This is a genomic window from Virgibacillus litoralis, assembly GCF_017873675.1.
Classification (GTDB): domain Bacteria; phylum Bacillota; class Bacilli; order Bacillales; family Amphibacillaceae; genus Lentibacillus; species Lentibacillus litoralis.
On the sequence record NZ_JAGGKK010000006.1, the window covers coordinates 1 to 57671 of the forward strand.

The following is a 57671-nucleotide window of genomic DNA, read 5'->3' on the forward strand; positions in this document are numbered from 1 at the left end:
AAGTTAAAATGGCTTCTTGTATTAAGTATACCCAAAAAAGGGAAAAACAGCTTGGGACTTGACAGTTTTGTTCATATCAGCGGAACGAGGATCCGACCCCAAGCTTAAAACGGGGGTTTTCAAGGAAATAACGGAATGAGGATCCGCCAAATCAGTAATCCGGATCCTCATTCCGTTAAATTCAGTAACGGGCGTATACTAAATTCTAATGTGATTAACATTTTCCTCTTCCAAAACTAAACCCGTAGCTAGGATGCTGATATCCCTTTTTCTATTCCTCAATAAACTCAAGCTTTGGAACCCACTGAGACATATGGTCTTTTATTTCCTGATAGTGTTTTTCAGCATTTGCAAGTTCATCATTTGTCAGCTGATACATCGGTGCAACCTGATAATTCGCCCAGTTGCTATACTTTACAAAGGTCGGCATCAATTGAGGTGATTTTACTTCAACTGTTTCTTTTTCACCTTCAATTGTTTTGTGAATAGTAAATTTAAAAATACCGCCAATTCGTCGGTAAAATTCGTCCTGACCTGATAAAAAATTCCCTAGTGAATATGCAACTAGCGTTTTGTTTCCATTTGATCCCTCTATCCAATCAATGGGCTGGAGGACATGTGGATGGTGGCCAAGAACAACATCTACACCACTATCAGCAGCAAATTGGACGAGTTCTTTTTGTCCATCACTTGGTAATCGCTCATATTGATTACCAAAATGCATACTTAACACCACAGCATCTGCTTGTTTCTTTGCCTCCTGGATCCTGCTTGCCATTAGTTCTTTATCAATTAAATTAACTAAATAATCCTTACCTTCTGGCACCGGCAGTCCGTTTGTCCCATATGTGTAAGCTAAAAATGCAACAGAAATACCTTCATTTGTTTCATATACCCGAATCTTGTCACTGTCAGCTTCACTCTTGTATGCACCAGTGTACATCATATCTATGCTTTCCCAATGTTCTATGGCACTTTGGATTGCTTCTTCTCCACCATCCAATGTGTGATTGTTAGCTAAAGAAACGACATCAACACCTGACTTTTTCAATGCATTACCTACTGCATAAGGGCTGTTAAATCTCGGGTAAGTAGATAATCCTAATTGCTTACCTCCGATCATCGTTTCCTGATTGGCGAACGTAAGCGTCGTGTCATTTAAGAATGGTTTAACCCGCTCAAGCATTGGCATAAAGTCGTAACCATCAGCCGTTTGGGCATCCTTGTATACAGAACTATGTATCAGCATATCACCTATTGCAGAAATTGTAATTTCTTTGTGGACTACCTCTGGTTCTTTTGGTTCTGTAGGTTCTTTGGATTCTGTTGGTTCTTCATTTTCTGGTTCAGCAGTTTCCTCAGGTTTCTTGTCTGAGCAAGCTGTAATAATAACAGCTAATAATAATGCCAACAGAACCCAAACTAATTTACCCCATTTCATAGACTCTTGCTCCTTAGCACTTTTACCCTAATATAACATATTTCCTCCATTAAACGAATCTACTGTAAATTTACCCATATTTACACAGCCTTTTCATAATTATCTTTGGAGTTAAAGTCGTTCAATAATCGTCGCATTCGCCATTCCCATACCTTCACAGATTGCCAGCAAACCGTATTTGCCTTCCGTACGTTCCAGTTCATTAATTAGCGAAACAAGCAGCTTCGTCCCTGTTGCTCCCAGCGGATGACCAAGTGCAATTGCTCCACCATTCACATTCAGCTTATCAGAATCTCCCCCAATATCATTCAGCCAGGCTAACGGTACTGGAGCAAATGCTTCATTTACTTCATACCGATCTATCTGTTCAATTGAAAGGTTAGCCTTTTTCAGCGCCCTTCTTGTTGCTTCAATTGGTCCTGTCAGCATAAGAGTAGGGTCTGATCCAACAACGGTTCGGGCTGCTATTCTTGCTTTCGGTTTCAAACCAAGTTCCTCTGCCTTTTCGCTGGACATTAATAGTACAGCACTTGCCCCATCGCTCATTTGACTTGCATTCCCAGCAGTTATTTTACCGTCTTCTTTAAAGACTGTCTTCAGCTCAGCTAATGCTTCTAAAGTTGTATTAGCTCTTGGTCCCTCATCGGTTTTCATAAGTTCCGGCAGTCCATTCTCATTTTCTGTTTCAACCGGTACGATTTCCTGTTCAAAATTGCCCTTTTTAATTGCTGCTAATGCACGTTTGTGACTTTGCAGAGAAAATTGATCTAATTCTTCTCTCGTAAAGTTCCACTTATCAGCAATTTTTTCTGCCGATATTCCCTGATTAACAATCTCATATTGTGCTGTTAATTTTTCACTTGGCTTAGTATCCTGCATATTGGAAAACATTGGTGCGCGTGTCATGCTTTCAACACCGCCTGCAATCATAATATCCATATCTCCAGCCGCAATGGCCTGCGCACCAAAGTGCACAGCTTGCTGACTTGAACCACACTGTCGGTCAATTGTTACACCTGGTACATGCGCTGGAAAACCAGCAATTAAAGCTGCAGTCCTTGCAATGTTTCCACCTTGCTCATTGACTTGTGTTACACAACCTAAAATAACATCTTCAACATCAGCCTTATTAATATTCGAGCGTTCAACTAAATCTTCCAGTACAACTGCAGCCAATTCATCTGATCGGTAATTTGCATACATACCTTTTCTTCTGCCTATTGCTGTACGGCAGCCCTCTACAATAACAACATCTCGCATAACTACACCCCTCTTAATTAAATAGTTATTTCCATTATATCTGATTTTTTTGAAAATAAAAGGTTGCTTCTACTCATACAATCGAATCCCGCAAGGAAAAGGTGGCAAAACAAATATTTTTAAAAGGTGCCACTTTTTATGATTGGGAAACGATTGTATATATGAAGAATAATTCCATGTTTAATTTTATACTCACTGGGAACATAAATAATAGACTGATAATCTATTATTAGAAAGGAAGTCTATTATGAGAAAATCTCAATATCAGCCAACAAAGAACAAGCAATTACCAGATGCTCTGGAAGTTCATTATTCAAAAGAATTTAAGAAAGCAGACATAGCTGCCGGATACCGGCGATCTCGAGTTAAAGAGGCAAAAGGAGAAAATCCCGATTTAATCAAATAACCCTATTTTCCCAGGTACTCTGTACGTTCTATCTCGTATGGGGTACCTTTTTTGGCAGTTAAGAAAGTATAAATCCTTTCTTACTGCATAAGTGCAACTAAGGCTTATCTATATTAAGACTTGCACTCCAGAGTATAAGGGGTTCTAAGAAAGCAAAATACGCTTTCATAAGAATCCCTTTAACGATTGCCAAGTTTTCTAATCTAAGAATTGTGATTTAATGAAACATTTTAAGTGTTTATTCGTACTTATGTATAGTATTAGGGAAGGGAGTATTTTTATGTCAAATGCAGCTATAGAATTAATTAATGTAAAAAAATCGCTAGGCAAAAAAGAAATTATTAAAGGACTTTCTTTTTCTATTGATAGAGGAGAAGTATTTGGTTTTATTGGCCCAAATGGTGCCGGCAAGACAACAACAATACGCATGATGGTAGGATTGATGCAGATTACAGAGGGTGATGTCCATATACTGGGAAATAGCATCAAAACCGATTACAAGGAAGCAATCCGCGAAGTTGGTGCTATTGTCGAAAATCCTGAAATGTACCCATTCATGAGCGGATGGCAAAACTTGATGCATTTTTCCCGTATGATTCCGGGGATTACAAAGGAACGCATTCATGAAGTAATTAAACTGGTTGGGTTAGAAAAGCCTATAAATGAAAAGGTGAAAAAATACTCATTGGGAATGCGACAGCGATTGGGGATCGCGCAAGCACTCTTACATAAACCCTCAGTACTAATCCTGGACGAGCCTACCAATGGATTAGATCCTGCCGGTATTCGCGAAATTCGTAAGTATATAAGAGCATTAGCAAGCGAAGAAAACGTTGCTGTGATTATTTCAAGTCATTTATTATCGGAGATCGAGCTAATGTGTGATCGCATAGGACTTATCAAAAATGGCGAACTTGTAGCGACACAGGACGTTAACGCAGCAACTGATCAGGATAGCGCAACTCCAGTACAAATGGAAGTAACGCCAATTGAACATGCAATCGAACTCCTAAAATCAAACCATGATATTGATGCAACTTCAGACAACGGCACAATCACAATCCAGAGTGAGCGTGATACAATACCATCAATCATTAAAACACTGATAAATAATGACGTCCTTGTCTACCAGGTATCTATTACGAAATCAACACTAGAAGATAAATTCTTTGATTTGATTGGAGAGAATACAATTGAGTAATTTTTTTAAGCTTTTAGTTAACGAACAGTATAAGTTATACATACGTAAGTCAACATGGGTAATGTACATTCTTGTATCTCTCATTATTCTTGGGTTAGCTTTCCTTGCTAACTTTGCACAAGGTGCCAATGCTCCGGGGACTAATGAAAAATACCAGGATAGTAATTGGAGACAAACACTCCAGCAGGAAAATGAAGAATTAAAGAAACAATTAGAAGAAGAAGAAATGATGCAAGGCTATAACGCACGGCAGATTGAAGAAAATAACTACTATCTTGATAATGATATCCAACCTAACAGCTATGATGCTTGGCAATTTGTGATGGAAAATGAATTTTTGCTATCACTAGTGAGCTTATTTACCATAATCGTTGCAGCAGGAATAATTGCAAATGAATTTAAATGGGGTACCATTAAACTGCTGCTCATCCGGCCGATCACACGTACGAAGATATTATTATCAAAATATGTGTCGGTTCTGTTGTTCGCATTATTTACACTACTATATGTTTTAGTGTTTTCTTGGGTAGTTGGCATCCTATTTTTCGGGATAAACGGAATCGACCCGCATATCGTTCTTAACCAAAGTGAAAGCTACTCTTACGTATCTGTCATTCAGCAAATTATTGAAGGGTATGGATTCCAGCTTGTAACACTATTAATGATGGCAACATTTGCGTTCATGATTTCAGCAATTTTCCGTCAAAGCTCACTAGCAATCGGGATAGCTATTTTTCTCATGCTTGCTGGTAATGCGATTGTAACCTTTTTCGCAGACTATAGTTGGGCAAAATACATCATGTTTGCGAATACAGATTTGAGTCAGTATACAAATGGCACACCTTGGCTTGATGGAATGAGCCTAGGATTCTCTATAATAGTCTTGGTGGTATATTACTTAATTTTCCTTGTTCTATCCTGGGTATTTTTCACAAAAAGGGATGTGGCTGGACAATAGAATCCTTCAAAAATTTGCAGGAGTTATGTTATAACTAGTATGAAAGGCATATTATTATTAACGAGAGATTAAAAAGTTTCATATCGTAATTATCAGTTACCTTTAATAATTGGGGTGTTATCAGTGAAACGTTATTTATCAACCTTTTTTCTCATCCTGAGTGCTATCATACTAATTATAGGTCTGCGAATGAACCTGCAGTGGAGTGGAATAGCTGCCTGGGGCTTATCGTTCATCAGCTTAATATTTGCAGCATACTATACAAAGTATATTCCTAATGACAAAAAAGACGAAAAACGGTCATAAAAAACCGGAATGCAAAACTACAAAATTGCATTCCGGTTTTTATTGCTATTCAATAATTGCCTTTTCCATGCAATGGTCTTAGTTGATATACACTGTTACACAAGCTAAGGTTAACCCATTTGTTGTATTTAGTATTTGTTCTATGACCAGGTTCGCGAAGTGTATTTCCAAAACGTTGTGATAGCACTATAACAACCTTAATTTAATCAAATAATTCATGTTTTTCTTTTAGTGATTGAGGAGCAGAGTTAACCATTCGCTCCAAAAGGAATATAGCAATCGTTATATCATCAACAATCCCAAATATAAACAAAAAGTCCGGGATAATATCAAATGGAATAGCGATATAGCTAATAATTAAAAGCGCATATACCAATTTAGTAACGGGTTTAATCTCTTTGGATATAAAGAAGTCTTTTAGAAATGGAATAGATTTGTGAAATTTAAATAAAAACCGAATTCGTTTTAAGTATATCCTCATTCAATGCACCTGCTTTCTCCGTATAGTTACAGTACTATTAAACAAACTATAAAAGTAGCTTATCATAAAAAGGAGGAATTGATGTGTTTCATCATATTAAGGAATTGCAATACAATGCAAAACCCTCAAAGCCAGATCCTGTATACGCAAAGAAACTGCAAGAGGTATTAGGCGGACAGTACGGAGAAATGACAGTTATGATGCAATATCTATTCCAGGGGTGGAATTGTCGTGGCGACCAAAAATACAAGGATATGATACTTGATATAGGTACAGAGGAAATTGCCCATGTAGAAATGATAACAACAATGATCGCTCAATTACTTGACGGAGCCCCAGCGAAGGAACAGGATGAAGCAGCAAAGGATCCAGTTGTAGAAGCAGCACTAGGGGGAATGAATCCTCAGCATATTATAGTTTCAGGGTTAGGCGCTACGCCAACAGATAGTACCGGTTATCCTTGGAATTCCCGCTATACGATTTCAAGCGGTAATTTATTGGCTGATTTTCGGGCAAATTTAAATGCTGAATCACAAGGAAGATTACAAGTTGTGCGTCTATACGAATCAACAACAGATCCAGGTGTCAGAGACATGCTTTCATTCCTGATTGCACGAGACACAATGCACCAAAATCAGTGGATAGCTGCTATTGAAGAACTGGAACAAAATCAAAAGGCAATTGTTCCTAGCACATTCCCACAGGAAAACGAAAAACAACAGGTCTCCTATTCATTCATGAATTTTTCCAAGGGAGAAGAAAGTGCACAGGGGAGATGGGCAAACGGACCTTCCTATGATGGACAGGGTAACTTTGAATATGTAGCGAACCCTGAAGCTATGGGTCAAGTTCCATTTCTTAAACCATCACCAGCCTATATTCACGGTACACCTCCAACCGGGAACCTGCCACCAAATACCAATAGTTCAACATTTGATAAAGAGGCTGGGACATAACTAAAAATCTCTACTTTAAAGACGAATAATAACAGGATAGGTTTTTTAGAACGTTCATTAACAATGGTTGAATCTAATACGTAATTCCTATATACTGCGAAGTACTTTTTGAAAAGTTTGAGTGCTATGATGCCGCTCCGGAAATACACTTCGCTTTCCGTGGGCGGCTGATGAGCCTACTTGCTCCTACGTCGCTGCGTAGTCTCATCTAGGCCTCAGCTCCCACAGGAGTCTACGTGTATTTCCACCGCTAGGTTTGCTCCCTAATTCAAAAAATCAATGCATGTTGTGATGATATAAACAAGATTTTAGACCATCTAAACCAGCAGATGGAATATGCGAGACTCCTGTGGGACAACGAGCCAAAGAGACCCCACAGGGAGCGTTCTTTGCGAGCGAGGAGGCTCGTGGTGAGCCCACGGAAAGCGAGTATATTCCAACTGCGGGGCTAGTGAGCTTCACTAAATGATATTAATCGAATCTATGTCGCAGTTTATATCTAATCTGCAATATTAGAAAACTAGGCATTCACCAAGCCTTTTGGTGAATGCCATAGTTGCACTTATGCAGTAAGAAAGTAGTTATACATTCTTAACTGCAAAAATCCGAACTAATTCAAATTCTATTTCAAGAATTTTGAATCATAGTTCGGATTTTACTTTGACTAAATACTTTTGTCCCAGCCACTTATTATTTTACACGTCTGGCAAAATCAACAAATCGAAATTTATCCGGGCGGTGCCGTGATTCTGTATATTGAAATAAACTTGTATCCTCAAGGTATACCATGCTTTTAATTACCACAACATTAGAATAGCCTTCAAGATCCAGTAGAGCTCGGTCTTCTTCAGAAGGCTCTTCAACAACAATTTCCTTTCGGGCAAAGCTTATTTTCAATTCAAGCTGATTCTCTAGGTAATCATAAATTGAATCCTCACATATTTCCCTAGTTAATTCAGGAACATAATCCTTATTAAAATAATCTTTATCTAATATTACTTTTTCACCTGAAATCTTTCTTGCTCTAACTACCTTCCATACTGAGTCACGAAGATTTATATTTAATTTTGATTGTAATTCCTGGTCCGCTTCAACGATTGCTAGTTCATTAACTATCGTATTGGCTGGTAATTGCAAGTTTGTTGCCAGTTCTTTGAAACTAACAATCCCTGAGACTGGAAAGTCAAACTTATTGGTATCAATTACCACAGAACCTTTCCCGCGAATCTTTTGAATGTACCCATCTTGAGCCAATTGGTTCAGTGCCTTTCGGATTGTTTCCCGTGAGGTAGAGTATATCTCTGTGAGTTCGTTTTCTGATGGTAACTTTGTTGACTCTGGCAATTGATTTGACTGAATTTTTTTCACGAGTTCATGATATATCGTTAAATACTTTTGCATCGCTCTACCCCATTATTTCAAATAATACACAACTGACTCATATGGTCTTAACTTCAATTGATCAAACGTTTGATCAGTGTCCGGATAATTCGAGAGTAACATTTTTATATTCTCATATTTCGCTAAGTCAATATGTGCTGTTACTTCTTTTCCATAGAAATTACTGACAACAAGCAAGGTTTCATTGTTCCAATTACGTTTATACGCAAATACACTCTCGTTATCTTTAAGTAATAACTGGTAGTCACCATATGTTATGATATCATACTTTTTCCGTAAATCTACTAACTCCTGATAGTGTGAAAAGATTGAATTCGGATTGCTTAAGGCCTTTCCCGCATTTATTTGTTCATAATTGTCTGCAACTGGTATCCACGGAGTGGTGGAAGAGAACCCAGCATGATTGCCTGCTGACCATTGCATTGGTGTCCTGGCGTTATCACGTGACTTTTGCTGAAGGATAGCCAACACTTCATCCTCAGGTTTCCCAGAACGGAGCAACGATTCATAAGCATTTAGTGATTCCACATCACGATAGTCATCAATTTGCGTAAAGTTAGGGTTAGTCATCCCAATCTCTTCCCCCTGATAAATATAGGGAGTTCCTTTCATCATGTGTAAAGTTGTTGCAAGCATTTTTGCTGATTCGTTATGGTATTTTCCGTCATTACCGAAGCGCGAAACAACACGTGGCTGGTCATGGTTGCACCAGAACAATGCATTCCAGCCACCCCCTTTATGCATGCCGACTTGCCATTTAGATAAAATTTCCTTTAACTCCTGGAAATCAAAAGGTGCTTTTGTCCATTTTTCACCATCAGGATAATCGACCTTCAGATGATGAAATTGAAACGTCATATCAAGTTCATGTCGCTCTGGGCGTGTATATAGCACGCAGTTATCCAGTGTTGTTGAGGACATTTCGCCCACAGTCATCATACGATGTGGTGAAAAAACAGCTCGATTCATCTCGTGTAAGTATTCATGAATCCGAGGTCCATCAGTATAGAATTTTCTCCCATCTCCAGAATAATCATTTGGAAAATGCTGATCCTTCGAAATAAGATTAATTACATCCAGGCGAAATCCATCAATTCCTTTATTAGCCCAGAATCGCATCATTTCATATATTTCTACTCTGAGTTGGTCATTTTCCCAGTTCAGATCTGCTTGTGTTTGATCAAATAAATGCAAGTAATATTGGTTTGTTTTTTGATCAATTTGCCAAGCAGAGCCACCGAATTTCGATTGCCAATTATTTGGCACATCACCATTGGTGGCATCCTTCCAAATGTAGAAATCACGAAACTTATTATTTTTAGATTCCGATGCCTTTTTGAACCACTCGTGTTCAGTTGACGTATGATTGATAACGAGATCCATTATAAGTTTCATATCCCGTTTATGCGTTTCAGCCAGTAATTCTTCAAAGTCCTCCATCGTTCCGTACGTTGGTTCAATGGAATAATAATCACTAATATCATAGCCATTATCTTTTTGCGGTGATTGATAAACAGGTGTCAGCCAAATAACGTCGACACCTATTTTTTTTATATAATCAAGCTTCTTGATAATCCCTTGTATATCGCCTACACCATTACCTGTTGTGTCATGAAAACTCTTAGGGTATATCTGATAAACAACAGCTTTCTGCCACCATGCTTCATTCATTGCTAACACCTCGTAATTCTAGTTGTATTAATGTGTATTAAGCTTTCTTTTTGCAATTAAATACGTAATTATAAATGGCACAACGATAACAATCGCCATTGCGATAAAGAATGAAAGCATTCCATTCGCAATAGATAGGAATCCTGGAACGCCACCTATCCCGATAGACTCTGCAGTTACATGCTGCATCGTGATGAATGCGCCAGCTATTGACGATCCAAATACCGCAGCGATAAACGGATACTTAAAACGCAAATTCACACCAAACATCGCCGGTTCAGTGATCCCAAGCCAGGCAGATAGACCTGATGTACCTGCAAGTCCTTTTAGTTTTTCCTCTCTTGCAACAAGCATCATCGCAAATGCTGCGGCGCCCTGAGCTATATTAGATAGTGCCAGAATTGGCCACAGAAAAGTCGACCCAGTGCTGCCAATCAGCTGCAGATCAATTGCTAAGAATGTGTGATGCATACCTGTGATAACCATTGGTGCATATATTGCTCCATAAACAAGACCACCAATCAATGCAAACTGATCAAATAATGCTACAAGTCCATCAGTGATTCCGTTTCCGATAGCAAAAGTGATTGGGCCTATAATAATAAATGTGAGGAATCCAGTAACCAGTAGGGCAACAGGTGCTACCACAAGTAATTGTAATGAATCAATAACACGTTTTTTCATAAGGATTTCAATTTTCGCAAGAACCCATGATGCAAATAGCACAGGCAGGACCTGGCCTTGATAACCAATTTTATCCACTTCAAACCCGAACAGGTTCCACTTTGGAATTTCGCCTGCTTCCAAAGCATCACCGTAAGACCATGCATTGAGAAGTGCTGGGTGAACCATTATCAGTCCGAGAACAACACCGAGCAATTCATTACCGCCAAACCGTTTGACAGCTGACCAACCAATTAATGCTGGTAAAAAGGTAAATGCCGTATTTGCTATAATATTAATCATATCGGCCAATCCAGCCCATTGCGGGTACATTTCCACAATCGGTTGATCAGCAAAAACCGGATTTACAAGTATATTATTGATACCCATCAGTAGACCAGCAGTTACGATTGCAGGTAAAATGGGAATAAAAACATCAGCTAATACCTTGATAGCCCGCTGAAGCGGATTTTGTTTTTGCGCCGTAGCTGCTTTAACGTCTTCTTTAGAGGCTTCACCAATATTCGTTTGATTAACCATTGCAGCATATACCTTGTCAACTGTTCCTTGACCGATTACCACTTGAAATTGACCGTTAGCTGAAAATGATCCTTTTACGATATCCATGTTTTCCAGAGTATCTTTATTGACTTGATCTTCATCCGATAACGCAAAACGAAGACGTGTCACACAATGGGTGGCAACGTTAATGTTTCCCTCGCCACCTAGTGCTTCAACAATTTCACTCGCTTCTTGGCTGTATTGATCCGTTCCTGTTGCTGATACTATTTCATCAGTAGCTTTCTTTTTCTGCACATTAAATAATCTTGATTGACCACCGACAACTGTTGAATCATTTGTTTTTTCGATAAATTCCAGTTCACTGCCATTTGTGATAATTACCGGCGTAATTACATCAGTTGCTTTTTCTCGGATAAAGTCTACGTCAAATGTAATTAGAGGATCCCCGATTTTCACTTGATCGCCTTGTTTCACATGTGCTTCAAATCCCTTACCATCTAAAGAAACCGTATCAAGACCAATATGAATTAATACCTCTACACCAGAGTTTCCTCGAATTCCTACAGCATGCTTTGTAGGAAAAATCTGAACAACTTCACCATCCAATGGTGCTACTACTTTACCATCACTAGGGTCAATTGCCAGACCATCACCCATCATTTTTTCAGAAAAGGTTGGATCCGGAACATCTTCAAGTTTTTTTATCTGACCACTAAGTGGCGCATAGATCACTTCTTTATTATTTACCACAGGAATACCTCCCTAATTTTTAGAAACTCTTTTAAACATGTATATACAAGTAACTTATTTAAGTTTAACTTGTATATACATGTTTTGCAAGGGCTTTCATTAATAAAGAAGATGATTTCTTCTGAAATCTGATGGACTTTCCGAATATCTATATAAAAACTACCTTGCATAGTTTGTGCAAGGTAGTTCATTCTAGTCTAGATCGTTATATGGTAAGAATAGCAACCTGTCATCATTCGCTGCAGGATCTCCACGACCATCCGTATTATTTGTCAGGAAATAGATTCCTTCGTTAGTGGCGAGAGCGTCACGAACTCGCCCTACATTTGAAACTATTAGCTTCTGGGTCTTGTTTGCTGGGTCAAACCGGCGTAGCCCCTCACCTCTTAATGAAGCAAAGTAGAAAAAACCATTATGATACGTCATTCCAGAAGGTGCCCAGGTATTTTCACCAGAATGAATAATCGGACGCTCCATATTAGCAGCTGTTTCATCACCCTGAATCTCCGGCCAGCCATAATTACTCCCTTTAATTATAAGGTTAATTTCATCATGAGCACTTGAGCCATGTTCCGTTGCGAACATTTCATCTGCTTCATTCCACGCCATTCCCTGTGGATTACGATGTCCAAACGTAAATACATAGGAATCTTCAAACGGGTTATCAGTTGGAATAGACCCGTCAAGGTTCATCCGTAGAATTTTCCCAGCTAAACTATCTAGGTCCTGTGCCAATTCGGGTTGCGTCGCATCACCGGTTGTTATATACAGTTTATTATCTGGCCCAATTTCAATACGACCGCCCTGGTGGAACTGCCCTCCAGGAATCCTATCTATTAACACAGATGTTTCTTCCCATTGTTCGTCTGACTCTTTAATTGTAACTACCCTTTGATAGTACTGATTATCTTCCTGATAGGAATAATAGGCAAAAGCTTCATTCGTTTCACTAAAATTTCCAGGAACAGCAATGCCTAATAATCCCGCCTCTGCCTGGTTAGATAGGTCCTTTGAAAATTGTACCTGTTTACGTGTCTGCTCACCTTTTCTAATCGTAACAATTGATCCAATTCGCTCGCTTACGTAAAATGCGTCATTTAGTTTGGCAATCTCCCAAGGCTCCTGAAGATTTTCAGCAATAACTTGAAGATTCCCTTCTGTATTTGGAATATCAACACTTGTCTCATCTGATTGTTGCTGTCTTTCTTCATCTTGAGAACAAGCGCTGGCTATAAGCATGAATGTGAAAATTATGATTAAATATCGGGTCAAGGAATCACCTCACAATTGATTATTTCGTTCAGTTTACCTTTAAAGAGGACTTGTTTCAATATTTAAGCATGGATTCAGAGCACCTGCTGCTCATTCCTAGCTTCCAATGATAAGCCGTCTGTCTATTAATAAAGCAAAAACGGCAGAAGCACTATGATATGCCCCTGCCGTACAGATTCAATATTAAATTTTTGCTTTTTTTGATGCTTTTTGCCGTTCACTGTTGTTTAATATTTTTTTACGAAGACGGATTGATTCTGGTGTTACCTCACAATACTCATCATCATTCAAATATTCAATTGCTTCTTCTAATGACATCTCTCTAGTCTTTCTGATCGTAGATGTCTGGTCTTTGGTTGCTGAACGAACGTTCGTCAAATGCTTTTCTTTTGTAATATTAACAGTTAAATCATTTTCACGATTATGCTCGCCAACAATCATTCCAGCATAGATTTCTGTACCAGGTTCTACGAAAATTACTCCACGATCCTCAAGCTGCATGATGCCATAAGTCGATGCTTTACCTTGTTCCATTCCAACAAGTACACCTTCTCGGCGGCCACCAACCTGTCCTTTAGCGAAAGGCTCATAAGCGTCAAATGTGTGATTTATGATACCATAACCGCGTGTCTGTGACATAAACTCGGTTGAATACCCGATTAATCCACGTGATGGCACTTTAAATTCCAAACGAACTTGGCCATTACCTTGGTTAACCATATCAAGCATTTCGCCTTTACGTGCACCAAGCGATTCCATGACAGACCCTGTGTAATCTTCAGGAACATCTACTTGAACACGCTCAAATGGCTCACATTTTACTCCATCAATCTCTTTAATGATTACTTGTGGCTTAGAAAGCTGTAATTCGAAGCCTTCGCGACGCATGTTTTCAATCAGAATTGAAAGGTGCAATTCACCACGGCCTGAAACAGTCCACGCATCCGGTGAATCGGTTGGTTCAACACGTAAGCTGACATCCGTTTCCAATTGCTTCATAAGACGCTCTTCAATTCTTCGAGATGTGATATATTTACCTTCACGACCAGCAAATGGGCTATTATTAACAACAAATGTCATTTGCAGTGTTGGCTCATCAATACGCAACCATGGTAATGCTTCTGGATGATCATGTGCACAGATTGTTTCACCGACATTTATATCATCCAAACCTGCTATTGCGACGATATCGCCACCTTTGGCTTCCTCAATTTCAACTCTCTTTAAGCCTGTGAAGCCAAACAGTTTACTGATACGGAAGTTTTTTTGCGTGCCGTCTTTTTTCATTACAACAACTTGCTGTCCGACGCTTATTTTACCTCGAACTACACGCCCCACACCGATTCTTCCGACATAGTCATTATAATCGAGTAGTGTAATCTGAAACTGTAACGGCTCTTCTCGGGTATCAGCAGGTGCAGGAATATGCCCCATTATCATTTTGAAAACCGGATCCATTGTTTCCTGCTGGTCATCAGGCTCTTCCCCTGACGTTCCGTTTATTGCTGAAGCATAAACAACTGGGAATTCCAATTGGTTATCATCTGCTCCTAATTCAATAAATAGATCCAATACCTCATCAACAACCTCTTGTGGTCTTGCGTTAGGTCGGTCTATTTTATTTAAAACGACAATAGGCGTCAATTTTTGTTCCAACGCTTTCTTCAATACAAACCGCGTTTGCGGCATTGTACCTTCATACGCATCAACAACTAATATAACACCATCTACCATTTTCATAATACGTTCTACTTCCCCACCAAAATCTGCGTGGCCAGGCGTATCTAAAATATTAATAGCTGTGTCATTATATTTAATCGCTGTGTTCTTTGCCAAAATGGTAATTCCACGTTCTCGTTCAATATCGTTGGAGTCCATGGCACGTTCATTCACTTGTTCATTCTCACGAAATGTTCCTGAGTATCTCAGCATCTGATCAACAAGTGTTGTTTTGCCATGGTCAACATGGGCGATAATTGCGATATTACGAATATCTTCTCTTAATTGCATAAAAGTACGCTCCTCTATTATTACGGGGTGAATCAAACTATCCAATTGTAACACAAAAATCTAATTAGTAAAAGAAAGAATAAATTTAGCACCGCCAAGCTTGGATTCGTGTACCATGATTTTCCCGCCTGATTGTTCAATAATAGCTCGTGCAATTGCTAGTCCTAAACCAGTTTCCCCATTATTACCTTTAACAAACCGGTGGAAAATATGTGGAAGTAAATCCTTTGAAATTCCCTCGCCATCATCTTCAATAACAATTGTAGATTTTTCAACAGTTATATCAACACGCGTCTTTGCATGGCGAATCGCATTGAAGGTTATGTTTAATAATGCACGTAGAACCTTTTCCTGATCAACGAACAGGGAGCTTCCTTCATCGACCTCTTGATTAATTGTTATATTTTTTTCATTAACCATTGGTAACGTTCGGTCCATTACTTGATTAATTAGCGTCGAAGTACTTACATTTTGTGGTTGATAAGCTGCTTGTTCACTATCAAGTTTTGCCAAAAGGATCATTTCATTTATAATCATCTTGAGCCGTTTAACTTCCGTGACCATCATATCCAGCCCTTTTTCCTGTTCCTGCTCATCAAAGACCTTGTCGCGTATCCCCTCTGCATAACCTTGTATTGTCATTAGAGGTGTTTTTAATTCATGGCTCGCATTCTGGAAAAAGGCTTGCTGCGAATTTACGTAACGCTGAAGTTCAGATGCCATTTCGTAAACACTTTGCTCCACTTCTTTTATTTCACCGGTTGCTTTGATTGATTCAAGCTCATCAAATTTACGATTTTCTATTTTCTTTAGTTGACCTTTTAATCTGCTTAAAGGCGTTACCAATTTATTCGTTAGGAAATAACTAAGGAATACAGCTGCAATTGCTCCAATTATAAAGACAATCATCAGCCGTTGAAAAAAATCCTGTTGTACTGTCTGTAAATCATTTATCGGTGTTAATAGAATTAATTCCAATCCAGTACTTTCTGGGCTAAATAATATACGGGAAGTGACGAATTTATTATTTCCAATTTCCCATAGCTCCTTTTGATCGTCCGCAAAATTATTATTTGCTGAAAACCCATTTACATACCTCGGTGGCATTGTCGAATCCAGCACACGATTCTGTTTACGATCATATAGGAATAAATCCAAATCCTGTTCATCCAGAAAATCACTGAATCCCTGCAAACTATTCCCTCTGCCATTTTCATTTAGGACCTGAACCAGTAATTCACCATTTTGTTTTAATTCAGCCTGCTCATCCTCAATAAGCATGTCCATAAGTAAAGAGTAGATGACAAGCCCTGTAACAGTAAGCATTACAAGGAGTAACGTAGTAAAAGCCAAGTTAAGCTGTGATTGAAGTTTCATGTCTGATCCTCTTCACTGCGTAAACGATATCCATATCCCCAGACGGTCTCTAATGGAATATCACTCAATTTTTTACGTATTCGTTTAACCAGATCGTCAACAGCTCTATCACTGCCAAAATAATCTTCTCCCCAGATTTTTACTAGAAGTTCCTCGCGCGAAAAAGCACGATTCACATTCTCAGCAAACAATAAGAGCATATCGAATTCTTTGGTAGTCACATCCTGTTCCTCACCACTCCAAAAAATTCTGCGGTCACTCTCATGAATTAACAGATTGTCTACCTTTAACTTGTCATGTCCGACTTCACTCATTTTCACTTGTGGCTGGGAGCGTTTAAACACCCTTTTCACACGTGCAAGTAACTCTCTTGGACTAAATGGCTTTGTTAAGTAATCGTCCCCGCCCAACTCTAGTCCAAGGATTTTATCAATTTCATCGTCTTTGGCAGAAATTATGATAATTGGTACATTACTTTCATTTCTGATTTTTTTACAAAACTCATAACCATCCATACCAGGGAGCATTATATCCAGTATCCACATATCTGGAGGTTGAGTTTCCCAAAGTTCCCAGGCTTTCTCAGCAGAATCCATAACTGTTACATGGAAGCCTTCCTTTTTTAAATAAGCAGAAACGATGTTTTGAATATTCGTATCATCTTCTACTACACCAATGTGATCATTCATGTAATCGCCCCCCTAATCGTCATATTATTGTTATTTATATTTTTACATAATTTAGTATTTGTGAACACTAATAAGCAAATTACACACTTTTTCCATATTTATACCAAATTCATACCAAATATAAAACTTATAATAAGAATTGTACTATACATGAAAAGGGTGATGTTTTTATGGATCGCAACGATAATGATAATAATCAAGAGTTGGAAGAAAACACTTTAGATAAACAAGAACAAAAGACAGAAGCAAGTCCTGGTATTGCAGAAACAGCAAGACAAAATGCTAAACCAAAGCAGGAAAAACCTAAGCAAAAGTCAGGTTTCAAGACACTTATGAGCGGAATTGCTGGGGGTGTGATTTCAGCAGTAATAGTTGCCTTATTATTCACAACAAACATTATTCCTTTAAATCAGCAGGAAGAAAGTGACTCTGCTTCATCAGAAGGCAATGAGCAAACGGCACCTGAAATAGCGGAAACAGTGGCGTCAGACAATTCAAATATAGCTTCCAACATGGATGAGGTTTCTAAGGCCGTCGTTGGGGTTATTAATAAACAGCAACAAAGTGTATGGACCCAAAGCAAACAAGCAGGGGCTGGCTCTGGCATAATTTATAAAGAAAAAGACGGAAAAGCATATGTCGTAACAAATCAGCATGTTGTTGAGGGTGCTGAAGAAGTAGAAGTTGTTTTAAATAGTGACACTCGTATCTCAGCAAAAGTTTTAGGAACAGATTCATTTACAGACTTAGCTGTACTTCAAGTTGATGGTAAAAAAGTAAACACAATCGCTGACCTTGGCTCCTCTAAAAATTTAAAAGTTGGTGACACAGTAGTTGCGATTGGAAATCCACTAGGAATGAATTTCGCCAACTCTGTAACAAAAGGTATAATTAGCGGTCTTGATCGTTCAGTAAGTATTGATACAAATGGTGATGGACAGCCAGATTGGGTTACTGAAGTCATTCAGACTGATGCTGCAATTAACCCAGGTAACAGTGGTGGTGCCCTCATCAATTCTAAAGGTAAAGTAATTGGCATTAACTCTATGAAAATAGCAAAAACATCAGTAGAAGGTATTGGTTTTTCCATACCAATTGATGAAGCACGGCCAATTATGAAACAACTTGAAGAAGATGGTGAGGTAGCACGTCCATTCATTGGAATAAGTACTGCATCAATGGGACAAGTGCCTCCGCAATATCGTGATCAAATCCAACTGCCAGAAAATGTTGAGGGCGGTATGGTAGTCGCCAAAGTCCAGCAAGGATCACCAGCAAGCAAAGCAGAATTGCAACAGTTTGACGTGATTACCAAAATTAATGGGAATAAAATCACATCCATTTTAGATCTGCGAAAATATTTATATAATGAAACAAAGATTGGTGAGTCAGTTGAGCTGGAGATCTACCGGGATGGTGAGCCTCAGAAGATATCGTTAGAGTTAGTCAAACGTGAAAAATAAATACCCCCTTTTAAGACTTGCAGCGATATTCGCTGCAAGTTTTTTATTGTACAGTTTTTTAAAAACTTGACTTATCGCCAATCTGTAAATTGATTTTAGCGGACACAGGAGACGCTATTTCTATATAAAAGTAACTTTCTCGAAGTTATCCGGACACAGAAGCCCTTATTATACATATATCATGGTTATTTAACTGTATTTGTGTGAAATAAGGTCCTTGGTGTCCGCAAACACCACCATTTTCGTGGATTTTTGCCAAATAAGGTCCCTGGTGTCCGCTAACCTGAAATTTGCTATATGAAAAATAATTTTCATGATAGATGGTGACTGCGCATTCAGCAGCCATGATGGTTCCTTAACTGCTAAATAAACATACGCTTTTTGACCTCCTAACAAATGCTAAGTTCTAATTTTCAAAGGTAAATATACAAGGATTTCGCCTATTTATGTCGAATTTATTATATAATGTACTATAATAGTACATGCATTATAATTTAACCTATCAATTTTTAAAGGAAGTGATTCTATGCAATGCTCTTCATGCGGCCAGCAAACAGCTGAAGGAAAGTTTTGTACTAATTGTGGTGCTGAATTAGGCAAGGATGATCGATATGAAGCTGTCGCTGATTCAACTGTCAGCACTTCTCCATCAACTAATCAAAATCCAAACGAAACAGTTGAGAAATTAAAGACTACCGGATCTAATTTTGGCCATTTTTTTGTAACACTCGTTAAAAATCCAAGTGAAGCAAAAAAAGCTAATGGATCCGATATGAGTTCAGGAATAATTACATTTGTATTATTTTCATTAGTAATTGCTTTAAGCTACCATTTAATTCTTAGTACCATTCAAATTGGATTCTTTATGCAAATTACATTTTTGGATAGCTTTATTTTACCATTTATAATTTTCACCATTCTGTACTTACTGATTGCTGGATTAACATTCGCTGGTGCAAAGCTTTCCGTTCAAGCGGTTACGTTTCCTGATGTTATTGCCAAATACGGTGCATATTTAGTTCCGTTTTTACTTTTATTTACTGCAGGAATACTATTCTGGCTAATTGGCATTACATCAATAGCTGGACTGCTTTTACTTTTAAGTATTCTTAGCACTCTGCTTATTGCACCTACATTTATTTTAGTAGAACAGACACCTAATGGATTTGATCGAATTTATGTATTGATTGGGTTACACATTATTATATTATTAGTGTTTGGATTTTTCATACAATCATTCATGGATTCAATGCTTGGAAACTTTATGAACATGATGTTTAATAGCGGTTTTTAAAAGTAGAAAAGCTCCTCAAAACGAGGAGCTTTTGCCTATCCGAAAAAGAGGTCCAGAATATTACTTCCAGATGAACTTTTTTTGTTATAAAACTCCGAATACCCACAATTACTGCATGAAATTACGATGAACTGATTATTTTGTACATCAAACATTTTAGATAGGCCTGTCCCAGTCATAGATACCTCTTTCTGATCGGCATCGGTACTGCCACATTTAATACATCCATCTTTCTCTGCCACCTCTATCAACTCCTTAGTAATTTATACGATATAATTTTAGGATGGTTTCAATTAATTTTGGTCCTTTCCAAATATCCCATAGAAGAAAAGGGTTATAACATCCTCTGTTAACGAAAGCATTTTTGTATTAACTTCTTCACGTTGCATGTATTCCATAAACATTTGTATATAGAAGAAGATAGCATCATTTGATATGTTTGGGTTTACATACCCCAGCCTTTTCCCTTCATCAAAGAATTGGATCATCCTCGGAACAACCTTGTTCGTATAATAATCATTAATATAACTATCTGCTTTATAATACGTCATGAACTCCTTAAAGAATGTCTCACTTATTTGGTTTGCTATTTCACCTTCTTTAAAGATTATCTGTTTAATCTTTTTGTCATACGAAAGGTTACTATCTAATAGTATTTCGTAGTCCCGCCATATCTCCTCAAGGTAATAAACCATAACTGCATGTATAAGATCATCTTTACTGCCAAAATAGTTATAAATAGTAACCTGGGATACATTAGCTTGATCGGCTATTTCTGTTACAGATACCTTTTTAATGCCAAAATCTTTAAACAAAGTTAAGGCAGCAAACAATATTGTATCCTTTTTCCGTTCCTTTCGCCTTTGAAAACCGTCCATGTATTTCACCTCACATTTTTATTTTATTAAAATTTATGTAATAAAACAATTAAAATATTTCATAAACTATTGTAAATGAACGTTATTTTATATATTATGAACTATATAGATAAAAATATTTCATAACTTTTATTACACGGAGATGAGAAAATGCCCATTACAATTAATGGTTTAACCAAAGAATTTTCAAATGGCAAAGGAATTTTTGATATATCATTTACAGTCGCGGATGGGGAGGTATTTGGTTTTCTCGGACCAAATGGTGCAGGAAAATCAACTACTATAAGACATCTAATGGGATTCATGAAGCCAACATCAGGCAGTGTAGAGATTAATCAACTTGATTGCTGGAAAAACAGTGCCGAAATTCAAAAGTCAGTTGGATATTTACCAGGAGAAACGGCATTTTTAGAAGGTATGACTGGAAAAGAATTTCTAAATCTTCTGGCTGGTATGCGCAACATGAAACATACTAAACGCCAAAAGGAATTAATTGAGCGATTTCAGTTCAACGTCAATACACCCATTCGAAAAATGTCTAAAGGAATGAAGCAAAAAGTGGGGATTGTAGCAGCATTTATGCATGATCCAGAAGTACTCATTCTAGATGAGCCAACAAGCGGACTTGATCCATTAATGCAAAGTATTTTTGTTGAATTGATTAGCGAGGAGAAAGATAAAGGGAAAACTATATTAATGTCGTCACACAGTTTTTCCGAGATTGATCGTACAAGTGACCGTGTCGGAATTATTAAGGGTGGAGAACTTGTTGCGATTGAAGAAATACGTAAACTGCAAACCATACAACGAAAAATCTTTGATGTAACAGTAAAATCGGAAGAAGACATTACTATCATTAGAAATAGTCCTCTGGAAGTTTTACAAACGGAACAACTTCGGGTGCAGATTACAGTTCAAGGAGATTATGAGCAGTTTGTAAAGATAATCAGTAACTGTGGGATTAACAGCATTGATGTACATCACCAAAACCTCGAAGATATATTCATGCACTTTTACGAAATGGATGGTGACTCAAAATGAGCAGATCCCTATTTGCTACAATGTTTAAAAATAAGGCCAAAACAGTTATTAGCTTTACACTCGGATCAATCTTTTATTTATCGTTAGTCATCTGGCTATATCCTTCTGTAGCGGATTCTGAAGCATTTGATACCATGTTCAAAGAACTGCCTGAAGGCCTGATGAGTGCCTTTGGATTTAATGAAGGTATCAACAGTTTGAGCGGCTTTGTCGCAGGCGAGTATTATGGACTTTTATTCATTATTATTTTACTTATTTATTGTGTGACAACAGCGACACAACTTATAGTACGTCTAGTTGATCAAGGGTCCATGGCTTACTTGTTATCAAGCGGATTATCACGATCTAAAATTGCCATGACTCAAATAGCTGTAATCTTGTTGGGACTCATCTTTATCATTGTTGTTACTACCATTTCCGGAGTTGTAGGAGCAGATATTTTTATTGAAGAAGACAATTTTAATGCGGCAAATTTCGTTGAGTTAAATATTGTCACATTCTTACTATTCTTTGTAATAAGTAGTTATTGCTTTCTCTTTTCTTGTTTATTTAATGACGAGAAAAAAACACTATCGATAGCAGGTGGTCTTTCATTCGTATTTTTTGCGGTTGATATGGTTTCCAAAATTAGTGATAAATTGGACTGGATGCAAAATTTTACTATTTTTTCAACTTTTAAAGCAACTGAAATTGCTCAAGGGACAGTCAATATAATTCCTATATGCATTGGGCTAGGTGTTGCCGGCATTATACTATATTCCGTGGCTGTATTTATTTTCAATAAACGTGATTTACCATTGTAAATTAGAATTCAAAAATTTCCTTGATGCAGTAAGAAAGTATTTTTATTTTCTTACTGCAAAAAAATTCGTACACAGGAAAAACTTAAGCTGTGTACGACTATTCTTCTTCATATTTCTGATGATTAGGTGTCACTCCTATAAAATCACCGTCCCGGTCAGCTGCAAGATAACTCTCCTCATCCTCGACACTGCCCACATTTTCATCACTGTTTGGATACATTTCATTATAGCTATCCTTTTCACCATAAAAATCGGATGGCGATTCAGATGTACCATACCTGCTTACTTCCTGCCAAGCATCTTCTGCATCGTAACCAGTCTGTTCTTCTTCCGTAACCTCATTAGGATTAATGTTAGGACTAAACACCTGTTCTTCAACAGGGCGATCATCCATGAAGTTATCATGTTCCGCATGTTCCAGACATCGATCTGCGGTAGGAATTGCTTGTAGTCGTTCAAACGAAATATCCTCACCACATTTACTGCAAATACCGTAAGTTCCATCCGCAATAGCATGAAGGGCGGCATTGATATCTTCGAGTTCTTTTTCAGCATGTTCATTCAGTGCTATATCTTTTCCCCGTTCAAACATCTCTGTTCCTTGATCTCCAGGGTGATTATCGTAATTTGACAATTCACTCATTGATTCTTTTATCAATTCGAGGTTAGTACCAAAATGATCTTGCACATGATTGATTAATTCTGATTGTCGTTCCGATAGAGCTGCTTTACATTGATTAAGTTGATTGTTATTTATCACAGCAGTCAGCCTCCATTCATGTAATTAAAATTGGCTCGCTTACTATACTATGTGAAAAAACATAAAGGTTGATACTTTATTTTGCCTCCCAAATCATGTCAATTCGGCATATGATTTTTTGCGTTTTCACGAAATTTCAATTTGCGCGTAATTAACTTATTTCTGAACACTATTACTTAACAAATATTATTCATGATTTCGTTTATTTATTTTTATTTGTGAGTTTTATGTGATTTTTAATCCAGTATATACTGACTCTGAATTTCATAAGATAGGGAAATTTTAGATACTGATGAACCGTTTTATTTTAACGTGGAGATGTCGGATAGGGAAAAAGATTTAGCAATTGATTCGTTACTTAGAGCAGTATTAGGTTTTGCTGAAACCGGAGAAGTAACTAACGATTCTTTAGACTATATCGAATCTAAATTTTATTATGCGTACTACAATATTACATAAAAAGAAGTACATCCATAATAGAAAATTATCCATTAAAATAACCCCTCATATGAGGGGTTATTCTATCCAAGCACCAGTTATGTTATCGAGTGGAACAATATCATTATCTATTTTCAAACAATTATTAAGTACGTCAACTGTTAGTATTTTCCCTTTAACCTTATGATAAAACATTAATTCGTATTATATCATAAAAAAAAGCCATTAACATCCTAGCTTTTATCAATACCTTGTATAAATTTCATTGAATTCTCATCAAGAAATTTTCCTCTGTCTTCTTTCTGCTTCTATTTGATGTAACTTTACTATCAGTTTTTGTTGCTCTTTCGTTGTGGCCTCAAAAAATTGAATCCCATAGGAAATCATCTTACTTTTGACATGTTCTTCTTTTCTAACAATGTAACCATTGAAGGAAAATAAATCATCTTTCAATTCAAATTCCACTCTAATTTTTATTTTATATTTGACTGGAAGGTTATACTCACTATCTAGCTTCAAACCAGTTGAGCTTATATTCTCTATAGTAGTAGCTATTTTATTATTTTCGAGCTTTTTCATTTTTTCGTTTTCAATTCTTAGAAAAGTTACTTCACAAGGTAGTTGGGAAATTTCTATCCTGAAATCTCCTCTCAAGTTATTTTTTTGTACTGCGGGTTGTTTTTTCAAGTCATTGATTTCTTTTTTTAATGATGCAATTTTACCTCGCTGATTATCTACAATCTTACAACCATATATACATACCAACCCTAGAAATACACTTAAAGCTAAAACATATATTAATAAGGTGTTCATTTCTACCTCACTCCCCCAACAGATAATCCCTCAGGTTTACCAAGAATATAACCCTGTGCAAATTGTATTCCTAATACTTTAGCAATTGCCAATTCAGTTGGTGTTTCAATTCCTTCTAAGATTAGCTTAATATTAAATTTTATACAGTAGGAAACTATATTCCTTACTAATTCTTGCTTTTCCTCAATTTCATCTATCTTATGTGAAAAATATCTATCCAATTTAACAATATCTGGCTTTAATTCAATCAATTTCTTAATATCATCTGGTCCTTTTCCAAAGTCATCTAGGGCAATTTGAACCCCCGTTTTTTTTAAAAGACTGATAACTTTTTTTAATGACTCAACGTCCTCTATTATTTCGGTCTCGCTTATTTCTAACACAATTGAACTTAATATTTTTTTAAAGTGCTCATCCTGAATAAATGCTACAAATTTGGGATTTAGCAATGTAGACGGAAAAACATTAGCGTATAATTTAGCACCATTATTAATCTGCATAAATTGAAAATAATTCGTCATAGCCTTTTTTAGTGAATGCGTATCCAACTCAAATAGTCGACTAACATTACTTGCATCCTTAAAAGCATTTAAAGGGTTGTCATAACCTGCTGATCTAAATAGTACTTCGAAACCACACGTTTCCCAGTTAATTAAGTCATATATTGGCTGATAATGGTGATGAAATTTCATATAATTAATCTTGGCTACTGAATCACTTTGAGCAACCATTAACTTCCCTCCCTTAAATAAAAAAAAGCACCCCCGCTGAACAGAGACTACTTAATATGTCTCAAATCCTTCGGTATCCCGGCTGCCATAGATTTCTCTTTAGGCCCGTGGCTTTGCGTACCCTATTTTTCAACAAGGTTGCCATTATCGGAAAATGAAATATGTTGTTTATAGTTTTGGATATAAGGAGACTATTTACATTTCAATATAAGATCAACCTTATTTTTAACTTCCAATTTACTATATATTTGTTTCATGTGCGCTTTGACAGTATTGATTGAAATATTAATTTCCTTAGAAATTTGCTTTGAACTGGAACCTACTTTTAACAAATCTAAAATTTGACTTTCTCGATTAGTCAATTGTTTTTTTTTACCTCAAAATCGCTTTCCGTATCCTTGGAGTAGGCTATAAAAGTATTCTTAATATTTTCTAATCTCATTATTTGATTTTCATCGGTATCGTCTTTATCCTCAATTGTTAAATCAATAGCATAAATAATATCAACTACTTCCTGGTCCGAAAACTGGTATGATTCGACAAATTTCATGTTATTTCCTCCTATTCTTCCAAAAATTTCATTAAAACTAGATTACTATATCACAGTATAAATATGTATTACCCATAATAGCTATTTTTCTATTCTTAAGGATTATATTCGTATATTTTAAACTGAAAGGTGATTTTTAGTTAATACTCCCTAAAATTACCTTTTACGAAAATAATCCTTAGATAACTAACACCCATCTATGCATAATAAGAACAAATGTTCGTTATAAGGTGGGTGTTTTAATGAATAAAGAAGTGATTGCCAGTTACGTAACTATCCCAATGGCTATAAAAGTACTTCAGCAAGATTGTGAGGTATTTAATGACTTTAAAATGTATCGCATTTATCTGAGTAAAATTGATGCGGTTATGGATCAATTGCAGCATGATTTCAACGCAACCAAGAAACACTTGTATACTGTCGATTATGTAAAGATAAGTTGTATAGAAAAAGGCGATACCATGAAATACAATGTGTGTGGTAATGGGATGAATAAAGTTTTTGAATTTACTCCTAGTGAATTAAGAAGTTTAACGAGTGAACTTATGCGGGATTATCTGTACGGAGATAAAGCGATTTTTTCTGAATTAAAGGAAGATACTTGGATGAATTAAACCCTGTTATGAGGGCTTTTTTTGTTTGAATGCGAATAAATTTAATTATTTTCAATTTAAATACCACCAAACGCCCTTCGCAAACGATAGTGGTTATAGGAGGGGATAAGCAATGGAAAAGGAAAAGAAACTTGTGGTGACAATAATGTCCAGGTGATGGGTGGCGTAAATACTCTAGGAAACAAATATTGGCGTATTGTAAAGACTCCATTACTATAAAAACCCAAGGTATCACTAATTGGGCGAAACTAGGGTGAAAGAGAATTTCGTGAGATATGGCTTTGCGTTTAACATAATTAAAACAGCAGTATATGGATCCGTACATTGGTATAAGAGGGGAGGGAAGAGGGGTGGCAGTCTTCCCTATCTCAATTCAATCTTTTTCTCAAGTGTAAGGTTTTTAATAATAGTCTTTTTTCACAAAAGAAGCACCTACAATAATTAACAATATAAAAAGAACAACGATTAACTCAAAATTGTTATCCCTCTTTTTATCAAAACCGCCAAAAAAGTCACTCATTTATGATTCCTCCTTTCAAAATAGCCTTACCTTATATTATGTTGAAGGGGTTAAGATTGTTTGTACAAATACCTAGGGTTCGACCGATGTCAAATACAGTCAAAGGTAGAAAAAGTGATGTTGGAAAAAAATTGATACATTTAGGTGTAAAATGTAATAATTTAAAACTGTAACAACAATACCTCAATAATTGTTGTTACTCCTAAAAGATTTAAGCCATAGTTAAATGCTATGGCTTTTTATTTTAACCTAATCTTTGGTAAAATTTTCTGTATCAAATGTAATCCAACAAGAGAGGACGATCGATAATATGAAAAACATATTAGAAGTTGCCCAGGAAAATAATCTTAACCTAATTGAAGTCAGCATCCTGGTTGAACTTAATAAGAATTATCCCCAAACAATAGCTATTGAAGAAGTAACAAATGATGGACAAGTAAGAGAAAATATAAACAATTTAATACAAATAGGGTTTGTCGAGGAAAGATTTCAAAAGTATAGGATTAAGAAGTGAATATGATATTAATAACCTTTCACGAATTTATGTGAGTAATTCTTATATATTTATTCATTTTGTTTGTCACATTTTCGTCACAAAAGTCGTTGGAAAAATATTGATACACTAAAGTGTAAAATGTAATAATTAGTAACTGTAACAACCATACCTCAACTTAAGTTGTTGTTACTCCAAAAAAATAGGCCATAGTTTAATACTATGGCTTTTATAATTTAATTTAATAAAAAACACGTAAGCAATAATAAGTATACAGAGGATTAGACGCTTGTATTTTGTGACTTTAGCTATATTATATAATGAAAAAGGATTATAAACTAGGTACCAAAATCAAAAGATTTTTTTACAGAGTAAGAATAAAATATCACAAAAGGAGAGTGTTATGGATCGTCATTTATTTAAGAACATTCGAGAGTTAAACGGATTATCACAGTACGAAATGGCAGCCAAGATTGAAGTTAGCCGGTCACTAGTGGCAAAGGTTGAAACTGGTGATAGGGGATTAACGCTAGATATAGTTAAGAAGGTTAAACAGGAGTTTGGCGTCAAACATATCGAGCAAGTTCGGGATGTAATGGGACACTGAGAGGTATATAACCCCACCTTTAATAGATGAGGTTTATTTGTATATTTTTAAATCAAATGGCAATAGTAATTAAAGGAAGAGGGCTTACATAAGCCTCTCCCCTCTCTTCCGACCTCTTCCTCGAGAAGGGGTCTTTTTTATTAAAACATTACATTCCACGTTTCAGGACCAACTATTCCATCAATCTGTAATCCATGTCTAAGCTGATAATCTCGAACTGCTGCTTCTGTAATCGGTCCATATATACCATCAGGCTTAACACCTACTGCACGTTGAATGCGCTCTACGTCAATACCAGTATCTACATACCCTTGTCCGATATAATGCCCCGGATAAGGCACGATTGCTTCTTTACTTACAGATTTATTAGAATATAAATCCTTCCCAATATAATCTACAGGATCCGCTGCGTTTGTCTTATCAATGTTCCAGTTACCGCCTTTATGCAATTCGAAATGTAGATGCTGACCAGTAGAATGTCCGGTATTACCCATGACACCAATCTGTCACCCTGCTTAACATGGTCACCAACGTGAACTCTACGTGTACCACTTTGCATATGAGCATAAACTGTTTCCCATGTATCGCCATTCAATCATAATACATTCACCATATGAGCTTGATAAATAGGAACATCTCACCTTACCTGTAGCCGCAGCATAAATCGGATGATAACCACCGTCTGCAAAATCTGTACCGTTATGGTCTGAACGGTGACTTGTCCTAAAATCACTTGTTACTCTTTTTGTATCTGTTGGATTATTAAATGTTGTCATCTGTAAGATTGATTTATAGCGCGGCAACTGACGATAATTATGAAGATATTGGTAAAGAAATCGACTTTGAGACGCAACTAGAGAAATAAAAAACTAAGGTGTGCATATAATTGTACACCCTATTTTGTAAACTAAATACGAACATACATTCTATTTTAGAGGGTGGTCATCATTAGGTATACACATTTAGAAGATTCTGTTCGTGATTTGTACAGGCATTTAAAAATACAATCGCCGCAAGAATTAGGAATCGATGTTATTGCAAGAAAATTGAATCTTAATGTCTTATATGGTGGCGTTAGCTTACGTTTTGGAAATGATTTTGTAATCAAGAAGTCTACTAAACAAAAGGAATGGCAATTGTTTGGGCATGAAGTTGGTCACTATCTCAGACACTATGGAAATCATTTAGTGATGCATTATTTATTCATGGATCTTCAAGAACTCCAGGCGAACCACTTTGCTTATCATTTTTGTATTCCGACTTTTATGCTGCAAGATTTATATGACCTAAATGTCTATCAAGTTATGAATCTATTCAATGTAGAATATGAGTTTGCCCAAACAAGATTATCAATGTACCAGAACAAATTAATTATGGGAGGTAATCACGTTGCATTGTAGTAAAACTAAGACTAAAAACGGGCAAGTAAGATGGGTATGTGTAGAAGATAGTCCACGGGATTCTGCAACTGGTAAACGCAAACAAATAACAAGGAGAGGAAAAACACAAAAAGAAGCTAAAAAACGAGTTGAGACTGCAATAAAAGATGAATTAGAAACTGGTATAAATCATAAAGAAACAAAAGACATGACCTTTGATAAATTAGCAGATGAATGGCTGGAAATGTATAAGCTGACAGGTGTTAAAAAAAGCACGATCAATACCAGGAAGGTGGAATTAAAAGCCTTGAACGATCATATAGCAAAAGCTCAGGTCAGCAAAATAGATCATTTTATGTATCAAAAGGTCATTAATGATATAGCTGTAGAGCGTACTGAAAACTATGTTCGTGGTGTGAATGTATGCGCTAATATGGTTTTTAAGTTCGGCGTCAAAAGTAAAATAATAAAGCTTCAGATGTAACAATACCGAAAAAGAGGAAAACGGTTGAGGATTTGCAAAAAGATAAAATTGAGGAAAAAGATTGGGAAAGAGAAGAATTAGACGCATTTTTAACAGCTACTTTAAAACACGGATTACGACTAGACAAAGAGCGATTTTATACACTGGCCTTTTCGGGTCTACCTGTAGGTGAATTATGCGCTTTAAAGAAAAGTGACTTAGACCTTGAAAACAACATTATAAGTGTGACGAAAACAATCAATAGCAAAAATGACAACATGAGAGAATATGATATCACAACACCAAAAAACGACATATCTGTTCGTAAAGTAGAAATGGAAAAACCGATAATGGATATGCTGCGTGATTTAATAAGAAGAAACGATACTCATAAAATGAAGTACCGTTTACAAATGGAAGATTTTCATGATGGAGATTTTGTATTTTCTAGGGAGAATGGATATCCTTATTTTGGTATTGATGTGAATAGCAGAATCAACCGAATGCTCAAGAAAGCAAAAATTAACAGGCACGCATCATCTCATATATTCAGGCACACACATATTTCGATGTTAACTGAAGCTGGAATCGATTTACCGACTATCATGAATCGAGTTGGTCATAAAGGTCCGAAAACTACGTTAGAAATTTATACACACGTTACTAACAAGATGATGAAAAAAGCATCTGAAAAAATCAATCATGCATATGGTGATTTGCTTGAAAATATATCTTTATTAAAATAGATGTGACTTTAATGTGATTTTTTGAGTATTTTTCACATCAAAGTCACCGAAAGTGTTGTCACATCAACAGGTAATATTGTCTTTATCCCAAACCATGTCAATATGGGGAATTCCATCCTCCAAATAAGAATCTGTAACCTGTTTAAAACCGAGCCCTGAGTAAAATTTTTTCAAGTATTCCTGTCCTTGAATCTTAATCCTTTTTTCATTCCACTCGTTTAATACATAATCTATTGCCTTTTGCATAATTTGCTGGGCATATCCTTGGTGGCGAAATTTCTCTGCAACTGATACACGGCCTATTGAAACTTCCTCGTACTTGGAATCACTTGGAAGTATACGGACATTTGCGGCAAACTCACCATTTATTTTCAAAAAATAGTGTAGTGCAAGTTGGTCATAATTATCTAGTTCAGGATATGGACAGTCTTGTTCAACTACAAAAATATCCACCCTTAATTTCAACAATCCGTATAATTCATCATTCGTTAGTTCATCGAATGTCTTTATTGACCATTCCACTATCTTTTCACTTCCTTATCAATTTCTTCTTGAACTATAAAGGCCAATTCATCATTACCAAACAGCTGCAGTACATTAAGTACCGTTTGACTTGGAATTTCTTCAGATTCCTTCTTGGGTACAGTTAATTCTAATGCTTCTCTAAGTGCATCATTTTTCGATTGTGAAGGGTACGCTTTTTCATACAATGATTTAGGGTCAAGGTCATTGTTTATACACCACTGCGCATAAATTAAAATCATCATTTTCTCATCATGCTGATAACTTTCAATTACTTGTTGCTCAACTTCTTTTTTATCCATATTATTCACCTACTTTTCGCAGAATAAATACCCACAGAAATGTTAAAGCCTGCTTAAGCTCCAGGGGTAAATCCTTATAGTGATGCTCTTTTACTTCTTCTTTGAAAACACCAAATCCATCAACATACTGTAAATCATTTTCAGATGCAAGTTTCTGAAATTCCCAAGGCATCATCGTATTACATATAGCTTTTTTACCTTGAAGACGGGGATAACTATTTGTTCTTGGTCCTGCTGTCGGCCCAAGAATGCCAACGCACAGTAAACCATCTTTTTTAAGAACTCGATGAAGCTCACGTACAGCCTTCTCAGGAAATTCCGTCCATTCCAGAACATTAATTGCCATAATACCATCACAGCTATTAGTGTCAAACGACAGTTCCCCGGCATCTCCTTGCATAAATTCTATTTCTTCTTTATCTAACCGTAGTTTTGCCCGTGCAATCATTTCAGTTGAAAGATCCATTCCTACTACATTATATCCTGACTTATGTAATTTGTAGGATCCATAACCATCTCCACATCCAATATCAATAATAGTACTCCCTGCTTTTAAATGCTTCTTTATAAAAGGAACGATATCTTTTCTGCTGCCATTATCCCACATATTTGTACTACGTTCATTCCAAAAAGCTGCACGGTCATCCCACTGAGCTTCAGCTTCTTTTTGCCAATTAAATGAATCTGCCACAAAATCCCTCCAATTAAGAATACTTTCAGTATAAACTAAAAAAAGGTTTACCTCACGAAGAGATAAACCTTTTTGTATCATCTATTATAGACGTGTTACGTTAGCTGCTTGTGGTCCACGGTTACCTTCAACGATTTCAAATTCAACGTCTTGACCTTCTTCAAGAGTTTTGAAACCTTCTGCATTGATTGCTGAGAAATGTACGAATACATCGTCTCCGTCTTCGCGTTCGATGAAACCGAATCCTTTTTCAGCGTTAAACCATTTTACTTTACCAGTCATTAAAATGACCTCCCTATATACAAATATCGTGCAAAGTAATTGAATCATAAATACTTTTACACCACTTTGATAAAGAGATCGTAAAGTATTACAAACTTCAATTTCCTATTGCACTTATTACTTTACCCTTTCCAGAAATAAAAAGCAAGTAATTTGATAAATTATTTTCTCCAAGGTTTTACTTCAAAAGCCATAGTTGAAAATATCTAAATAAATTGGTAAACTATTATCTTGCAAGAATATAAAAAAATACCGACTACCAAACATTTATATCTTGCAAATATGAATGACAGGTGGTAATTAAAAATGATAAACAGTAAGGAGTACCAAGTATTACTGTACTACAAGTATATCCAAATTGAAGACCCTGAAGAGTATGCTACGGAGCATCTCCAATTTTGTAAGGATCTTGATTTAAGAGGACGTATTCTGGTGGCTGAAGAAGGCATCAATGGAACAGTATCTGGAACAATAGAACAAACAGAGAAGTACATGGAAGCAATGCATAATGATCCGCGCTTTGCTGATATGACATTCAAAATTGACGAACATGAAGGACATGCATTCAAAAAAATGCATGTACGTCCACGAAATGAAATAGTATCACTCCGTTTAGAGGATGACATTAATCCTAAACAAACGACAGGCAAATATTTCGAACCAGAGGAATTTTTTGAAGCAATGCAGGATGAGAACACTGTTGTCCTGGATGCACGCAACGATTATGAGTATGATCTTGGGCATTTCCGTGGAGCTATCCGCCCAGACATTGAAGCATTCCGTGAATTACCTGAGTGGGTGGAAAAAAATAAACACCTCATCGAAGGAAAACGTGTATTAACATATTGCACTGGCGGAATTCGTTGTGAAAAGTTCTCCGGCTGGTTAGTCAAAGAAGGCTTTGAAGACGTTGCGCAGCTGCATGGCGGAATTGTATCATATGGGAAAGACCCTAATGTACAAGGAGAACTTTGGGATGGTCAATGTTATGTTTTTGACGAGCGAATCTCCGTACCCATTAATAAAAAAGAACACGTTGTAGTCGGCGTGGATTATTTTGATGGTCAGCCATGTGAACGTTATGTTAACTGTGCTAATCCTGAATGCAATAAACAAATTCTTTGCTCAGAAGAAAATGAGCATAAATATATGCGCGGCTGTACACCAGAGTGCCGTATTAGCCCTCGAAATATGTATGTGAAAGAACATGATTTATCCGAGGAAGAAATTCAGGAAAGACTTGCAGCACTTGAAGAGGATATAAAGCAAGAAGCTTAATTACAATATAAAAAGGCAGGTGAGAAAATCTCACCTGCCTTTTTTTATCCCCAAAATTTTTCTAAGATGTTTGCTGCTTCTTTTTATCTGATTTATTTTGAAGGTATTGCATTGTTGTAACAACTCCAAATACCACTAAGCCTAATAATGAAAATTTGATATCTGGATATACTAGAAGTAATCCTCCAATTATTAAAACAATTCGTTCAATCCGATTTAATGTTTTTACATAATATCCTATCAGACTTGAACTAATTGCAGCCATTCCAAGCATTGCTGTAATAACAGCTATCGATACATTTGTTACATTCGCATCTGCTTGCAATAACAGGATCGGCTGCGAAACAAACATATATGGAATAATAAATGCTGCAATCGCTAGCTTAACAGCAGTTACACCAGCTTTCATTGGATTCGCTTTTGCTATCCCTGCCCCCGCATATGCAGCTAAACAAACAGGCGGTGTAATATCAGCGACGATTCCAAAGTAAAATACAAACATATGAACAGCAATTACTGGTACATCAAATGCCAGTAGTGCAGGTGCTGCCATTGTTGCTGTTACTACATAGTTTGCAGTGGTTGGCAGTCCCATGCCTAGAATAATACATGCTACCATGGTAAATACCATTACAAGGAAGAATTGACCTTGTGCAAGATCGATTATTCCACCAGCAATCTTTGGACCCAATCCTGTTGTTGTTACAGTCCCGGCAATAATACCCGCAGTAGCACAAGCTGCAATTACTGGCAAAGCTGTCCTGGCACCTTCTTCTAGCAAATTAACAATACCTTTAAACGACATTCTAGTATCTTTTCTAAAGAAACTAATGATAAATGCAACAAATATTGCAAATAAAGCCGCGAAAGTTGGTGTATATCCAGCAAGCAAGAATCCAACAATTATGACTAGTGGTGCAAATAAATCTAGCCTCTTAATAAGATTTTTCGTATTAGGTAATTGTTCCTTAGCAAGACCTAATATGCCCTGCTTTCTAGCCTCAAAATGTGTACCCATGAACAAACCAGAGAAATAAAGAACTGCCGGAATAATAGCAATTAAAATTATTTCATTATATGGAACCCCAGTATAAGATGCCATAATAAATGCAGCAGCACCCATGATCGGTGGCATTATTTGTCCACCAGTAGAAGCTGCAGCCTCAGTTGCAGCAGCAAAGTGCGGTTTAAATCCTGCATTTTTCATCATAGGAATAGTAAATGAGCCTGAGCCAACTGTATTAGCTACCGAACTACCACTTACCATACCTTGAAGCCCACTTGCTGCAACAGCAGCTTTAGCAGTCCCACCAGTGTATTTACCTGTTAAACGCAACGCAATATCATTAAAAAATTGGCCGATGTTTGTTTTTACCAAGATTACTCCAAAGAAGAGGAATAAATAAATGTATGTGGATGAAATTTGTATAGGGATACCAAAGATGGAGCTTGAACTAAAGAACATTTCAGTTGCAAGAGACGGCCAATCATAACCAGCGTGTCCAATAATTGGAATGTACTGACCAAATAAACCATAAAGCAAGGCAAGTATTGCAATTATAACTATAGGTAGTCCAACAACACGTCTAGTAGCTTCTAGCAATAAAATTATTCCAGCTGTTGCTACGATTTGATCAAGCGCTGTGAAACCAAATATAATCGCTTCATTAATCAGATGATCATAATTGTAAATAATATAGTAATTTGATAGAAGTGCAGCTATGGCTAATAGGGCATCATACCATGGAACCCCTCTACGTTTAGTCATAGATGGCTTTATCGGGTATAACAAATATACCAGACTCAAGCCTGCACCAAGATGTATTGCCCCTTGAATTAAGGAAACCTTGGATCCATAAAACGCAGTGTAAAGCTGGAAAATAGTTAAAGCAGCACCAATTATAAGGGTAATCCACCCCCAAGGTCCGAGATTAGTACGGAAAGCACTTTCTTTGTCGTATTTAGCCATCAGCTCATGCTTGTCGATTTCTTCTGTATTCTGATCAGCCATCGCTTCCCCCTCCATTTCTTCCTGTCTATGTATTGAGGAGAAAAAACCGGACTAAATTGTCCGGTTTTTTCTATTACTCAATAATACCGACTTCTTTAAAGTACTTTTCTGCACCTGGGTGTAGTGGTAAATCACTAGCACCAGTTAGTGCGCTATCTTCTGTTATTAATTTTGCCTGTTCAATAGTCATGGCATCGGTTTCTTCAAATAACGTTTTGGTTATTTGGTAAGCAAGGTCTTCACTTACCTGTTCTGTAGAACCTAGCAGTAACGCCATAGCAGTTACTGTTTGAACTGGTTCTTCCTGCCAGTCATATGTTCCTGCTTCAACTGTATATGCTTCATATTGACTGTTATCAACTACTTCTTGCAAAGCGTCTCCCTCAATATCAAGGAATTTAACTTCTTTTGTAGCGTTAGCAAGCTCGTCTGTTGTTGAAGATGGAACACCTACAACTGCAAAGGAAGCGTCGATTGTGCCATTTTGTAACTTACTCTTGGCATCGCCAAATCCTTCTTCATAAGCTTCGTAATCGCCTTCTTCAATGCCATATGCACTTAAGACCATCTCTGCTGCTTCACGAGTTGCTCCACCTGGAGGTCCGATTGCAACTTTTTTACCTTTTAATTCTTCTATTGATTCGATTCCTGTTGAATCAAGTGTTACTACTTGTAACCCCTCTGGATATAACGAAGCGATTACACCTACTTTATCAGTAGTCTTTCCTTCAAACTCTCCTGTTTGATCGTTAGCATTGATCATTGTGGTATTCTGTGCTATACCTAGTTGAAAATCACCTGATTGTATCTTTGCGATATTCTCAACTGAAGCACCTGATTCCACCGAACTAACATCAAAGCCATCTACATCAATATTGTCCTTAAATAGATTTGCCATTTCACCGCCAAGTGGATAGTAAACACCACCAACACTGCCAGTTCCCATGGTTAGGTTGGTCATAGTTCCATCAGAGTCTCCTCCGCCTGAACCTTCACCACTGTCGCCACACGCACTTATTACCATGCTTATGGCAAGAATTAAAATTAACGAGAATAGAGTTCTTTTTCTCAAAGTAACTCCCCCTTTTAAATTATTTTTTATTTAAACCATATTAGCAAAACCAATATGTTTCAAACCAGAATAAACGACCTTCTCTACTAGAGAAGTAAATGAAAACGCTTTGCCATATTATTTTACCTTTTATTTAAGTATAGTTCAAGTTACAAAATGGTTTCGTATGTTGTCTAATAATAAATACATAAGTTTTTTGACAATTATGCATATTTATTGCTATCCTTTTATTATAATGTTGATTTATCGCAAAACCCATAATGGCAAACCTAAACTGCACTTATGCATAAAGAAAGGAAAAATACTTACTTTCTACTAAAAAGGAGGCTGATTTGCATCAGTGTATATGATTTTTCTGCAAAGACGATGTCAGGCGAGGAAAAATCACTGGCAGATTATAAAGGAAAAGTTCTTCTAATAGTGAACACTGCAAGTGAATGCGGTTTCACCCCCCAACTCGATGGACTCCAAAAGTTATATGAAGCTAATAAGGATAAAGGTTTTGAAGTGCTCGGATTTCCATGTAACCAATTTAATAATCAGGATCCAGGTTCAAATGATGAGATTGCCAATTTCTGTGAGCGCAATTACGGTGTAACCTTTCAAATGTTTAGTAAAGTAGACGTTAAGGGCGAAAATTGCCATCCTTTATTTGTTTATTTAACACGACAAGCAAAAGGTATGCTAACCAAACAGATAAAGTGGAACTTCACTAAGTTCCTAGTCAATAAACAAGGGGAAGTAATTGACCGATTTGCTCCCCAGACAAAGCCTGGAAGCTTTAAGAAAGATATAGAAAACGCAATTCACGCTTAAAAACATTACTCGATGAGTGGCAGTCCCATCGGGTAATGTTTTATAATATCTTATCCAAAAACGCTTTTGCCCTATCTGTTGTAGGTGAACTGAAAAACGTAGTTGGCTTTCCTTCTTCCATTAATTTGCCTTCATCTAAAAATAAAACACGATCAGCTACTTCCCTCGCAAAATTCATTTCATGTGTGACCACAACCATTGTCATCCCCGTTTGTGCCAAATCTTTCATTACATCAAGCACTTCTTTGACCATTTCAGGATCAAGTGCAGAAGTCGGTTCATCAAACAACATAACAGCAGGTTCCATTGCTAGTGCTCTGGCAATTGCTACGCGTTGTTTTTGGCCACCTGATAACCTATTCGGATAGGCATCAAGTTTGTCACCTAATCCCACCTTATTTATTAACTGGGTTGCTGTTTCTTCCGCTTCATTAGTCTTCAACTTTTTTACTTTCTGTGGTGCATAAGAAACATTATCCAACACTGTCATATGGGGAAATAAATGAAAGTGCTGAAACACCATACCGACCTGTTCACGGACTTCCAGTTTATTAGTAAGGTTGGTTATCTCACTATTATTAAGCCAAATTGCGCCTGATGATGGTTTTTCCAATAAGTTTAAACACCGCAGAAAGGTTGATTTCCCGGATCCAGATGGACCAATTACAGCAACCACTTCTCCCTGATTAATCGTAGTTGATATATCATCCAGTACCGTATTACTGTCAAACGTTTTCGTCACTCCTTCAACCTTAATCACTGTATCTCAACTTCCTTTCTACTACTTTTCCTATCTGTGTCATTACGTACACCATTACCCAGTATATAAAACCTGCCAGTAATAACGGCTCAAAATTACGGTATATATCGGCGCCAACAATCTGTGCTCGTCGCATTAGATCCAAATAGCCAATGGTAGACACAATTGCAGATTCCTTCGTTAATGTTATAAATTCATTCATCAGGGCTGGCAGAATATTTTTTATTGCTTGCGGCAGTATGATATTCAGCATCATCGGCTTATATGGAACACCTAACGCTTCTGCAGCTTCGGTTTGCCCCTTGTCCACTGCAAGAATACCTGCACGTATAATTTCAGATACATAGGCAGCTGAGTTCAGACCAAATGCCAAAACTGCGGTTAAAAATTCCGGAATATCATAACCCGTTAACTGCGGTACTGCAAAATAAATAATCATCAATTGTAAAATCAGTGGTGTACCTCGGAAAATTGATGTGTATACATCAGCAAGTCTTTTTAGGAAAGGTACTTTTGTAATTTTACATAATGCTAAAAGTATACCTAAAATAAAACCAGCAATAATAGACATACTTACAAATTTTAATGTAACCCATATCCCTTCAAGTATAAAAGGAATATAAGGCACGATTTGGGTGAAATCCAAATTCATGCCTGCCACCTCATCTTTCTAGCTGTTATTTTTACTCTGATAGCCATTTATCCTTTAATTCTTGAAGTTTTCCATTCTTTTCAAGTTCTTTAAGTACCTTAGTTACATCATCACGTAAATCACTGCCTTTAGGGAAGGCAATTCCCATACCTGGTGAACTTGTTGTAGGGTCATCAAAACCTGCAAATCCTTGCTCTTCTATATAACCTACTGCAACTGTTTTATCCATATAGGCTACATCAACCCGATTTGATTTTAACTCCTGAATTAGGATGCTTGAATTGTCCACTTTTTTAACAGTAAATCCGTATTCCTTACTAAGCTTTTCCGCACCCTCTTCCTGGATGGTCCCAAGCTGAACACCAACTGTTTTACCTTCCAAGTCGTCTAACCCGTTAATCTCTGAATCTTTTTGATTGATAAACATTTCACCTGAATGGTTGTATTCTGTCGAAAAATCGACATTTTTTTTACGCTTATCAGTCGTACTCATTCCTGCCATAACCATATCGACACGACTAGACTGTAAAGCACCAATTAACCCATCAAATTTCATATCTTCTATTTCCAGTTCATACCCTAATTTGTCTGCAATCAAGTGTGCTAAATCAATATCAAAGCCTTCAAAGTTCCCATCTTTATCACGGGATTCAAATGGTGGGAAATCTGCTGATGTAGCCATTTTTAATACTTTCTTACCTTCCGAATCACTTGAGGAAGCATCTGCATCCCCTTCACTAGTTCCACAAGCCGCGAGCATACTAATAATTAATAATAGTGCAATGAATTTACCGAATGAATATTTCATGATATCTCCCCTTAATTTATAATTTGATCCTTCTATACTGCGTTCATAAATACTACTTACTTTGTAAAAAGTCAGTTTGAATCTTTTTTAATAATTCTTTATTTGTTAAAATATCGTAGCCTGTCTGCGCTAATGATAGTGCTCCGTTTGAAATTATTTGATGACCTGTTTTGGTAATGGTTTTGTCTGCAAATTCCTTCGTATGTGCTATTAGTTCAGGTTCATGTAAGCCAATGTATGGATGAATAGCTGGAACAACCTGACTCACATTTCCCATATCAATTGAACCGTATCCTTGTTTCGCGGGGTTCAATTTCTGAGAATCTACTAGTTGCAGATTTTTATTGAAAGCTTCGGAAAGTGCATTATTTGTAATCATTTCATCATAACTTAATTCATAATTTGAAATAGCCAGCGTTGCTCCAGTCATAAGTTCTGCACCATGTGCTATATTCTTAACTTTATCCACCACGCCATTTAACGTCAATCGTTCTTTTGCACGAATATAAAACTGTGCTACAGCCTTATCAGGCACTACATTTGCCGCTTGACCGCCCTCAGATATGATGCCATGAATCCGTATATCAGAAGGAAGGTGTTCACGGAGTGCATTGATACCATTGAATAGTTGAATCACTGCATCCAACGCATTAATTCCTTTCTCCGGTGATGCCGCAGCATGTGAAGACTTGCCTGAATAGTCAAATTGGAGAGCATCCATTGCAAGTGACTCACCACTCTCATATGACTGGTCAGCAGGGTGTAAAATCATTGCTACATCTATGTCGGCAAATGTACCTTCCTCACTCATTGGTACTTTCGCTCCGTTTGTTTCCTCAGCCGGAGTACCTAAAACTACTATCGTTCCACCAATTTGATTTACCAGTTTACTAAGTATTACACCAGCACCGACTCCCATTGTTCCGATCATATTGTGTCCACACCCATGACCAACACCAGGCAGTGCATCATATTCAGCTAAATATGCAATAGTTGGACCCGGTTTCTGGCTCTTAAATACAGCTTTAAAAGCTGTCGGCCGATTCACAATGCCAGTCTCCAATTCAAATCCATTCTCTTTAAGAAATTCTGTAAGCAGCTTCATAGATTGAAATTCCTCGTCACCCAACTCTGGATTAGAATAAAGATGGTCGCTCATATTCCACAACTGCTTTTCAATCTTGTTTATTTCCTCATTAAGTAAATGCTTCATATTTATTCACCTTTTTGTATAATTATTAATTAATATGTATATTTATAACATAGTTCACACAAAAAATGCAACTACTCTTTAAAAGTTTTTCCTTCGGTTGATATTTTCATTCTTCGGTTGATATAAAATAAATCGAGCGCATCTATCGGCGCTCGATTTTTATCATTAATATGCTTTTGCCCAGTATACTAGTTCTTTTGATTCTTTTCCGCAGCATACACAGGAGTCAGAAATGTTTTCTTGCTCAAATGGAATACATCGGGATGTTGCTGACGTTTCATCCTTGATTTTTTCCTCACATTCCATGTTACCGCACCACATTGCCTTGATGAATCCAGAAGTTTCTTCCAATGACTTTTTGAATTCTTCCATATTGGTCGCAGTAGTTGTCTTTTCGTTACGGTGATTCAACGCTTTATCAAATAATCCCTGCTGAACCTCTTCTAACAGCACTGGCAAGCGTGCTTCCACTTCATCAAGTGAAACAAATTCTTTTTCACCAGTATCACGTCGTACGAGTACTACCTGGTCTTTCTCAATATCCTTAGGACCCATTTCAACTCGAACAGGTATACCCTTCATTTCATACTCATTAAATTTCCAGCCCGGCATTTTATCACTTGAATCAATGCCAACTCGTGCAACACCTTTTAGTTTGTCGCGAAGATCGTATGCTTTATCCAATACACCTTCTTTATGTTGTGCGATTGGAACAATCATTGCTTGCGTTGGCGCAATTCGTGGTGGAACAATTAACCCGCGATTATCCCCATGTACCATAATCAATCCGCCCATAACGCGTGTGGACATACCCCATGATGTCTGGTGAACGGGTTGCTGATCGCCACCTTTATCCAAGTACCGGATATCGAACGCTTCAGCAAAGCCTGTGCCCAGATAATGTGATGTACCTGACTGTAATGCCTTGCCATCATGCATAAGAGCTTCAATTGTTAATGTATAATCAGCTCCAGCGAATTTTTCTTTTTCTGTTTTTTTGCCGCGATACACTGGTATAGCTAAGTAATATTCAAGAACATTTGCATAAATTTCAAGCATCCTAGCTGTTTCCTCTTGTGCATCTTCACGTGTCGCATGACATGTATGCCCTTCTTGCCATAAAAATTCGAGTGAACGTAAAAATGGGCGAGTTGTTTTTTCCCAGCGAACCACATTACTCCACTGATTGTATAGCATTGGCAAGTCACGATAGGAATGAATATTCTTTGAATAATATTCACCAAAAAGAACTTCTGAAGTTGGGCGTACACAGAGACGTTCACTCAGTTCTTCATCTCCACCGTGTGTAACCCAGGCTACTTCTGGTGCGAATCCTTCTATATGATCCTTTTCTTTTTGCAGCATGCTTTCAGGAATAAATAATGGAAAATAAACATTGGAATGCCCTGTTTCCTTAAACTTTCGATCAAGTTCATCACGGATATTTTCCCAGATTGAAAACCCATACGGTTTAATAATCATTGTTCCACGGACAGTTCCATAATCAACAAGTTCTGCCTGCTTCACTACATCGGTATACCATTGCGCAAAGTCATCTTCCATTGCGGTAACTTTTTCAACGAATTGTTTATTTTTACCCAAATTAAACACCCTTTTCTTTAAGATTTTTGTATATTATAAAACTTGGTTTATCGCCAAGCCTTAATATAGAGATAAGCCTTATTACAAATCATTATTTTCATAACAGATGGTTTCTGCGCATTTGGCAGCCCTTAAATAGAACAAAAGCGCAAGCGCCTGTTCAGCGCCGTATGGACTGGACTGACCCGTGTGAGATAAAGGATACACGAAGAGCGTAAGCGATTCGATGTTGACTTATCGTAGACACGGGGAGGGAAGTCCACTAGGCGCTAGGCGCTGGAGCTGGACGTTGCTGATTCAGAAGTCCAGTTATCCACAGCACTTAAATTTTATAATTTCCTATACCACAAAAAATCCTCCGTCCTGTAAAAGGGACCGAGGTTTGGTGGTACCACCCTTGTTCACAAGATATAAAATCTTGCACACTTGGCATGATAACGGTCATGAACCGCGCATATTCTACAGCATAAGCCGTATAAATAGCGAACTCAAAGGCAGGTTCCAATTTGTCTCTTTGGAAATTTCCAGCTACCATTTCCTCTCTGTGAAAGACATTGCAAATTGTACTATTCCTTATCAACGTTTCTTCTATTATATTTTCAAATATATAGGGATGTTAATGCAAAGTCAAGCCTTACCATTACTGGGGTTTTCATTTTGGGAAACGATTTATCCAATATCTCAGTATGGCTGGAAAATGTGAAACTTTTACAAAAATAAAACTGGAATATCACCCACACAGTTCAACCGGAAATGCTAGGCGAAGTTCCCCTGGCATTTCCTCCTGCTAAAGTCAATTCACTTTAATTTCATGTGCTTCACCATGCTTACGAGGTGCTGCATGATAAGTAGGGCCAACCAATTCTGTATATGAAAATCCATATTCGATTGCGGTTGTTACAAAACTTTTTGCGGAACGAACTGCCTCTAATACTGAATATCCGTTGGCAATATATGCAATAATTGCTGCAGAGTATGTACATCCTGCCCCACTTGTATTTACTGTATCGATTCGTGGAGCCTCAAAGGTCGTAAGTGTTTCACCATCGTACAGTACATCAACTGCTGGACCATTCAACCTTCCACCTTTAACCAATACAAATCGTGGACCCAATTCATGCAAATCGATGGCAGCCTGTTTTAAATCTGCAACATCGTTAATATCACGTCCATCCAAAAGGTAAGAAGCTTCCGGCATGTTTGGCGTAATAACAGTGGCATGTGGTAATAGCCTTGTCTTTAATGAATCGATCGCATCGTCTTCCAACAGTTTCGAATCAAGCTTTCCGACCATTACAGGATCAATCACCAACGTCTTTATTTTTGCTCCAGCGATAAGTCCAGCAACATTATCTATTACATCTTTGGAAAATAACATCCCGGTTTTTATTGCATCAACCCCTACTTGCTTCATTGCAGTTGTAAATTGTGCTTCAATCGCCTCTAGTGATTGTGAATGAACATTCTTATTCGTTTCTGGATGCCTTGCAACAATCGCTGTTACGACACTCATCCCATATACATCCAGTTCCTGAAATGTCTTCAAGTCCGCCTGAATGCCAGCACTACCTCCAGCTGCAGATCCTGCAATTGTAATAACTCTTGATGGTTTGCTCATTGTTTAAAATCCCTTCTGCATTATATTATGACGACTAATAAGAACCAAATGATCATAATCACTTGAATAACTACTTTTGCTACCGCTCCTCCAAGAAATCCAATTAACGATCCGATTGATGCATACAATGCTTCCTGCGATGATTTTTTCTGTACCATTTCAATCACTAGAACAACTATAAATGGCACGATTAATATACCAAATGGAGGAATAATGAACGACCCTACAATAACAGCTACTGCTGCACCACGTTCACCCCATTTGCTCCCGCCGAATTTTTTTACAAAATAACTATTTGCAATAATATCAGATACGATTAATAATACCGTTAAAATTACTATCGCTATCCAAAACGTTACAGTTAATTCCCCTGCATTTATCACAAAATGATATAGTAAAAAACCAACCCACAAGACTAATGGTGATGGAATGATTGGAAAAATAATTCCTGCAAAACTTAAGATAAATAAAGCTACAATGACAATCCACATTATGATATCCAGCATTTAATTCCTCCGTCTATGATTCTTTTTTAAACATACTTGATAGTTTAGTTTCTTCTTTATTTAATATACGCTTATAATTTTCCAAATGTTTCATAATACTTATAATAGATAATAGCACAACCACCATAGTTGGTTCGATTCCAAAGAAGAAATAGGTCGTCACCAAGAATGAGAAATACATAAACAGAACCCCAACTACTAAATAATCTGTAGTCAGTGTAAATAAAAGCAGGATGCCTATACCAATTACAGCTACCCTCCAGTCAATTGCCAGCAGCACCCCCACTAATGATGCTGTTCCTTTCCCGCCACTGAACTTCATTGTGATCGGATAATTATGTCCTAAAATGATAAATAATGCATTAATGTACACAAGTAAAGTCTGTATTTCCCCAGTAATTCCTTGTTCACTTAAAATATATAATACTAATAAGATCGATAGTGTAGCCTTAAATACATCAATAAGTGCCACTAATATCCCGTATTTCCACCCCAGCAATATCGTTGTGTTGGAGGCACCGGAATTCTTTACCCCTTTATTCTTGATGTCCACTTTTTTATATTTACTAACTACCTGTGAACCATGAACACATCCGATCAAATAGCCAATCAAGCTAACTAGAAGCACATACATAGCACCCCTCCTTTTGTCTTATTTTAAATGGATAATTTCAACACTGCAAGATAGTTACCCTGAATACTAATGACAGCTGCTGTTTTCCCTTAAATGTTATAATTGCCCAAAAGTATTATTTCTTTTGAGGAGACTGACAAATTGAAACGCTACCGCAAAGATATAACAACATGGATACTCATTATTTTATTTTTAACGATACTTATCATTATATATAATGAACAAAAAAATGACAGATACATCGACACCGGCAAAAACACAGCACCGCCTGAAAAATTGGACCCGGTTGTCGCCGCAAAAACCAGTCAACTTCTTAAAAAATCTTCCCAGCAAGGTATAGATGTCGTCATCACAGAGAAAGTACGATCCATTAAACGGCAGAATAAACTATATGAACAGGGTCGATTATCTGATGAAAAAGTCGTCACGTATGCGAAAGGTGGCGAATCATACCATAATTATGGCCTTGCTGTTGATTATGCGTTACGTAATAAAGATGGGGAAATTATCTGGAATATAAATTATGATGGAAATAACAATGGGAAATCAGACTGGTTCGAGGTTGCCGAAATAGCTAAAGAATTAGGGTTTGAATGGGGCGGTGATTGGAGTAAGTTTAAGGATTATCCACATCTGCAAATGGATTTCGGATTAAGCATTCGACAGCTGAAAAAAGGTCTTCGCCCGTCACACGACCAAAATGAGAAATGAGGCAATAAACTGGACATCTGTACAAAAAATCCATTACACTAGAAACATCTTGAATTCAAAATAAATTTTAGTTTACGAGGAGTGACTTTAAAATGGAATTAAAAGGTATTCACCATGTATCAGCTATTACTGCAAAGGCAAAAGAAAATTATCACTTTTATACAGAAATTCTAGGGATGAGACTGGTTAAAAAGACTATTAACCAGGATGATCCGTCTGTCTATCATTTATTTTATGCAGATGAAGCAGGTAATCCTGGTACTGACCTTACCTTTTTTGAAATACCCAATGCGGGTACAACATATCAAGGTAAAGGTAGCATTTCGGGAACTTCACTACGCATCCCAAACGATAGTGCATTAAAATTTTGGCAAAATCGACTTTCCGATTACAATATTGACCATGACGGAATAACCAAACAAGGGGAACGTCATGTTATTAATTTCCGGGATCCAGAAGGACAACGATTGACGCTTATCTCTGATGAAACAAACCGTGGAGTAAAAGGCGGTAGAGTATGGGACCATAGCAGCGTTCCTGCTAATAAAGGTATTATTGGACTAGGACCTGCAAAATTAACTGTCCAGGACCCAGCACCTACTGTTAGCATACTTACGGAATTATTAACCTTTAAACAAACTGGAACCTATCCGTCACCGATAAATGAAAATGAGGACATACTTGTTTTTGAAACTGGTGAAGGTGGAACAGGTGCCGAGGTTCATTTAGAAGTGCGTAATGACCTGCCTAAGGAAAGACCTGGTCGGGGAAGTGTTCATCATGTAGCATTTCGTATAGATAATGAAGAAGAATTAGCACAGTGGAGAGATCGTCTACAGGCAGCACGCGTACCTAACTCAGGTTTAGTGGACCGGTATTATTTCAAATCACTTTACTTTAGAGAACCAAATGGTATTTTATTTGAATTAGCAACGGATGGACCCGGATTTGCTACTGATGAAGATATGAACCATCTTGGAGAATCATTAGCACTGCCACCATTCTTTGAGCATCGTCGTGAAGAAATCGAGTCAAAGTTAAAACCTTTGGATATTTGAAAACTTGGCTTATCGCCAAGCCTTAATATAGATAAGCCTTAGTTGCGCTTTTGCAGTAAGAAAGTATTTATACTTTCTTTACTGCCAAAAAGACCACACTAGCCTGTGTGGTCCTTTTCATCCTCTGACTTATTTTCATTATCAGGCATTGGATCAATCGAATGCTTGTAATCATAACCTTTCGATATAGCCATTAAGGTCAGAGCAAGAACAGCTAACATTATACCAACTGCTATAATAATATACACCATCATATAAATACACCTTCTACTTTTTCATTGTTAATACATAGCTTCCATTTTCAGCCTTTATCCAGCCTTTGCTTTCAAAAAAATCATACACATCCAGCTCAGTTGTGGAAATTTCTGTTTTAATTTTTGTAAAAGACTTTTTTTCTGCCAATCGTTCAACTTTGCTGTATAAGTGTTCATCAAGGCCCTTATTTTTATATGTTCCATCAATTGTGAATCTATCAATGTGAATTTCTTTAGTGGATACATCCAGATGAAATAATACAAAGGCACGAATTTGCGCATCTTTTTCCACGGCATACCATCTAACAGTTTCATCTACTAACATACGGTCAAAAAAAACTTTATCCATATAAGATATGTTCTCGTGTAAATGTATATTTTCCTCCTTATTATATGTTAACAGTTTAATTGATTCATAGTCTTCATATTTAACCTCTCTCAGCTTGTACATAGACTTATGCTCCTTCAAATGGCTTGATAATGCCGTGAACTGCTTCAGTAAATGGCATTTGTAAACCTTTCGCCTCCGCTAACCGCAGTGCCCCACCATGCAGATGATCCAATTCAAGGGTTTGGCCTTTGCGACGGTCTTGATGCATAGACGACGTCGCATCGTATCCAAAGTTTTGTAAATTGCTCTTTGCCCCAGCGACGTCTTCATCTGTAATTTCAATATTGTAGCTATTTGCCAACTGCTGCATCTCGTTTAAAATTAACTCAGCTACCTTAAGTGTATCCTTATTATCGCGTACTGGTCCAATGGGCAGGTCTGTTGCTGTCGTAATACCAGAAAAGGCATTGATGAATAGGTACTTTTTCCACAGCTCTTGTAAAATAGAATCACTGTAAATCATCTCTATTTTCGCTTTACTTGAGAGCTCCCGTAATTGCTGACAAATATCTGATTGTTTAGGATTCAATGGGCCAAAGACCAGCTTGTGAAATTCGCTTGAGTGCTCTACATGCCCATCGTCATTCAAGGTAGCAACAATAAAGGAAAGACCGCCAATAACCGACTCCTCACCAAGGTAATCCTGCAAAACACTTATATGTTCTATTCCGTTTAAAACGGGTAAGACGAACGCACCTTTATTTATTAGTACTTTTAAGTCTTCTAAAGTTCCTGTTAAATGATAACCTTTTACACTTACAAAAACCAAGTCCGGACTTTCAATAGTGTGTACATCCGTAACGACACGTGGATCACTAACCGAATAATTACCTTGTGTACTATTAATATTCAGCCCTTGCTTATGGAGCTGCTTTGCTCTTTTTTCTCTTACCAGATAGGTTACATCTGCACCAGCTTCTTCCCATCGAGCACCAAAATAACCACCTAAAGCACCTGCACCCAATACAACAATATGCACTTAATCGCCTCCATAACAGTATTATTACTTTTAATCGTATCTTGTTTCCTACCTTTTTGTCTATCCTCAAACTAACCGGTAATTTTCTGAAAATATAGCAAATACTGAGTATATAAGAGCAATATTATCTATATGAAAGCATAATTTGGTATATACGAGCTTTATGTTCTTAACAATGTTATATGAAGGCTTATTCCAAATTATCAGAAAATATCAAGTTTGAACCATTGGACAATACCCTATAATATTATAGTATCACTATTTGAAAAGAAATTCCCCAGCTTTTCACATTATTTTTACAGTAAATTACTGTTCTTTTTCTAGTAAAAAAGTCATAAGCATAAAGAGAAATTGACTTAGCATTTTTCCAAAAAATGCGTTTTTTACTTTACTTACTTATTATTTTTTTTAATACAAAGGGAGGTCATTAAAGAGATGAAAAAATTATTATTAGCTTCAATCTTCTTTATTTCAATTATGTTGCTGGCTGCTTGCGGATCTGATGATACAAGTAGTTCTGATGACACAAGTGGTAACGGTGGCGAAGAAGAAAGCGCAGACGATAGCAGCAGTGAAGGTGAAAGCAACTTGCTAACAAAACTTCAGGAAGAAGGCAAAGTAACAATCGGCTTTGCTAACGAAGCTCCATACGGATATCAGGAAGACGGGGAATTAAAAGGTGCAGCTGTCGACATTGCACAAGCTGTTTTCGCAGAACTTGGTATTGACGAAATGGAAGCCCAATTGGCTGATTTCAGTCAACTTATTCCCGGCTTAAATGCTGGTAAGTTCGATGTTATTACAGCAGGTATGGCAATTAACCCTGATCGTTGTGAAAATGCTGACTTCGGTGAGCCAGAAATGCAATATGGGGAAGGGCTTATCGTTCAGAAAGGTAACCCAATGGATTTACACAGTTACAGTGATATCGCAGAAACTGGCGCAACCGTATCAATTATGGCCGGTGCAACAGAACATGAATATGTTAAGCAAATGGGTGTAAGTGACGACCAAGTTCAGAGTGCTTCAGATATTCCTGGAACATTCTCTGCTGTAGCTTCAGGCCGCGCTGATGCAACTACTGGTACAGAAATGACAGTAAAACGCGCACTGGAATCTTCAGGAAATGAAAAACTTGAATTCGTAAGTGACTTTGAACAGCCAGACATTGAAGGAATTCCAAGTTACGGTGCTGCAGCATTCCACCAGGATAGTGATGCATTACGTGAAGCGTACAATGAAGCATTAGCTAAACTAAAAGAAGATGGAACAGTTAAGGAACTTTTAGAAGCAAATGGCTTTAGTGGTGAAACTAATTCAGTTCCTTCTGACATTACAACAGAAGGCGTTTGCAGCGGTGAACAGTATTAAGATTTACTCTTTAAATAATTAACATGACTCCATAGGGTCGGCTCCCTTACCTAGGGATGTCAGACCCTATGCTTTTGCAAAAATTACAGAGAAGGAGTGATTACCATTAATGCGATAGCCGATATTTTCCCAGTTCTGATGAAGGGTGTAGAGATTACAGTTACTGTACTGCTTGCCTCAATAGTTTTGGGCTATTTAATGGCGTTTATTGCAGGGTTTTGCCGGCTCTCAAATAATATCTTACTCCGCAAATTTACAGGCTTTTATGTAGAAGTATTCCGCGGAACATCCCTTATCGTACAATTATTTTGGCTTTACTATGCATTTCCAATATTATTCGGAATAGAGGTAGGAAGTAACTTTTGGGCTGGTGTACTTGCTATTTCCCTTAACTATGGAGCATACATGTCTGAAATCGTTCGCAGCTCAATACTGGCTGTGGCAAAAGGACAATCAGAAGCATCAACAGCCCTAAACATGTCACGTTTTCAGCGCATGAGACTTGTAATTTTCCCTCAAGCAGTCCGTATGATGCTTCCGGAATTTGGTAACTACCTCATCCTTATGTTGAAATCAACATCACTTGTATCATTAATTGGTATGACCGATATTTTATACTATGGAGATATACTGCGAAGCTCCAATCTATCCCAAGCACCAACAGTATACTTTTTAGTACTATTATTCTACTTTATTCTTGCTCTTCCATTAATTTGGCTTACCAAGAAAATGGAAAGTGCTTCTAAGAAAGGGGTGGCTAGTCAATGAGTAATTGGAGCTGGAGTACATTCTCTGATGCCTTCCCTGTGGTATTAGAAGGTCTGGGTATTACATTAGGATTAACAATTGCGTGTTATTTATTTGCATTGATCTTCGGATTTATATGGACATTAATAAGACGTATGCCAATAAAAGTAATAAGACTGCCACTGTTGTGGGTAATGGAATTTATACGTTCCACACCACCACTAGTACAGTTATTCTTTATTTTCTACGCATGGCCAATGGTTCCTGTTGTCGGTATGGCGTTGGATCCATTCGTATCTGCAGTAATCGGACTTGGAATTCACTATAGTACGTACATTGGTGAAGTATATCGTTCAGGAATTGATGCAGTAGATAATGGTCAATGGGAAGCTGCGCGAGCGTTAAATTATGGAACAAGTAAAAAGTGGACTAAGATAATTTTGCCACAAGCACTACCCCCGACCATTCCGATGCTAGGAAACTATTTAATTATCATGTTTAAGGAAGTTCCTTTAGCTTCAACAATTGGGGTTTTGGGTATTCTGGCAATGGCAAATGATTATGGCGCACAACATTGGAGATACTTAGAGCCACTTACAATCGTGGCAATATTATTCCTAGTGTTAAGCTATCCTTCAGCAATCTTAATTAATAAACTTGAGCGCAAAATGAACAAACGTTTTGATAAAAAGGAACCAACAGGAAGTAAAGCAGTTTAAGAGAAAAGGAGCAGTGATAATATGTCTGAACCTATTGTAAGGTATAATGATGTGCATAAGTCATTTGGCGATGTCCAAGTATTAAAAGGTATTGACTTGGATATTCAGCCGGCTGAAAAGGTTGCTGTCATTGGACCAAGTGGGTCCGGTAAAACGACAATTATTCGTATGTTAATGACATTGGAACAGCCAACATCAGGCAGTATTATTGTCGATGGCAAGAATTTATGGCATATGGAAAAGGACGGTGACCTCGTTCCTGCCAATGAGAAACACTTAAGACAGGTCCGTGGGGATATCGGGATGGTATTCCAGCACTTTAATCTTTTCCCACACATGACAATTTTAGAAAATTGCATGACAGCACCAATTCATGTACAGAAAAAGGATAAAGAATCGGCCAAGAAAGACTCGATTGAAATGTTGGAAAAAGTTGGTCTAGGGGATAAGCTGGATGACTATCCTGCTATGCTGTCAGGCGGTCAGAAGCAGCGTGTAGCAATGGCCCGTGCACTTGTTATGCATCCCAAAATAATGCTTTTTGACGAAGTGACATCTGCTTTGGACCCTGAGCTGGTCGGTGAAGTATTAGAAGTTATCCGTGACATAGCTAATGAAGGTGAAATGGCAATGGTATTAGTTACGCACGAGATGGAATTTGCTCGTGACATTGCTGATCGTATACTATTTCTTGATAATGGCGTAATTGCTGAAGAAGGTCCACCGATGGATGTCTTGGAAAACTCAACTAACGAGCGACTGCAAAGTTTCTTACACAGATTCAGAACGTAATAATTGTAAAGCTGACTCAATCATTGAGTCAGCTTTTTTATTGGCTATTTTCTAATAGATTATTATTTTTGATCACAAAATCTATAAACTGCGACGTACTGTGGAAAATATTCAGCCGGGTCATAACCCTGATGAGTGACCGTTTTTCGATGTTTGGATAGAATTCGCGATCTTATAACCTCGATGAAGACACGTTTCATGCAATTTAAACAGCGTTCGTGCTCTCATAACCTCGATGAAGACACATTTCACGCTATTTAAACAGTGTTCGTGCTCTCATAACCTTGATGAAGACACATTTCACGTTATTTAAACAGTGTTCGTGCTCTCATAACCTTGATGAAGACACATTTCATGCAATTTCAACAGTGTTCGTGCTCTCATAACCTTGATAAGTGAGCCATGGGCTAGTAAGACTACGATAGTGCTAGCTTGAGCAGATGTTGCATTGGTACCGGAGAGGTGCAAGAAAACCTTCACTATGTCGCAGTTTATTTCTACTGCTAAGATTAATAAGCAATAAAACTTACGAACAAAGCATTTCAAAATAAAAAACTGTGACCACTTAATAGCAGTCACAGCACTCTTTAACTCAATTTAATCCTCACCGATTATTTTAACTTCCCGCTCAAGATTGACACCAAATTTATCTTTAACTGTGTCCTGAACAAAGTGAATTAAACCAATATATTCTTCAGCAGAAGCACCATTTTTATTCACAATAAAACCTGCATGCTTCAATGAAACTTGGGCTCCGCCAATTTCCTTTCCTTGGAGGCCGCTATCCTGAATCAGCTTCCCTGCGAAATACCCAGGCGGACGTTTGAACACACTCCCACATGACGGGTACTCTAACGGCTGTTTGGATTCACGTTTGAAGGTAAGGTCATCCATTATGGCCTTAATTTCCTCATAGGTACCATCCTTCATAGAAAAAGTTGCCTCTAATACAATATATCCTTTTTCTGGAATATTGCTTGAGCGATATTCTAGGTCCAGGTCATGTGCAGACAACGTATATAAATCACCATTGCGATCAACTACTATGGCACTTTCCAATACATCCTTAATCTCTCCACCATAAGCACCTGCATTCATAAACAAAGCACCACCAACCGAACCTGGAATTCCACATGCAAACTCAAGCCCTGTTAACCTTTTTGATAATGCTTCCCTGGATACATCAATAATCCTAGCACCACTTTGAGCAACAATTGTTGTCCCCGTTGTTTCAATCGATGTTAACTGCTTTAAATTCAATACAATACCACGAATTCCACCATCTTTTACTATTAGGTTTGATCCGTTTCCGAGCAGTGTAAAAGGAATATCATCCTTTATGGATAACTTTACAATTTGCTTCACTTGTTCATATGTTTCTGGTGTCACAAAAAAATCAGCCTTCCCGCCAAGGCGGGTATACGTATGATTTTTCAAGTGTTCATTAACCATCACATTTTTCTCTGATGCAATTGTTGTTAATTTTTCGTACGTATGATGATCATTTACCACTAAAACCATTCCTTTAATAATAAATTATTGTGTTGCACCCTTAGACTGAAGAAATGAATGAATTAATTTATCAACACGAGTGTCTTCATGCATCTCGCTATGGCCAAGCATATCATCCTCAATCATTTTAACCTGCAATTGATCTTTCCTTACAATACTTCGTAATGATTGCACACTTTCTGGCATTGCAACAAGATCCCCAGTACTACCAATGTTTAAGACATTAAGTCCTCCTGGTATAGTATGCTTTTTCTTACGTATCGTTTGCAATGCAACAGAATCAGGTTTTAAATCAGCAGCTGCTGCATCACGATGGACCTGGAAGTATTGTTTACTATATACGCCATCAAAAGGACTTCCAACCGTGACTAACTTTGCAACACGCGGATAAAGCTTTTGATCCTGATATTCTTCAATAAACTTCAATGCAACAAGTCCACCCATAGAATGTCCAACCAGATTAACAGTACCAATTTGATACGTTTCCTTCATATGTGAAAGTACAGATGAAAGCCAACTCGAAGTATCCATGAAGCTTGCGCGGCTATTTTCAAAAATCACTTGCACAAAAGCAGGCTCTGTCTTTCCTTTGCTGAGGTTGGCAACATTTATTCTTCCCTGAGGCGAAACGCGGTAGACCAATACTTTATTACCCCAGCCATACCTGTATTCAAACCTGTTCAGCATATTGCCAAATGAATTAAAGGTACCCTTGTAGCCGTGAACGAATACCGTTGGATTTCCTATATTCTGTTCTGATTTTGTCTCTTTTGGTATATAAATCACGAGTATTATACTTATTAATATCGCGAATAGTGACACTACACTTATAATATGTTTCTTATTCAAAAAACTGACCCCACTAACATACTAACTTCTTTCTGTCTTATGCAATGTTTTCTGTTTTAAAATAAACCACGAAAAAAACATGGCGATACAAGCTAATAATAATTTAACTATAATTAATGGAATAACAAACAAGATAGTATATCCCATCGATAACCATAGAACAGAAACACCTATTATTTTCGCCTTTAATGGAATCCCTTTTCCTAATCGGTAATTCTCAATATACGAACCAAAATATCTATTAGTAATTAACCATTCATATAATCGGTTGGAGCTTCTTACATAACATGCAGCAGCCAAGAGTAATAATGGTGTGGTAGGCAGTAAGGGAAGAATAATCCCCAATAGTCCTAAAGCCAATGATATTGACCCCGCAATAATTAATAGAAGTTTCGTAAGTTGTTTCATATGTTTTACACCAGCTAAAAGTGATATTTTTTTATATAACCATTATAGCATCCAAAATACTATTATACCTCCTACCTTTCATAAAAACTATGACAATTTCTGTACTAATGATATTAGAGCTTCGTTATATTATGAAATACTGGTACACCATTATTAAATGTTGCAATATAGTTAAAACCCAGTCCCTTAAGCATATCAAGTGATTCCTTAAAGTCATATGCCAGTGTGGATTCTACATGTGAGTCCGATCCTAAAGTCAGGATTTCACCACCACACTCCTTATAAAGCCTTAGAATATCGGAGCTAGGCATTCCATTTTTTAAACCATATCGAATCCCGGATGTATTCAATTCAATACCTTTACCCTTTGATACTATCTCCTTAAAAATTTGCTGCAATATGTCATGAAAATCATGTGTGCTGTTCTGTTTAGCATATCGCTTCACTAAGTCAATATGCCCTAGTACGTTATATTGATTAAAGTTTTTAACACAATACAACAGATCCTCATAATACGCAAGGTATGAATCATCTACTGATCTATTATTAAAAAATCTGCCTGAATGCAGGTCCTTTTGCTCGGAAGTATGCATTGAGCAAATAATAAAATCAAACATTCTATCGGCAAGTAAATCATTGTACCTTTTTACAAGATGTGGCTGTATTCCAATTTCTACTCCCTTTTTAATAGAAATAGAATCAGCATAAACAGCTTTCAATTCTTTTATTTTTTCATCATATTGTTCCAGGTCAAAATAAAATACAATCGAATCATCTGGATAGTCATAGTCAATATGGTCCGTAAAACAAATTTCTTCTAGCCCTAATTCGATTGCCTTTTCAATCGTTTTTTCCATTGGTGTCGTGCTATCAGCCGAAAAATCACTGTGAACATGATAATCAAACATACTCAATAACTCCCCTTACAGTTGACATTTTATCTATTACTAATTAGAATAATATATAACTTTAATTAAGTAAAGCGATAAAGTGATAAAGTGAATGGAAGGTGACTACTTTTAATGGATCAATATTTATTCGAAAGTACAAAAGATACTAGTGTTGAAGATTTTCAAATACGGGATAATCTGATATCAATATTAAAAAATCGCTTTAGCACTTATGGATATAAACAAGTACGGACAACTACATTTGAATTTTACGATTTATATTCGACGATGGCCGGTACCATAAATAAAGATGAAATGCTTAAAGTAATTGATTCTTCCGGAAAAGTATTAGTATTGCGTCCTGATGTAACAATTCCAATTACGAGAATGATTGCATCCAATAAACAACCACTCTCACAAGGATCAAGATTTTTCTACGTGCTGGATGTGTTTCGTCAATCAGCCGAGCAAGCAGACAACAAAGAAACAACACAGGCAGGTATTGAAAGTTTTGGTGAAAGCACACCTGAAAACGATGCAGAAGTTATTGCTTTAGCAATTCATACGTTAAAAGACTTAGGATTTGAATCATTTAAACTAGAGGTTGGACATGCAGGATATTTTAAGGAACTCGTAAATCAACTAGCATTATCGCAGAGTGAATTAGATCAGTTGAAAGGATTAATTCAATCAAAGAACCTTACTGAAATTGGACCATTCCTTGAAAGATTGTCCATTGATAAAAAACTTTGTGAAGCTGTTCAAGAAATACCCCTTCTATATGGTGATCCAGAGGATGTAATTAAACGTGCTGGCAAAATTGCATTAAATGAAAAAATGCAACAGAAGATTAAAAACCTCAGTGATATTTACGATGTACTCAAGGCATATGGTGTAGATGACTCAGTCATATTTGACCTTGGATTAATCAACAATATGAACTACTATTCAGGGGTGATTTTTCAAGGATTTGTGGCAAGCTTCGGCAAACCAGTATTAATGGGTGGAAGATATGATCAGCTGGCCGAACATTTTGATACTTCCATACCAGCGATTGGATTCGCCTGTGAAGTTGATAACCTTTTATATTCTATGACACGGAAAAATCTGATAGCAAATGACACACCATCTATAGATATGATTATATGTTACGAAGATTCCAGGCAAAAAGATGCGTTACTTGCTGCTAATACACTGCGTGAGGCAGGCTATCGCATTATCACTTATACAATGGATGATAACCGTAATATTGATGACTCCGGCGCT

At 37.1% G+C, this 57671-nt stretch carries 64 protein-coding genes, 1 pseudogene, 1 riboswitch and 1 other annotated feature (1 of these 67 running past the window's edge); of the genes and pseudogenes, 24 read left to right on the forward strand and 41 right to left on the reverse strand.

The window, feature by feature from the left end; genetic code table 11:
- Positions 1-271: 271 nt before the first annotated feature.
- The gene (locus J2Z82_RS06700; protein WP_209480020.1) at positions 272-1441 is read right to left on the reverse strand and encodes a CapA family protein; all 1170 of its coding nucleotides are present in this window, start codon (positions 1439-1441) and stop codon (positions 272-274) included.
- A gap of 111 nt (positions 1442-1552) precedes the next feature.
- The gene (locus J2Z82_RS06705) at positions 1553-2701 is read right to left on the reverse strand and encodes a thiolase family protein (RefSeq protein WP_209480021.1); all 1149 of its coding nucleotides are present in this window, start codon (positions 2699-2701) and stop codon (positions 1553-1555) included.
- A gap of 247 nt (positions 2702-2948) precedes the next feature.
- Between J2Z82_RS06705 and J2Z82_RS06710 the strand changes: the two genes are divergently transcribed.
- The 4 genes from J2Z82_RS06710 (at position 2949) to J2Z82_RS06725 (ending at position 5572) form a co-directional block, all read left to right on the forward strand.
- Positions 2949-3107: a YfhE family protein gene (locus J2Z82_RS06710; RefSeq protein WP_209480022.1), complete on the forward strand. Its 159-nt coding sequence runs from the start codon at positions 2949-2951 to the stop codon at positions 3105-3107.
- A gap of 280 nt (positions 3108-3387) precedes the next feature.
- The gene (locus J2Z82_RS06715; RefSeq protein WP_209480023.1) at positions 3388-4308 is read left to right on the forward strand and encodes an ABC transporter ATP-binding protein; all 921 of its coding nucleotides are present in this window, start codon (positions 3388-3390) and stop codon (positions 4306-4308) included.
- Positions 4301-5266, forward strand: coding sequence for an ABC transporter permease (locus tag J2Z82_RS06720; protein WP_209480024.1), 966 nt, complete (start codon positions 4301-4303; stop codon positions 5264-5266). Before J2Z82_RS06715 ends, J2Z82_RS06720 begins: the two co-directional genes overlap by 8 nt.
- A 123-nt stretch (positions 5267-5389) precedes the next feature.
- Positions 5390-5572: a hypothetical protein gene (locus J2Z82_RS06725; protein WP_209480025.1), complete on the forward strand. Its 183-nt coding sequence runs from the start codon at positions 5390-5392 to the stop codon at positions 5570-5572.
- Positions 5573-5774: 202 nt separating this feature from the next.
- On the opposite strand, the gene J2Z82_RS06730 is transcribed toward J2Z82_RS06725, so the two are convergent.
- Positions 5775-6053, reverse strand: a complete 279-nt coding sequence (locus J2Z82_RS06730) for a YkvA family protein (protein ID WP_209480026.1) — start codon at positions 6051-6053, stop codon at positions 5775-5777.
- Positions 6054-6136: 83 nt separating this feature from the next.
- Here J2Z82_RS06730 and J2Z82_RS06735 point away from each other — a divergent pair, with 83 nt between their 5' ends.
- Positions 6137-7009 carry a manganese catalase gene (locus J2Z82_RS06735; protein ID WP_209480027.1) on the forward strand — a complete coding sequence of 291 codons (873 nt, stop codon included), beginning with the start codon at positions 6137-6139 and terminating at the stop codon, positions 7007-7009.
- 690 nt (positions 7010-7699) lie between these two features.
- Here the strand turns inward: J2Z82_RS06735 and treR are convergent.
- The 7 genes from treR to J2Z82_RS06770 form a co-directional block, all read right to left on the reverse strand.
- The gene (gene treR / locus J2Z82_RS06740; protein WP_209480028.1) at positions 7700-8410 is read right to left on the reverse strand and encodes a trehalose operon repressor; all 711 of its coding nucleotides are present in this window, start codon (positions 8408-8410) and stop codon (positions 7700-7702) included.
- A gap of 12 nt (positions 8411-8422) precedes the next feature.
- Positions 8423-10081 carry an alpha,alpha-phosphotrehalase gene (gene treC / locus J2Z82_RS06745; protein ID WP_209480029.1) on the reverse strand — a complete coding sequence of 553 codons (1659 nt, stop codon included), beginning with the start codon at positions 10079-10081 and terminating at the stop codon, positions 8423-8425.
- A 27-nt stretch (positions 10082-10108) separates the two neighbouring features.
- Positions 10109-12016: a PTS system trehalose-specific EIIBC component gene (treP, locus tag J2Z82_RS06750; RefSeq protein WP_342453605.1), complete on the reverse strand. Its 1908-nt coding sequence runs from the start codon at positions 12014-12016 to the stop codon at positions 10109-10111.
- Between the two features lie 192 nt (positions 12017-12208).
- Complete coding sequence (locus tag J2Z82_RS06755) at positions 12209-13288, reverse strand: PQQ-dependent sugar dehydrogenase (protein WP_245251164.1); 1080 nt, start codon at positions 13286-13288, stop codon at positions 12209-12211.
- Between the two features lie 183 nt (positions 13289-13471).
- Positions 13472-15298 carry a translational GTPase TypA gene (gene typA / locus J2Z82_RS06760; RefSeq protein WP_209480030.1) on the reverse strand — a complete coding sequence of 609 codons (1827 nt, stop codon included), beginning with the start codon at positions 15296-15298 and terminating at the stop codon, positions 13472-13474.
- A 60-nt stretch (positions 15299-15358) separates the two neighbouring features.
- Positions 15359-16675 (reverse strand): sensor histidine kinase, encoded by a 1317-nt coding sequence (locus tag J2Z82_RS06765; protein WP_209480031.1) that lies wholly within the window; start codon positions 16673-16675, stop codon positions 15359-15361.
- Complete coding sequence (locus J2Z82_RS06770; RefSeq protein WP_209480032.1) at positions 16672-17364, reverse strand: response regulator transcription factor; 693 nt, start codon at positions 17362-17364, stop codon at positions 16672-16674. Before J2Z82_RS06770 ends, J2Z82_RS06765 begins: the two co-directional genes overlap by 4 nt.
- A gap of 170 nt (positions 17365-17534) precedes the next feature.
- On the opposite strand from J2Z82_RS06770, the gene J2Z82_RS06775 reads away from it, so the two are divergent.
- A complete protein-coding gene (locus J2Z82_RS06775) occupies positions 17535-18827 on the forward strand; it encodes a S1C family serine protease (RefSeq protein ID WP_209480033.1) in 1293 nt (430 codons plus the stop codon).
- 526 nt (positions 18828-19353) lie between these two features.
- Positions 19354-20121 (forward strand): zinc ribbon domain-containing protein, encoded by a 768-nt coding sequence (locus J2Z82_RS06780; RefSeq protein WP_209480034.1) that lies wholly within the window; start codon positions 19354-19356, stop codon positions 20119-20121.
- 35 nt (positions 20122-20156) lie between these two features.
- On the opposite strand, the gene J2Z82_RS06785 is transcribed toward J2Z82_RS06780, so the two are convergent.
- Positions 20157-20363, reverse strand: a complete 207-nt coding sequence (locus tag J2Z82_RS06785) for a zinc ribbon domain-containing protein (protein WP_209480035.1) — start codon at positions 20361-20363, stop codon at positions 20157-20159.
- 51 nt (positions 20364-20414) lie between these two features.
- Positions 20415-20999, reverse strand: a complete 585-nt coding sequence (locus tag J2Z82_RS06790) for a TetR/AcrR family transcriptional regulator (protein ID WP_209480036.1) — start codon at positions 20997-20999, stop codon at positions 20415-20417.
- A gap of 150 nt (positions 21000-21149) precedes the next feature.
- Between J2Z82_RS06790 and J2Z82_RS06795 the strand changes: the two genes are divergently transcribed.
- Both J2Z82_RS06795 and J2Z82_RS06800 read left to right on the forward strand, forming a co-directional pair.
- Positions 21150-22040, forward strand: coding sequence for an ABC transporter ATP-binding protein (locus tag J2Z82_RS06795; RefSeq protein ID WP_209480037.1), 891 nt, complete (start codon positions 21150-21152; stop codon positions 22038-22040).
- Positions 22037-22843, forward strand: coding sequence for an ABC transporter permease subunit (locus J2Z82_RS06800; RefSeq protein WP_209480038.1), 807 nt, complete (start codon positions 22037-22039; stop codon positions 22841-22843). The genes J2Z82_RS06795 and J2Z82_RS06800 overlap by 4 nt, the downstream gene beginning before the upstream one ends.
- Positions 22844-22940: 97 nt before the next feature.
- Here J2Z82_RS06800 and J2Z82_RS06805 read toward each other — a convergent pair whose 3' ends face one another.
- The 5 genes from J2Z82_RS06805 to J2Z82_RS06825 form a co-directional block, all read right to left on the reverse strand.
- Complete coding sequence (locus J2Z82_RS06805; RefSeq protein ID WP_209480039.1) at positions 22941-23603, reverse strand: TraR/DksA C4-type zinc finger protein; 663 nt, start codon at positions 23601-23603, stop codon at positions 22941-22943.
- 714 nt (positions 23604-24317) lie between these two features.
- Entirely contained in the window at positions 24318-24854 is a 537-nt protein-coding gene (locus J2Z82_RS06810; protein WP_209480040.1) for a PilZ domain-containing protein, read from the reverse strand.
- 2 nt (positions 24855-24856) lie between these two features.
- Entirely contained in the window at positions 24857-25585 is a 729-nt protein-coding gene (locus J2Z82_RS06815; RefSeq protein WP_209480041.1) for an EAL domain-containing protein, read from the reverse strand.
- A gap of 69 nt (positions 25586-25654) precedes the next feature.
- Positions 25655-25738: riboswitch (cyclic di-GMP riboswitch) on the reverse strand.
- A gap of 38 nt (positions 25739-25776) precedes the next feature.
- On the reverse strand, positions 25777-25947 hold the full coding sequence (locus tag J2Z82_RS19760) for a response regulator transcription factor (RefSeq protein WP_209480042.1): 171 nt from the start codon (positions 25945-25947) through the stop codon (positions 25777-25779).
- Entirely contained in the window at positions 25944-26135 is a 192-nt protein-coding gene (locus J2Z82_RS06825; RefSeq protein WP_209480043.1) for a hypothetical protein, read from the reverse strand. Before J2Z82_RS06825 ends, J2Z82_RS19760 begins: the two co-directional genes overlap by 4 nt.
- Positions 26136-26377: 242 nt before the next feature.
- Between J2Z82_RS06825 and J2Z82_RS06830 the strand changes: the two genes are divergently transcribed.
- Positions 26378-26749, forward strand: a complete 372-nt coding sequence (locus J2Z82_RS06830; protein WP_209480044.1) for a YhjD family protein — start codon at positions 26378-26380, stop codon at positions 26747-26749.
- Positions 26750-27149: 400 nt separating this feature from the next.
- Here J2Z82_RS06830 and J2Z82_RS06835 read toward each other — a convergent pair whose 3' ends face one another.
- Entirely contained in the window at positions 27150-27269 is a 120-nt protein-coding gene (locus J2Z82_RS06835; protein ID WP_209480045.1) for a YjcZ family sporulation protein, read from the reverse strand.
- A gap of 310 nt (positions 27270-27579) precedes the next feature.
- Here J2Z82_RS06835 and J2Z82_RS06840 point away from each other — a divergent pair, with 310 nt between their 5' ends.
- Positions 27580-27783: a hypothetical protein gene (locus tag J2Z82_RS06840; protein ID WP_209480046.1), complete on the forward strand. Its 204-nt coding sequence runs from the start codon at positions 27580-27582 to the stop codon at positions 27781-27783.
- A 382-nt stretch (positions 27784-28165) separates the two neighbouring features.
- A complete protein-coding gene (locus J2Z82_RS06845) occupies positions 28166-28369 on the forward strand; it encodes a helix-turn-helix domain-containing protein (RefSeq protein ID WP_209480047.1) in 204 nt (67 codons plus the stop codon).
- Between the two features lie 140 nt (positions 28370-28509).
- On the opposite strand, the gene J2Z82_RS19685 is transcribed toward J2Z82_RS06845, so the two are convergent.
- Entirely contained in the window at positions 28510-28710 is a 201-nt protein-coding gene (locus J2Z82_RS19685) for a peptidoglycan-binding domain-containing protein (RefSeq protein ID WP_342453608.1), read from the reverse strand.
- A gap of 39 nt (positions 28711-28749) precedes the next feature.
- A pseudogene (locus J2Z82_RS06850) lies at positions 28750-29145 on the reverse strand (M23 family metallopeptidase); the annotation flags it as partial.
- A gap of 162 nt (positions 29146-29307) precedes the next feature.
- On the opposite strand from J2Z82_RS06850, the gene J2Z82_RS06855 reads away from it, so the two are divergent.
- From J2Z82_RS06855 to J2Z82_RS19345, 3 genes are read left to right on the forward strand one after another with little or no spacing between them, the layout of a single operon-like run.
- Positions 29308-29769 carry an ImmA/IrrE family metallo-endopeptidase gene (locus J2Z82_RS06855; protein ID WP_209480048.1) on the forward strand — a complete coding sequence of 154 codons (462 nt, stop codon included), beginning with the start codon at positions 29308-29310 and terminating at the stop codon, positions 29767-29769.
- On the forward strand, positions 29759-30232 hold the full coding sequence (locus J2Z82_RS19340; protein ID WP_245251166.1) for a tyrosine-type recombinase/integrase: 474 nt from the start codon (positions 29759-29761) through the stop codon (positions 30230-30232). The genes J2Z82_RS06855 and J2Z82_RS19340 overlap by 11 nt, the downstream gene beginning before the upstream one ends.
- 32 nt (positions 30233-30264) lie before the next feature.
- Entirely contained in the window at positions 30265-30957 is a 693-nt protein-coding gene (locus tag J2Z82_RS19345) for a site-specific integrase (RefSeq protein WP_245251168.1), read from the forward strand.
- Between the two features lie 63 nt (positions 30958-31020).
- Here J2Z82_RS19345 and J2Z82_RS06865 read toward each other — a convergent pair whose 3' ends face one another.
- The 4 genes from J2Z82_RS06865 to J2Z82_RS06880 form a co-directional block, all read right to left on the reverse strand.
- Entirely contained in the window at positions 31021-31479 is a 459-nt protein-coding gene (locus tag J2Z82_RS06865) for a GNAT family N-acetyltransferase (protein WP_209480049.1), read from the reverse strand.
- Entirely contained in the window at positions 31479-31781 is a 303-nt protein-coding gene (locus J2Z82_RS06870) for a hypothetical protein (RefSeq protein WP_209480050.1), read from the reverse strand. The genes J2Z82_RS06865 and J2Z82_RS06870 overlap by 1 nt, the downstream gene beginning before the upstream one ends.
- A 1-nt stretch (position 31782) precedes the next feature.
- The gene (locus J2Z82_RS06875) at positions 31783-32472 is read right to left on the reverse strand and encodes a class I SAM-dependent methyltransferase (RefSeq protein ID WP_342453606.1); all 690 of its coding nucleotides are present in this window, start codon (positions 32470-32472) and stop codon (positions 31783-31785) included.
- 84 nt (positions 32473-32556) lie between these two features.
- Complete coding sequence (locus tag J2Z82_RS06880) at positions 32557-32754, reverse strand: cold shock domain-containing protein (RefSeq protein WP_090867773.1); 198 nt, start codon at positions 32752-32754, stop codon at positions 32557-32559.
- Positions 32755-33060: 306 nt separating this feature from the next.
- Between J2Z82_RS06880 and trhO the strand changes: the two genes are divergently transcribed.
- Positions 33061-34032, forward strand: coding sequence for an oxygen-dependent tRNA uridine(34) hydroxylase TrhO (gene trhO, locus J2Z82_RS06885; protein ID WP_209480052.1), 972 nt, complete (start codon positions 33061-33063; stop codon positions 34030-34032).
- 61 nt (positions 34033-34093) lie between these two features.
- On the opposite strand, the gene J2Z82_RS06890 is transcribed toward trhO, so the two are convergent.
- A complete protein-coding gene (locus J2Z82_RS06890) occupies positions 34094-36043 on the reverse strand; it encodes a TRAP transporter permease (RefSeq protein ID WP_209480053.1) in 1950 nt (649 codons plus the stop codon).
- Between the two features lie 73 nt (positions 36044-36116).
- Complete coding sequence (locus J2Z82_RS06895) at positions 36117-37115, reverse strand: TAXI family TRAP transporter solute-binding subunit (protein WP_209480054.1); 999 nt, start codon at positions 37113-37115, stop codon at positions 36117-36119.
- A 336-nt stretch (positions 37116-37451) separates the two neighbouring features.
- Here J2Z82_RS06895 and J2Z82_RS06900 point away from each other — a divergent pair, with 336 nt between their 5' ends.
- Complete coding sequence (locus J2Z82_RS06900) at positions 37452-37931, forward strand: glutathione peroxidase (protein WP_209480169.1); 480 nt, start codon at positions 37452-37454, stop codon at positions 37929-37931.
- A gap of 40 nt (positions 37932-37971) precedes the next feature.
- Here J2Z82_RS06900 and J2Z82_RS06905 read toward each other — a convergent pair whose 3' ends face one another.
- From J2Z82_RS06905 to J2Z82_RS06940, 8 genes are all read right to left on the reverse strand, one after another.
- Positions 37972-38691 carry an amino acid ABC transporter ATP-binding protein gene (locus J2Z82_RS06905; RefSeq protein ID WP_209480055.1) on the reverse strand — a complete coding sequence of 240 codons (720 nt, stop codon included), beginning with the start codon at positions 38689-38691 and terminating at the stop codon, positions 37972-37974.
- On the reverse strand, positions 38684-39343 hold the full coding sequence (locus J2Z82_RS06910) for an amino acid ABC transporter permease (protein WP_209480056.1): 660 nt from the start codon (positions 39341-39343) through the stop codon (positions 38684-38686). Before J2Z82_RS06910 ends, J2Z82_RS06905 begins: the two co-directional genes overlap by 8 nt.
- A gap of 31 nt (positions 39344-39374) precedes the next feature.
- Complete coding sequence (locus J2Z82_RS06915) at positions 39375-40151, reverse strand: ABC transporter substrate-binding protein (RefSeq protein WP_209480057.1); 777 nt, start codon at positions 40149-40151, stop codon at positions 39375-39377.
- 52 nt (positions 40152-40203) lie between these two features.
- Positions 40204-41364: a M20 family metallopeptidase gene (locus J2Z82_RS06920; protein WP_209480058.1), complete on the reverse strand. Its 1161-nt coding sequence runs from the start codon at positions 41362-41364 to the stop codon at positions 40204-40206.
- A 165-nt stretch (positions 41365-41529) separates the two neighbouring features.
- Positions 41530-42927 carry a proline--tRNA ligase gene (gene proS, locus J2Z82_RS06925; protein WP_390313594.1) on the reverse strand — a complete coding sequence of 466 codons (1398 nt, stop codon included), beginning with the start codon at positions 42925-42927 and terminating at the stop codon, positions 41530-41532.
- Between the two features lie 406 nt (positions 42928-43333).
- Positions 43334-43555: a binding site (T-box leader), on the reverse strand.
- 204 nt (positions 43556-43759) lie between these two features.
- Positions 43760-44584 carry a bifunctional hydroxymethylpyrimidine kinase/phosphomethylpyrimidine kinase gene (gene thiD, locus J2Z82_RS06930; protein ID WP_209480060.1) on the reverse strand — a complete coding sequence of 275 codons (825 nt, stop codon included), beginning with the start codon at positions 44582-44584 and terminating at the stop codon, positions 43760-43762.
- 20 nt (positions 44585-44604) lie between these two features.
- Positions 44605-45090, reverse strand: a complete 486-nt coding sequence (locus J2Z82_RS06935) for a DUF456 domain-containing protein (protein WP_209480061.1) — start codon at positions 45088-45090, stop codon at positions 44605-44607.
- Positions 45091-45103: 13 nt separating this feature from the next.
- Positions 45104-45724: a glycerol-3-phosphate acyltransferase gene (locus tag J2Z82_RS06940; RefSeq protein ID WP_209480062.1), complete on the reverse strand. Its 621-nt coding sequence runs from the start codon at positions 45722-45724 to the stop codon at positions 45104-45106.
- A gap of 141 nt (positions 45725-45865) precedes the next feature.
- Here J2Z82_RS06940 and J2Z82_RS06945 point away from each other — a divergent pair, with 141 nt between their 5' ends.
- The gene (locus J2Z82_RS06945) at positions 45866-46435 is read left to right on the forward strand and encodes a M15 family metallopeptidase (RefSeq protein ID WP_209480063.1); all 570 of its coding nucleotides are present in this window, start codon (positions 45866-45868) and stop codon (positions 46433-46435) included.
- A 92-nt stretch (positions 46436-46527) separates the two neighbouring features.
- Positions 46528-47493 carry a ring-cleaving dioxygenase gene (locus J2Z82_RS06950; RefSeq protein WP_209480064.1) on the forward strand — a complete coding sequence of 322 codons (966 nt, stop codon included), beginning with the start codon at positions 46528-46530 and terminating at the stop codon, positions 47491-47493.
- A 98-nt stretch (positions 47494-47591) separates the two neighbouring features.
- Here J2Z82_RS06950 and ytzI read toward each other — a convergent pair whose 3' ends face one another.
- The 3 genes from ytzI to J2Z82_RS06965 are packed head-to-tail and all read right to left on the reverse strand — an operon-like array spanning position 47592 to position 49117.
- A complete protein-coding gene (gene ytzI, locus J2Z82_RS06955) occupies positions 47592-47747 on the reverse strand; it encodes a YtzI protein (protein WP_209480065.1) in 156 nt (51 codons plus the stop codon).
- 13 nt (positions 47748-47760) lie between these two features.
- On the reverse strand, positions 47761-48198 hold the full coding sequence (locus J2Z82_RS06960; RefSeq protein ID WP_209480066.1) for a GNAT family N-acetyltransferase: 438 nt from the start codon (positions 48196-48198) through the stop codon (positions 47761-47763).
- A 4-nt stretch (positions 48199-48202) separates the two neighbouring features.
- Positions 48203-49117 carry a ketopantoate reductase family protein gene (locus J2Z82_RS06965; RefSeq protein ID WP_209480067.1) on the reverse strand — a complete coding sequence of 305 codons (915 nt, stop codon included), beginning with the start codon at positions 49115-49117 and terminating at the stop codon, positions 48203-48205.
- A 435-nt stretch (positions 49118-49552) separates the two neighbouring features.
- On the opposite strand from J2Z82_RS06965, the gene ehuB reads away from it, so the two are divergent.
- From ehuB to ehuA, 4 genes are all read left to right on the forward strand, one after another.
- On the forward strand, positions 49553-50488 hold the full coding sequence (gene ehuB / locus J2Z82_RS06970; RefSeq protein ID WP_209480068.1) for an ectoine/hydroxyectoine ABC transporter substrate-binding protein EhuB: 936 nt from the start codon (positions 49553-49555) through the stop codon (positions 50486-50488).
- A gap of 138 nt (positions 50489-50626) precedes the next feature.
- Positions 50627-51256, forward strand: a complete 630-nt coding sequence (locus J2Z82_RS06975) for an amino acid ABC transporter permease (protein WP_092494249.1) — start codon at positions 50627-50629, stop codon at positions 51254-51256.
- Positions 51253-51954, forward strand: a complete 702-nt coding sequence (gene ehuD, locus J2Z82_RS06980) for an ectoine/hydroxyectoine ABC transporter permease subunit EhuD (protein ID WP_092494158.1) — start codon at positions 51253-51255, stop codon at positions 51952-51954. Before J2Z82_RS06975 ends, ehuD begins: the two co-directional genes overlap by 4 nt.
- 21 nt (positions 51955-51975) lie before the next feature.
- Positions 51976-52746 (forward strand): ectoine/hydroxyectoine ABC transporter ATP-binding protein EhuA, encoded by a 771-nt coding sequence (gene ehuA, locus J2Z82_RS06985; protein WP_092494157.1) that lies wholly within the window; start codon positions 51976-51978, stop codon positions 52744-52746.
- 597 nt (positions 52747-53343) lie between these two features.
- Here ehuA and murB read toward each other — a convergent pair.
- The 4 genes from murB to J2Z82_RS07005 form a co-directional block, all read right to left on the reverse strand.
- Positions 53344-54267: a UDP-N-acetylmuramate dehydrogenase gene (gene murB, locus J2Z82_RS06990; protein ID WP_209480069.1), complete on the reverse strand. Its 924-nt coding sequence runs from the start codon at positions 54265-54267 to the stop codon at positions 53344-53346.
- 15 nt (positions 54268-54282) lie between these two features.
- Complete coding sequence (locus J2Z82_RS06995) at positions 54283-55107, reverse strand: alpha/beta fold hydrolase (protein WP_209480070.1); 825 nt, start codon at positions 55105-55107, stop codon at positions 54283-54285.
- Positions 55108-55128: 21 nt separating this feature from the next.
- Positions 55129-55515, reverse strand: coding sequence for a YbaN family protein (locus J2Z82_RS07000; protein ID WP_209480071.1), 387 nt, complete (start codon positions 55513-55515; stop codon positions 55129-55131).
- A 113-nt stretch (positions 55516-55628) separates the two neighbouring features.
- Positions 55629-56423, reverse strand: a complete 795-nt coding sequence (locus tag J2Z82_RS07005; RefSeq protein WP_209480072.1) for a histidinol-phosphatase HisJ family protein — start codon at positions 56421-56423, stop codon at positions 55629-55631.
- A gap of 114 nt (positions 56424-56537) precedes the next feature.
- Here J2Z82_RS07005 and hisZ point away from each other — a divergent pair, with 114 nt between their 5' ends.
- Positions 56538-57671, forward strand: the 5' portion of a protein-coding gene (hisZ, locus tag J2Z82_RS07010) for an ATP phosphoribosyltransferase regulatory subunit (protein WP_209480073.1). The gene runs 120 nt beyond the window's last position; the window shows 1134 of its 1254 coding nt (coding positions 1-1134); it begins with the start codon at positions 56538-56540; its stop codon lies off the right edge, out of view.

What these genes read in the sequence shown, in the direction of transcription:
- J2Z82_RS07000 (WP_209480071.1), bottom strand. Translation starts at nt 55,515, where the DNA reads ATGAAACAACTTACGAAACTTCTATTAATTATTGCGGGGTCAATATCA.
- ehuB (WP_209480068.1), top strand. Translation starts at nt 49,553, where the DNA reads ATGAAAAAATTATTATTAGCTTCAATCTTCTTTATTTCAATTATGTTG.
- J2Z82_RS06975 (WP_092494249.1), top strand. Translation starts at nt 50,627, where the DNA reads ATGAAGGGTGTAGAGATTACAGTTACTGTACTGCTTGCCTCAATAGTT.
- treR (WP_209480028.1), bottom strand. Translation starts at nt 8,410, where the DNA reads ATGCAAAAGTATTTAACGATATATCATGAACTCGTGAAAAAAATTCAG.
- J2Z82_RS06920 (WP_209480058.1), bottom strand. Translation starts at nt 41,364, where the DNA reads ATGAAGCATTTACTTAATGAGGAAATAAACAAGATTGAAAAGCAGTTG.
- J2Z82_RS06910 (WP_209480056.1), bottom strand. Translation starts at nt 39,343, where the DNA reads ATGAATTTGGATTTCACCCAAATCGTGCCTTATATTCCTTTTATACTT.
- J2Z82_RS06780 (WP_209480034.1), top strand. Translation starts at nt 19,354, where the DNA reads ATGCAATGCTCTTCATGCGGCCAGCAAACAGCTGAAGGAAAGTTTTGT.
- J2Z82_RS06730 (WP_209480026.1), bottom strand. Translation starts at nt 6,053, where the DNA reads ATGAGGATATACTTAAAACGAATTCGGTTTTTATTTAAATTTCACAAA.
- J2Z82_RS06880 (WP_090867773.1), bottom strand. Translation starts at nt 32,754, where the DNA reads ATGACTGGTAAAGTAAAATGGTTTAACGCTGAAAAAGGATTCGGTTTC.
- J2Z82_RS06950 (WP_209480064.1), top strand. Translation starts at nt 46,528, where the DNA reads ATGGAATTAAAAGGTATTCACCATGTATCAGCTATTACTGCAAAGGCA.
- typA (WP_209480030.1), bottom strand. Translation starts at nt 15,298, where the DNA reads ATGCAATTAAGAGAAGATATTCGTAATATCGCAATTATCGCCCATGTT.
- J2Z82_RS07005 (WP_209480072.1), bottom strand. Translation starts at nt 56,423, where the DNA reads ATGTTTGATTATCATGTTCACAGTGATTTTTCGGCTGATAGCACGACA.
- J2Z82_RS06790 (WP_209480036.1), bottom strand. Translation starts at nt 20,999, where the DNA reads ATGGACGGTTTTCAAAGGCGAAAGGAACGGAAAAAGGATACAATATTG.
- J2Z82_RS06705 (WP_209480021.1), bottom strand. Translation starts at nt 2,701, where the DNA reads ATGCGAGATGTTGTTATTGTAGAGGGCTGCCGTACAGCAATAGGCAGA.
- thiD (WP_209480060.1), bottom strand. Translation starts at nt 44,584, where the DNA reads ATGAGCAAACCATCAAGAGTTATTACAATTGCAGGATCTGCAGCTGGA.
- proS (WP_390313594.1), bottom strand. Translation starts at nt 42,927, where the DNA reads ATGGAAGATGACTTTGCGCAATGGTATACCGATGTAGTGAAGCAGGCA.
- J2Z82_RS06870 (WP_209480050.1), bottom strand. Translation starts at nt 31,781, where the DNA reads ATGGATAAAAAAGAAGTTGAGCAACAAGTAATTGAAAGTTATCAGCAT.
- J2Z82_RS06715 (WP_209480023.1), top strand. Translation starts at nt 3,388, where the DNA reads ATGTCAAATGCAGCTATAGAATTAATTAATGTAAAAAAATCGCTAGGC.
- J2Z82_RS06765 (WP_209480031.1), bottom strand. Translation starts at nt 16,675, where the DNA reads ATGAAACTTCAATCACAGCTTAACTTGGCTTTTACTACGTTACTCCTT.
- J2Z82_RS06960 (WP_209480066.1), bottom strand. Translation starts at nt 48,198, where the DNA reads ATGTACAAGCTGAGAGAGGTTAAATATGAAGACTATGAATCAATTAAA.
- J2Z82_RS06775 (WP_209480033.1), top strand. Translation starts at nt 17,535, where the DNA reads ATGGATCGCAACGATAATGATAATAATCAAGAGTTGGAAGAAAACACT.
- J2Z82_RS06710 (WP_209480022.1), top strand. Translation starts at nt 2,949, where the DNA reads ATGAGAAAATCTCAATATCAGCCAACAAAGAACAAGCAATTACCAGAT.
- J2Z82_RS06795 (WP_209480037.1), top strand. Translation starts at nt 21,150, where the DNA reads ATGCCCATTACAATTAATGGTTTAACCAAAGAATTTTCAAATGGCAAA.
- J2Z82_RS06840 (WP_209480046.1), top strand. Translation starts at nt 27,580, where the DNA reads ATGAAAAACATATTAGAAGTTGCCCAGGAAAATAATCTTAACCTAATT.
- J2Z82_RS06940 (WP_209480062.1), bottom strand. Translation starts at nt 45,724, where the DNA reads ATGTATGTGCTTCTAGTTAGCTTGATTGGCTATTTGATCGGATGTGTT.
- trhO (WP_209480052.1), top strand. Translation starts at nt 33,061, where the DNA reads ATGATAAACAGTAAGGAGTACCAAGTATTACTGTACTACAAGTATATC.
- treC (WP_209480029.1), bottom strand. Translation starts at nt 10,081, where the DNA reads ATGAATGAAGCATGGTGGCAGAAAGCTGTTGTTTATCAGATATACCCT.
- J2Z82_RS06770 (WP_209480032.1), bottom strand. Translation starts at nt 17,364, where the DNA reads ATGAATGATCACATTGGTGTAGTAGAAGATGATACGAATATTCAAAAC.
- J2Z82_RS06890 (WP_209480053.1), bottom strand. Translation starts at nt 36,043, where the DNA reads ATGGCTGATCAGAATACAGAAGAAATCGACAAGCATGAGCTGATGGCT.
- J2Z82_RS06915 (WP_209480057.1), bottom strand. Translation starts at nt 40,151, where the DNA reads ATGAAATATTCATTCGGTAAATTCATTGCACTATTATTAATTATTAGT.
- J2Z82_RS06815 (WP_209480041.1), bottom strand. Translation starts at nt 25,585, where the DNA reads ATGGTTGCTCAAAGTGATTCAGTAGCCAAGATTAATTATATGAAATTT.
- J2Z82_RS06845 (WP_209480047.1), top strand. Translation starts at nt 28,166, where the DNA reads ATGGATCGTCATTTATTTAAGAACATTCGAGAGTTAAACGGATTATCA.
- ehuD (WP_092494158.1), top strand. Translation starts at nt 51,253, where the DNA reads ATGAGTAATTGGAGCTGGAGTACATTCTCTGATGCCTTCCCTGTGGTA.
- J2Z82_RS06835 (WP_209480045.1), bottom strand. Translation starts at nt 27,269, where the DNA reads ATGAGTGACTTTTTTGGCGGTTTTGATAAAAAGAGGGATAACAATTTT.
- J2Z82_RS06700 (WP_209480020.1), bottom strand. Translation starts at nt 1,441, where the DNA reads ATGAAATGGGGTAAATTAGTTTGGGTTCTGTTGGCATTATTATTAGCT.
- ytzI (WP_209480065.1), bottom strand. Translation starts at nt 47,747, where the DNA reads ATGATGGTGTATATTATTATAGCAGTTGGTATAATGTTAGCTGTTCTT.
- J2Z82_RS06830 (WP_209480044.1), top strand. Translation starts at nt 26,378, where the DNA reads ATGAATAAAGAAGTGATTGCCAGTTACGTAACTATCCCAATGGCTATA.
- J2Z82_RS06810 (WP_209480040.1), bottom strand. Translation starts at nt 24,854, where the DNA reads ATGAACACCTTATTAATATATGTTTTAGCTTTAAGTGTATTTCTAGGG.
- J2Z82_RS06935 (WP_209480061.1), bottom strand. Translation starts at nt 45,090, where the DNA reads ATGCTGGATATCATAATGTGGATTGTCATTGTAGCTTTATTTATCTTA.
- murB (WP_209480069.1), bottom strand. Translation starts at nt 54,267, where the DNA reads ATGGTTTTAGTGGTAAATGATCATCATACGTACGAAAAATTAACAACA.
- J2Z82_RS06800 (WP_209480038.1), top strand. Translation starts at nt 22,037, where the DNA reads ATGAGCAGATCCCTATTTGCTACAATGTTTAAAAATAAGGCCAAAACA.
- J2Z82_RS06825 (WP_209480043.1), bottom strand. Translation starts at nt 26,135, where the DNA reads ATGAAATTTGTCGAATCATACCAGTTTTCGGACCAGGAAGTAGTTGAT.
- ehuA (WP_092494157.1), top strand. Translation starts at nt 51,976, where the DNA reads ATGTCTGAACCTATTGTAAGGTATAATGATGTGCATAAGTCATTTGGC.